The 57,671-nt window shown below is 46.2% G+C and carries 53 protein-coding genes and 1 other RNA gene (1 of these 54 cut by a window edge); 41 read left to right on the forward strand and 13 right to left on the reverse strand.

The genetic code is table 11. The annotated features are described in order from the left end of the window. The 3 genes from PO771_RS04100 to spoVB all read right to left on the reverse strand — a co-directional run. A protein-coding gene (locus PO771_RS04100; RefSeq protein WP_272562012.1) for an APC family permease crosses the window boundary here: on the reverse strand, positions 1-448 show its beginning. It extends 1,373 nt beyond the left edge of the window; only the first 448 of its 1,821 coding nucleotides appear in the window; it begins with the start codon at positions 446-448; its stop codon lies off the left edge, out of view. A gap of 128 nt (positions 449-576) precedes the next feature. Further along, on the reverse strand, positions 577-957 hold the full coding sequence (locus PO771_RS04105; RefSeq protein WP_272562013.1) for a TIGR04086 family membrane protein: 381 nt from the start codon (positions 955-957) through the stop codon (positions 577-579). Positions 958-1,038: 81 nt separating this feature from the next. After that, a complete protein-coding gene (spoVB, locus tag PO771_RS04110; protein ID WP_272562014.1) occupies positions 1,039-2,622 on the reverse strand; it encodes a stage V sporulation protein B in 1,584 nt (527 codons plus the stop codon). Positions 2,623-2,720: 98 nt separating this feature from the next. Between spoVB and PO771_RS04115 the strand changes: the two genes are divergently transcribed. The 7 genes from PO771_RS04115 to dtd all read left to right on the forward strand — a co-directional run bounded on the left by PO771_RS04115 (position 2,721) and on the right by dtd (position 11,655). Then, entirely contained in the window at positions 2,721-2,951 is a 231-nt protein-coding gene (locus PO771_RS04115; protein WP_272562015.1) for a post-transcriptional regulator, read from the forward strand. A gap of 108 nt (positions 2,952-3,059) precedes the next feature. Continuing rightward, on the forward strand, positions 3,060-4,295 hold the full coding sequence (secD, locus tag PO771_RS04120) for a protein translocase subunit SecD (RefSeq protein ID WP_272562016.1): 1,236 nt from the start codon (positions 3,060-3,062) through the stop codon (positions 4,293-4,295). Beyond that, on the forward strand, positions 4,285-5,202 hold the full coding sequence (secF, locus tag PO771_RS04125; protein ID WP_272562017.1) for a protein translocase subunit SecF: 918 nt from the start codon (positions 4,285-4,287) through the stop codon (positions 5,200-5,202). The genes secD and secF overlap by 11 nt, the downstream gene beginning before the upstream one ends. A gap of 566 nt (positions 5,203-5,768) precedes the next feature. After that, positions 5,769-8,111: a single-stranded-DNA-specific exonuclease RecJ gene (gene recJ / locus PO771_RS04130; RefSeq protein WP_272562018.1), complete on the forward strand. Its 2,343-nt coding sequence runs from the start codon at positions 5,769-5,771 to the stop codon at positions 8,109-8,111. Next, positions 8,101-8,616 carry an adenine phosphoribosyltransferase gene (locus tag PO771_RS04135; RefSeq protein ID WP_272562019.1) on the forward strand — a complete coding sequence of 172 codons (516 nt, stop codon included), beginning with the start codon at positions 8,101-8,103 and terminating at the stop codon, positions 8,614-8,616. Before recJ ends, PO771_RS04135 begins: the two co-directional genes overlap by 11 nt. A gap of 387 nt (positions 8,617-9,003) precedes the next feature. Beyond that, the gene (locus PO771_RS04140) at positions 9,004-11,190 is read left to right on the forward strand and encodes a RelA/SpoT family protein (RefSeq protein ID WP_272562020.1); all 2,187 of its coding nucleotides are present in this window, start codon (positions 9,004-9,006) and stop codon (positions 11,188-11,190) included. A 21-nt stretch (positions 11,191-11,211) separates the two neighbouring features. Beyond that, complete coding sequence (gene dtd, locus PO771_RS04145) at positions 11,212-11,655, forward strand: D-aminoacyl-tRNA deacylase (protein ID WP_272562021.1); 444 nt, start codon at positions 11,212-11,214, stop codon at positions 11,653-11,655. Between the two features lie 72 nt (positions 11,656-11,727). Here dtd and PO771_RS04150 read toward each other — a convergent pair whose 3' ends face one another. Continuing rightward, positions 11,728-12,279, reverse strand: a complete 552-nt coding sequence (locus PO771_RS04150; protein WP_272562022.1) for a class I SAM-dependent methyltransferase — start codon at positions 12,277-12,279, stop codon at positions 11,728-11,730. Positions 12,280-12,597: 318 nt separating this feature from the next. On the opposite strand from PO771_RS04150, the gene PO771_RS04155 reads away from it, so the two are divergent. From PO771_RS04155 to PO771_RS04210, 12 genes are all read left to right on the forward strand, one after another. Then, positions 12,598-14,094 (forward strand): coproporphyrinogen III oxidase, encoded by a 1,497-nt coding sequence (locus PO771_RS04155; RefSeq protein WP_272562023.1) that lies wholly within the window; start codon positions 12,598-12,600, stop codon positions 14,092-14,094. Positions 14,095-14,415: 321 nt separating this feature from the next. Continuing rightward, a complete protein-coding gene (hisS, locus tag PO771_RS04160; RefSeq protein ID WP_272562024.1) occupies positions 14,416-15,681 on the forward strand; it encodes a histidine--tRNA ligase in 1,266 nt (421 codons plus the stop codon). Between the two features lie 24 nt (positions 15,682-15,705). Next, positions 15,706-17,490 carry an aspartate--tRNA ligase gene (aspS, locus tag PO771_RS04165; protein ID WP_272562025.1) on the forward strand — a complete coding sequence of 595 codons (1,785 nt, stop codon included), beginning with the start codon at positions 15,706-15,708 and terminating at the stop codon, positions 17,488-17,490. A gap of 67 nt (positions 17,491-17,557) precedes the next feature. Continuing rightward, a non-coding RNA gene (gene ssrS, locus PO771_RS04170) (6S RNA) lies at positions 17,558-17,737 on the forward strand. 89 nt (positions 17,738-17,826) lie between these two features. Then, positions 17,827-18,594 carry a tRNA threonylcarbamoyladenosine dehydratase gene (locus PO771_RS04175; protein WP_272562026.1) on the forward strand — a complete coding sequence of 256 codons (768 nt, stop codon included), beginning with the start codon at positions 17,827-17,829 and terminating at the stop codon, positions 18,592-18,594. Between the two features lie 29 nt (positions 18,595-18,623). Continuing rightward, a complete protein-coding gene (locus PO771_RS04180; protein ID WP_272562027.1) occupies positions 18,624-19,964 on the forward strand; it encodes an AAA family ATPase in 1,341 nt (446 codons plus the stop codon). A gap of 14 nt (positions 19,965-19,978) precedes the next feature. Further along, the gene (cymR, locus tag PO771_RS04185; RefSeq protein WP_272562028.1) at positions 19,979-20,398 is read left to right on the forward strand and encodes a cysteine metabolism transcriptional regulator CymR; all 420 of its coding nucleotides are present in this window, start codon (positions 19,979-19,981) and stop codon (positions 20,396-20,398) included. Positions 20,399-20,412: 14 nt separating this feature from the next. Beyond that, entirely contained in the window at positions 20,413-21,543 is a 1,131-nt protein-coding gene (locus tag PO771_RS04190) for a cysteine desulfurase family protein (RefSeq protein ID WP_272562029.1), read from the forward strand. A 93-nt stretch (positions 21,544-21,636) separates the two neighbouring features. Further along, positions 21,637-22,302 carry a tetratricopeptide repeat protein gene (locus tag PO771_RS04195; RefSeq protein ID WP_272562030.1) on the forward strand — a complete coding sequence of 222 codons (666 nt, stop codon included), beginning with the start codon at positions 21,637-21,639 and terminating at the stop codon, positions 22,300-22,302. Between the two features lie 72 nt (positions 22,303-22,374). Then, positions 22,375-22,923, forward strand: coding sequence for a PRC-barrel domain-containing protein (locus PO771_RS04200; protein WP_272562031.1), 549 nt, complete (start codon positions 22,375-22,377; stop codon positions 22,921-22,923). Then, on the forward strand, positions 22,883-23,086 hold the full coding sequence (locus tag PO771_RS04205) for a hypothetical protein (RefSeq protein WP_272562032.1): 204 nt from the start codon (positions 22,883-22,885) through the stop codon (positions 23,084-23,086). Before PO771_RS04200 ends, PO771_RS04205 begins: the two co-directional genes overlap by 41 nt. Positions 23,087-23,098: 12 nt before the next feature. After that, a complete protein-coding gene (locus tag PO771_RS04210; RefSeq protein ID WP_272562033.1) occupies positions 23,099-23,302 on the forward strand; it encodes a hypothetical protein in 204 nt (67 codons plus the stop codon). A gap of 66 nt (positions 23,303-23,368) precedes the next feature. Here PO771_RS04210 and PO771_RS04215 read toward each other — a convergent pair whose 3' ends face one another. After that, positions 23,369-25,342: a methyl-accepting chemotaxis protein gene (locus tag PO771_RS04215; RefSeq protein ID WP_272562034.1), complete on the reverse strand. Its 1,974-nt coding sequence runs from the start codon at positions 25,340-25,342 to the stop codon at positions 23,369-23,371. An 11-nt stretch (positions 25,343-25,353) separates the two neighbouring features. Continuing rightward, the gene (locus PO771_RS04220) at positions 25,354-25,719 is read right to left on the reverse strand and encodes an STAS domain-containing protein (protein WP_272562035.1); all 366 of its coding nucleotides are present in this window, start codon (positions 25,717-25,719) and stop codon (positions 25,354-25,356) included. A 172-nt stretch (positions 25,720-25,891) separates the two neighbouring features. Here PO771_RS04220 and PO771_RS04225 point away from each other — a divergent pair, with 172 nt between their 5' ends. The 12 genes from PO771_RS04225 (at position 25,892) to hemQ (ending at position 38,588) form a co-directional block, all read left to right on the forward strand. Then, positions 25,892-26,977 (forward strand): AI-2E family transporter, encoded by a 1,086-nt coding sequence (locus tag PO771_RS04225; protein WP_272562036.1) that lies wholly within the window; start codon positions 25,892-25,894, stop codon positions 26,975-26,977. Positions 26,978-27,311: 334 nt separating this feature from the next. Further along, positions 27,312-29,948, forward strand: coding sequence for an alanine--tRNA ligase (gene alaS, locus PO771_RS04230; RefSeq protein WP_272562037.1), 2,637 nt, complete (start codon positions 27,312-27,314; stop codon positions 29,946-29,948). A gap of 76 nt (positions 29,949-30,024) precedes the next feature. Next, a complete protein-coding gene (locus PO771_RS04235; protein WP_272562038.1) occupies positions 30,025-30,288 on the forward strand; it encodes an IreB family regulatory phosphoprotein in 264 nt (87 codons plus the stop codon). A gap of 87 nt (positions 30,289-30,375) precedes the next feature. After that, positions 30,376-30,798, forward strand: a complete 423-nt coding sequence (ruvX, locus tag PO771_RS04240) for a Holliday junction resolvase RuvX (RefSeq protein ID WP_272562039.1) — start codon at positions 30,376-30,378, stop codon at positions 30,796-30,798. Between the two features lie 5 nt (positions 30,799-30,803). Next, positions 30,804-31,091, forward strand: a complete 288-nt coding sequence (locus PO771_RS04245) for a DUF1292 domain-containing protein (protein WP_272562040.1) — start codon at positions 30,804-30,806, stop codon at positions 31,089-31,091. Between the two features lie 104 nt (positions 31,092-31,195). Beyond that, entirely contained in the window at positions 31,196-32,239 is a 1,044-nt protein-coding gene (mltG, locus tag PO771_RS04250; protein WP_272562041.1) for an endolytic transglycosylase MltG, read from the forward strand. Between the two features lie 57 nt (positions 32,240-32,296). Continuing rightward, positions 32,297-32,944, forward strand: a complete 648-nt coding sequence (locus tag PO771_RS04255) for an O-methyltransferase (RefSeq protein WP_272562042.1) — start codon at positions 32,297-32,299, stop codon at positions 32,942-32,944. Next, complete coding sequence (locus tag PO771_RS04260; protein WP_272562043.1) at positions 32,941-33,867, forward strand: peptidase U32 family protein; 927 nt, start codon at positions 32,941-32,943, stop codon at positions 33,865-33,867. Before PO771_RS04255 ends, PO771_RS04260 begins: the two co-directional genes overlap by 4 nt. A 14-nt stretch (positions 33,868-33,881) precedes the next feature. Further along, positions 33,882-35,177, forward strand: coding sequence for a peptidase U32 family protein (locus tag PO771_RS04265; RefSeq protein ID WP_272562044.1), 1,296 nt, complete (start codon positions 33,882-33,884; stop codon positions 35,175-35,177). A gap of 73 nt (positions 35,178-35,250) precedes the next feature. Further along, positions 35,251-37,044 (forward strand): peptidoglycan D,D-transpeptidase FtsI family protein, encoded by a 1,794-nt coding sequence (locus PO771_RS04270; RefSeq protein WP_272562045.1) that lies wholly within the window; start codon positions 35,251-35,253, stop codon positions 37,042-37,044. Positions 37,045-37,066: 22 nt separating this feature from the next. Beyond that, entirely contained in the window at positions 37,067-37,762 is a 696-nt protein-coding gene (locus PO771_RS04275) for a phosphatase PAP2 family protein (protein ID WP_272562046.1), read from the forward strand. A gap of 82 nt (positions 37,763-37,844) precedes the next feature. Further along, positions 37,845-38,588, forward strand: a complete 744-nt coding sequence (gene hemQ, locus PO771_RS04280; protein WP_272562047.1) for a hydrogen peroxide-dependent heme synthase — start codon at positions 37,845-37,847, stop codon at positions 38,586-38,588. Between the two features lie 122 nt (positions 38,589-38,710). Here the strand turns inward: hemQ and PO771_RS04285 are convergent, their stop codons facing one another. Both PO771_RS04285 and PO771_RS04290 read right to left on the reverse strand, forming a co-directional pair. Then, a complete protein-coding gene (locus PO771_RS04285; RefSeq protein ID WP_272562048.1) occupies positions 38,711-39,454 on the reverse strand; it encodes a hypothetical protein in 744 nt (247 codons plus the stop codon). 255 nt (positions 39,455-39,709) lie between these two features. Continuing rightward, on the reverse strand, positions 39,710-40,915 hold the full coding sequence (locus PO771_RS04290) for a DUF1343 domain-containing protein (protein ID WP_272562049.1): 1,206 nt from the start codon (positions 40,913-40,915) through the stop codon (positions 39,710-39,712). Between the two features lie 186 nt (positions 40,916-41,101). Between PO771_RS04290 and PO771_RS04295 the strand changes: the two genes are divergently transcribed. From PO771_RS04295 to PO771_RS04305, 3 genes are all read left to right on the forward strand, one after another. Next, a complete protein-coding gene (locus tag PO771_RS04295) occupies positions 41,102-42,085 on the forward strand; it encodes a sporulation protein (protein ID WP_272562050.1) in 984 nt (327 codons plus the stop codon). 84 nt (positions 42,086-42,169) lie between these two features. Further along, a complete protein-coding gene (locus tag PO771_RS04300) occupies positions 42,170-43,282 on the forward strand; it encodes a toxic anion resistance protein (RefSeq protein WP_272562051.1) in 1,113 nt (370 codons plus the stop codon). 175 nt (positions 43,283-43,457) lie between these two features. Continuing rightward, complete coding sequence (locus tag PO771_RS04305) at positions 43,458-43,952, forward strand: GNAT family N-acetyltransferase (RefSeq protein ID WP_272562052.1); 495 nt, start codon at positions 43,458-43,460, stop codon at positions 43,950-43,952. A 97-nt stretch (positions 43,953-44,049) separates the two neighbouring features. Here the strand turns inward: PO771_RS04305 and PO771_RS04310 are convergent, their stop codons facing one another. Further along, positions 44,050-44,769 (reverse strand): RNA-binding domain-containing protein, encoded by a 720-nt coding sequence (locus PO771_RS04310; RefSeq protein WP_272562053.1) that lies wholly within the window; start codon positions 44,767-44,769, stop codon positions 44,050-44,052. 159 nt (positions 44,770-44,928) lie between these two features. On the opposite strand from PO771_RS04310, the gene PO771_RS04315 reads away from it, so the two are divergent. Further along, positions 44,929-45,240, forward strand: coding sequence for a hypothetical protein (locus tag PO771_RS04315; RefSeq protein ID WP_272562054.1), 312 nt, complete (start codon positions 44,929-44,931; stop codon positions 45,238-45,240). A 45-nt stretch (positions 45,241-45,285) separates the two neighbouring features. Here PO771_RS04315 and PO771_RS04320 read toward each other — a convergent pair whose 3' ends face one another. Both PO771_RS04320 and PO771_RS04325 read right to left on the reverse strand, forming a co-directional pair. After that, positions 45,286-48,609 carry a trifunctional glycoside hydrolase family 18/polysaccharide deacetylase/glycosyltransferase family 2 protein gene (locus PO771_RS04320; protein ID WP_272563095.1) on the reverse strand — a complete coding sequence of 1,108 codons (3,324 nt, stop codon included), beginning with the start codon at positions 48,607-48,609 and terminating at the stop codon, positions 45,286-45,288. Between the two features lie 125 nt (positions 48,610-48,734). After that, the gene (locus tag PO771_RS04325) at positions 48,735-50,078 is read right to left on the reverse strand and encodes a hypothetical protein (RefSeq protein WP_272562055.1); all 1,344 of its coding nucleotides are present in this window, start codon (positions 50,076-50,078) and stop codon (positions 48,735-48,737) included. Between the two features lie 113 nt (positions 50,079-50,191). On the opposite strand from PO771_RS04325, the gene PO771_RS04330 reads away from it, so the two are divergent. Then, positions 50,192-50,881 carry a response regulator transcription factor gene (locus PO771_RS04330; protein ID WP_272562056.1) on the forward strand — a complete coding sequence of 230 codons (690 nt, stop codon included), beginning with the start codon at positions 50,192-50,194 and terminating at the stop codon, positions 50,879-50,881. 5 nt (positions 50,882-50,886) lie between these two features. Next, positions 50,887-52,287: a sensor histidine kinase gene (locus PO771_RS04335; protein WP_272562057.1), complete on the forward strand. Its 1,401-nt coding sequence runs from the start codon at positions 50,887-50,889 to the stop codon at positions 52,285-52,287. Between the two features lie 55 nt (positions 52,288-52,342). On the opposite strand, the gene PO771_RS04340 is transcribed toward PO771_RS04335, so the two are convergent. Both PO771_RS04340 and PO771_RS04345 read right to left on the reverse strand, forming a co-directional pair. Continuing rightward, positions 52,343-52,636, reverse strand: coding sequence for a DUF2653 family protein (locus PO771_RS04340; RefSeq protein WP_272562058.1), 294 nt, complete (start codon positions 52,634-52,636; stop codon positions 52,343-52,345). Positions 52,637-52,662: 26 nt separating this feature from the next. Beyond that, positions 52,663-53,112, reverse strand: coding sequence for a hypothetical protein (locus PO771_RS04345; protein WP_272562059.1), 450 nt, complete (start codon positions 53,110-53,112; stop codon positions 52,663-52,665). Between the two features lie 211 nt (positions 53,113-53,323). Between PO771_RS04345 and PO771_RS04350 the strand changes: the two genes are divergently transcribed. From PO771_RS04350 to PO771_RS04365, 4 genes are all read left to right on the forward strand, one after another. Next, a complete protein-coding gene (locus PO771_RS04350; RefSeq protein WP_272562060.1) occupies positions 53,324-54,457 on the forward strand; it encodes an MGDG synthase family glycosyltransferase in 1,134 nt (377 codons plus the stop codon). Between the two features lie 2 nt (positions 54,458-54,459). After that, on the forward strand, positions 54,460-55,218 hold the full coding sequence (locus PO771_RS04355; RefSeq protein ID WP_272562061.1) for a polysaccharide deacetylase family protein: 759 nt from the start codon (positions 54,460-54,462) through the stop codon (positions 55,216-55,218). Positions 55,219-55,397: 179 nt separating this feature from the next. Further along, positions 55,398-57,125 (forward strand): methyl-accepting chemotaxis protein, encoded by a 1,728-nt coding sequence (locus PO771_RS04360; RefSeq protein ID WP_272562062.1) that lies wholly within the window; start codon positions 55,398-55,400, stop codon positions 57,123-57,125. A gap of 164 nt (positions 57,126-57,289) precedes the next feature. Next, positions 57,290-57,658, forward strand: coding sequence for a DUF4180 domain-containing protein (locus PO771_RS04365; protein WP_272562063.1), 369 nt, complete (start codon positions 57,290-57,292; stop codon positions 57,656-57,658). The last annotated feature ends 13 nt before the right edge of the window (positions 57,659-57,671 follow it).

Consider the following 57,671-nt stretch of genomic DNA (forward strand, 5'->3'; position numbering starts at 1 on the left):
GGATGGCAATTGCAACCCTATGGTCATGAAGTACAGGAATGGCAGACGTAATCGCATCGGTTCCAGCCGAAGAACTTACGGCTACGGTTAGGATGTAGTCCACCAAAAGTGACCCACCAGCCACCAGTCCAGTTGAGACACCGAGGTTATCCTTAGCAACAATATAAGCGCCGCCACCGGATGGATAAGCATAAATCGTCTGTCTATAAGATAGAACTAGGATAGTCAGCAGTCCAAGAACTGCAATTGAGATTGGGATGGAATACCAGAGTGCTGCCGTTCCCAATGTAATAAGAACAAGTAAAATTTGCTCCGTTCCGTATGCGACAGAAGACAGAGCATCAGAAGATAGAACAGCAAGCGCTTTTAGCTTGCTTAACTTCTCTTCGGCTAACTCATGAGATTTCATCGGTCGGCCGATCAAAAAACGCTTTAATTTTGTCACCATGTTTTTCTCCTACCAATTTTTATCTATATATTGCCCCTAAAAACGTAGAAAACACCGATCGCTGAATGTTATTCCAGCCTGATCCGTGTTTTCTGTACCTATTGTACGAAAAAAGAAAAGAAAAAGCATTATTTTTTTCCGGACATATTTACTCCGATGATCCCACCCATTGCTGAGCAGGCAAGTGCCATGAGCAGCTGATACACTTGCGTCATCCCCATTTTGGCATCGAATCCGAGGAAACTCACAAGCAGCATAAATAAAAAATACAGCAGTCCAGTCAGTCCACCATAATACCAGCCTTTCTCACCGCTGCGTTTCCCGGAGACAAATCCGCCGACAAACAGAGCAAGTCCATTTACCATATAAACGTATAGCGGTAAGGAGGACTCTTTTGTGCCTGAAAAGGCTAGCAGACTTGACGTCACAAGTGCCCCGATCAATACGATTGCAAGTGCATAGACGAACCCGGCAAGCATCGGCAGTTTTACCGGTTCCATTTTCCACATCGTACAACACCTCGCTTTCTGTCATCACTATATGAGCCAAGCTGCCGGATTATGTGCGGGTTGTATTAGATATGCACCAATCTAGCGGCGGGGCAGGAAATACGCAAGGGTGCGTCCGATCCAAGGAATGCGTTGTACATCCTGTTTGCCAATGATTCCAAGCCCGATTAGCAGCAGGGTGTATAGCACGAATGAGGCTGCAATTGCTACACTGATCGCTTTGACGAGTGGGATGGCATGAGAGACGCTGTATGACACCGTGTATGAGGCGGCATAGCCGATGACGATGCCGCTCCCGATTACTTTGGCCGTATCAGTGAGATTGATCGTAAAGCCAGTTAGGCGACTGATGCTGTAGAAGTGAAGCAGGGTGACGGACAAAATGCTAATGTTGACAGACAGCACAACTCCATCTACGCCGAGTTCGGGCCGGGATGCCAGCGCAAAAATGGCCGCTGTTTTCAGAACGGCTCCAATGATTGTGTTTCGCATTGCCTCTCTCGCATGATCCAGCCCTTGAAGTGCCGCCTGTAACGGTGCCTGAAAATATAAAAACAGGGAGTATGGCGCCATCAATTTCAGAAAATGACCAACCTGTTTATCATGATAGAGAAGTTCGGCAAGCGGAGCAGCGAATACATACAGAAGAGCGGCAAATGGCGCACCGATTACAAGAGATAGCCGGATGGATTGGTAAAGGCGGCGATGAATGAGCCGCATGTTTTTCTGGGCCGCTGCTTCTGCCACGGCAGGAACGAGTGAAACGGAAAGCGAATACGTAATAAAAGTCGGGAAAATCAGAAGTGGGATCGCCATCCCGGCTAACTGACCGTAGAAGCTCGTAGCAGCAGAAGCGGACAGGCCTGCTAAGACCAGACTTTGCGAGACGATAATCGGTTCAATGAAAAAGGTAAGCGAGCCGACGAGTCGACTGCCTGTGACCGGAAGTGAGATGGCAAACAGACTGCGCAGTGTATCGCGGTGATTGGTGAGTAAGTCTCGGAAACGTCCAAAACTACCCGCAGGCTTCGGAAAGCGCTGACGGCGGAACTGGAACAATAGACTGAGCATGCCAACAGCTTCGCCGCATACGACGCCGAGCATGGCCCCTGCTGCCGCATATTCAACTCCTCGGGGCATGAGCCAGTTGGCAAGGATGATAACGGTAAACATGCGGACGATCTGCTCGACTACTTGCGAGGCGGCGGTAGGAGTCATATTTTGTCGTCCCTGGAAATAGCCGCGCAGCACAGATGAGATCGCCACAAGCGGTACGATCGGCGAGATGGCGAGCAGTGGATAGAAAGCACGCTCGTCCGTTAGAAAATATCGGGAAATTACAGATGCGCCTACAATCATAATCGTCGTAAACACAAAACTTAGGATAGATACAATGGCAAGCGAGAGCTGTAAAATGACACGTACTCGTTTTTGATCCCCTGCTACATCAGCTTCCGCGATCAGTTTGGACACGGAGATGTTGAGACCGAATGTAGCGAGTGAGATAATGAGGATGAACGTTGGAACGGCCATCTGATACAACCCGAGTCCTTCCGCCCCAATAATGCGTGCAAGCATAATCCGGTTTACGAAGCCGAGAACTTTGACGATGAGACCGGCCAGGACAAGAATAAGAGTTCCTTTCATAAATGTTTGTTTGCTCATAATATAAACGCCTCGCTTTAGAGTGGAAGAATCTTTGCCTAAACATATGCATGTACCCCTGTGAAACATGACTTTGATCGAGAGGATGGGACAACGCGATGGAGAATAAATCGTTCGAGCAAGACATCATGTACATATGCGAGTTGAAAATACAAGAGTTTCACTTGCTTGGATATGAGAACATCACACCTGAGGAGATCTGGAAGTGTGTATCGGAGAAATATAAGGAGATTCCCCCATTGCACCGGGTTGTGAATGATATCTTATCATTGAAGCCGGGACGTCTGATGAACTGGATGACGATGCAGGCGTTCAAAGGTGAAATGTGAATTTTATGGAAGTCTTTCAAAATTCCTCTTCTTTCGAAAAATTGACAGTAAAATTTATAGACGCTTATAATAGAGTGTATTGGTTTGAAAAAGGAGGAAACACGGGAGATGATTAAGTGGAGTCGCATTGTTACGTTGCTCCTTATTACTGCTGTCATTTTCGGCACAGTGGCAATGACGGGCAAAAAAGTAGCAATGAATACAACCCTTGGCCTTGATTTACGCGGAGGGTTTGAAATCCTGTATGAAGTAGCACCGCTGGATCCGAAACAGAAAGCAACGAAGCAGACGCTTCAGGATGCGGTGCATGCACTTGAGAGCCGTGTGAACGTTCTCGGTGTATCTGAGCCTGAGATTCAGGCGGAAGGAGAAAACCGGATTCGCGTACGCTTAGCTGGGGTAACCGATCAGCAGAAGGCGCGGGATTTGATTGGTAAGCCAGCGAAATTGACGTTCCGTGACGCGCAGGGCAATATTCTGATGGACGGTGGCGACCTGGCGGAGAACGGAGCACAAGGAGCGTTTGATCAATACCAGCGTCCGATTGTGTCGCTGAAGTTTAAAGATCCGAAGAAATTTGCGGACGTAACACAGAAGTATATTGGCAAACCGATGGCGATCTATCTGGATCAGGAGCTTATTACAGCACCGACGATTCAAAGTGTAATCCCGAATGGTATGGCCCAGATTGATGGTCAGAAATCAATTGAAGAAGCGAAAAATCTTGCGGCGATTCTGAATGCCGGAGCGCTTCCGGTTCAGATGAAAGAAATATTCTCGACAAGTGTCGGGGCGAAGCTTGGTCAGGAAGCATTGCAGAGTGGGGTAGAAGCGGGCTTGATCGGAACCGCGATCGTGCTTGTGTTCATGATGGTGTATTACCGGATGCCAGGCGTAATTGCCTGCATTACGCTGGTCGCTTATATTTATCTCCTGATGTTGATGCAGAACTTGATGCATGCAACCTTAACGCTTCCGGGGATTGCAGCCTTTATCCTTGGGATCGGGATGGCAGTCGATGCGAATATCATTATGTATGAACGGATTAAAGAAGAGCTGCGCAGTGGCAAGTCGTACTTGTCTGCGATGCGTGCCGGTTCTAAACGTTCGCTTAGCACGATTCTTGATGCGAACGTAACGAGTATTATCGGGGCGCTTGTACTGTTCTGGTTCGGTTCAAGCTCCATCCGTGGTTTTGCGATTACCTTGATTTTAAGTATTCTGGTCAGCCTGGTAACAGCAGTAGCAGGTTCAAGGCTGCTGCTCAATCTGGCGGTGCGCTCCAACTTGTTCAATAAGCCCGGTTATTATGGGGTAAAGGAGCGTGACATTCGTGAATTATAATCAAAAGTTTGATGAATACAAGTTAGACTTCGTTAAGCATCGCAAGAAATACTTTATTGTATCACTTGTTTTGATCGTAGCTGGGATCATCTCTCTTTTAACGATGGGATTAAATCTTGGCGTTGACTTCAAGAGTGGAACGCGCGTGCAGGTACAAATCGGTAAAACGTTCCAGGAAAACGAAGTGCAGCAGATCGTCGAGAAGACCGGGCTTAAACCTGGTAGTGTAACGACAGCCGGGGATAAGAAAGATATGGCGGTTATTCAATTTGCGGAGCCGATTCATAAGGATGAAGTTGCGAAGTTGACCAAAGCGATGCAGGATAAGTACGGCAAAAACATCTCTTTGCAGGAGAGTACCGTAAATCCGATCATCAGTCGTGAGCTGGCACGTTCGGCAGTGTACTCGATTCTTATTGCCTCCGTGTTCATTGTGCTCTACATTACGATTCGCTTCGAGTTCCGTTTTGCGTTCTCGTCCATTTTGGCGCTCTTGCATAACGTGTTTCTTGTACTTACGGTTTTTAGCTTATTCCGAATTGAAGTCGACCTGCCGTTCATTGCGGCGATCTTGACTATCGTCGGATATTCGATTCACGATAACATCATCATTTTTGACCGGATTCGCGATAACTTGAAACATGCGAAGCTGAAATCAATTCAGGACATTGAGGACCTGGTCAATTATAGTATTGGACAAACCTTGGCGCGTTCGATTAATACGGTCTTGACAGTTGTTATCTGCGCACTGGCCCTGTATATTTTCGGTGGAGAGAGCATCCGCAACTTTATGCTGGCGCTTATCATCGGCCTGATCTTCGGGGCATACTCTTCCATCTTCATTGCCAGTCAGATCTGGGTGTCATGGCGTGAACGTGATTTTAAAAAGCAAAAAAAGGCTGCGTAGTAGAATAGCCGTATAGAAAAGCTGTCCCATGAGTAGTGGGGCAGCTTTTTTGTGGAATCCGAAGTGTGGTGGCGGGAGGGGGGAGAAGGGATGAGCCGTTCGCTTGGTTACGCGTGCAGGGAAGTGGTAACTGTCCGCTCAACGTAAGGGATGATTCACATACGGTATTCGGTGGTTTTAGCGAAAAAAATGAGCTGTTTTTTTTACTACATAGCGAAGCTGATCTCTATCATGTTTGGCGGTTGTCTGCCAAAGTTTGGGTAGGGGCGGAGGAGGCAGGCGCTGTGGAACGCTTTTGCGCGATTACCTAGCGGAAGGGGACAGGCGAACGGGATTTTGCCTGCAATTCTTCAGTGAATCAACATCATGGTTTTTCTTTTGCAGGCGAGTTCGCATGTCACCTGGAGCGGACAGTCTCTACTTCCTTGTAAGTGTAATCAAGTGACAAAGCGCCTGCCTCCTCCGCTCCTCCACTACACTTTTGAGCCAGACAAATCCAAAAGCAGTTGCCCCTGTTTTCTTGTGTCCTGTATAATGAACAAGTGTTTAGGAAGGGTGGGAGAAACGTGCTTAAATCGAAAACCCGCTGGAAGATGAAAGCAACGGACGAAGTGGCTGTACAAACGCTTGCGCAAACGCTGCGCATCTCCCCACTGCTGGCGCATTTGCTTGTGGGGCGCGGGATTGATACGTCAGAGAAGGCAGAACGATTTCTCGGTGGAAATGAAGGAGATTTATACGATCCGTTTCTGCTTGATGATATGGAGAAGGCAATTACCCGTGTGCGCGAAGCAATTGATAGTGGGGAGCCGATTTTAATTTATGGTGATTATGATGCCGATGGTGTGACAAGTACAAGCATTATGATACACACACTCCGAATGGCAGGTGCTGTGTTTCAATATTACATACCGAACCGTTTCACAGAAGGGTACGGCTTGAATGAAGAGGCGCTGGTGAAGGCGGCGGAGAACGGATTCGGTGTAGTGGTCACGGTTGATACCGGGATTAGCGCTGTAAAAGAAGCAGAAACTGCAAAAGAATTGGGCATTGATCTCATTATTACCGATCACCACGAACCGCCGGCAATCATTCCAGACGCATACGCTGTTATTAATCCGAAGAAACCAGGTTGCCCGTATCCATTCGATATGCTGGCGGGTGCCGGGGTTGCGTTTAAATTTGCGCATGCGCTGCTTGGCGAGATTCCACATCATCTGCTGGAAATCGCAGCAATTGGCACAATTGCGGATCTAGTACCACTTGTAGATGAGAACCGATTGATTGCTAGACTTGGTTTGCAGGCGCTTGATCGTTCGGTAAATCCGGGTGTGCAGGCACTTAAAAAAGTATGCAGCATCGAAGGCAAGGTATCGGCGTATCATATCGGCTTTGGGATGGGACCGCGTATTAATGCGACAGGCCGCCTGGAGACAGCAGACCGCGCTGTGAAAATGTTTATTACGAACAAGCTGGAAGAGGCAGAACTGTATGCACAGGAGCTTGATGAACTGAACAAAGAACGGCAGGAACTGGTAGAAACGATTACGGCTGAAGCAGAGCAGCTTGTGTTAGCTATGCCGGATGAGCAGACGAATGTCATTGTTGTAGCGAAAGAAGGCTGGAATGAAGGGGTTATTGGGATTGTCGCCTCTCGTCTTGTGGAGCGCTTTTATCGCCCGACTATCGTATTAAGTATCAACCGGGAGCACAACAAGGCCAAAGGATCGGCCCGCAGTATTGCTGGATTTAATATGTATGAGGCACTGACGGAGTGCGCGGACATCCTGCCGCATTATGGCGGGCATCCGATGGCAGCGGGTATGACACTTGCAGAAGAGAACGTGGACGTACTGCGCAGTCGCTTGAATGCCTTGGCCAAGGAATGGCTAACAGACGAAGACTATATTCCGATTACAGCAGTGGATGCAGTCTGTACGCTCGCAGAAGCGAATCTTGAGACGATTGAGCAGATTGAGCGAATGGCGCCATTTGGCATTGGGAACCCAAGTCCACGTATCGTGATGGAAGGCGTTGAAATTTCCGATTTACGTATTATTGGCAAAGATGAGAATCATATTAAATGCCAGTTCCGTCAGGATGGTGTGAAGCTCGATGGTATCGGATTTAAAATGGCTGATATTGTGCCGGAATTACCGACACAAGGAGAAGTGAATGTAGTTGGCGAATTATCTGTTAATGAATGGAATCATACACGCCGCCCGCAGTTTATCTTAAAAGACATTAGTGTACCGGGCATGCAGATTTTTGACTGGCGCGGTGCACGTAATAAGGAAGAGAAGCTGCGCTTGCTTGGGGAAACGGGACAGATGGTGCGTGTGGTCGCATTTCGAGAGCGCAATCAGCAGGCTTTAACTCGTATTCTCTCAGCGTTTCCGAACCTTATGGCAGACGGAGATGGGCATACACAAGTTGTGTTATACGATCTGCCAGTTTCCAGAGAAGAACTGGCGGCAGTACTTGCCAGCTATCCAGACGTAGATCGCTTGTACTGTCTGTTCGGAGAAGAGCCGACATCTTTGCCGTCCATTCCTACAAACGAGCAGTTTAAGGATGTATATAAGACGGTATATCAGCATAAAACAGTGGCGTATGCAGATGTAAAGAATCTTGCACAGGCGAAAAAACTGACGCCATCAGCAGCACAATTCATCTTGTCTGTCTTTACAGAGCTTTCATTTCTGGAGGATACCGGACGAGAATACCGATTCGTGGCAAATCCGGCCAAAAAAGAGCTGATTGTGTCTGAGCTTTACAGACAGCAGCAGGCTGCACTCGAAATAGAGACTGAATTACTTTATTCCTCATATCAATCACTGTGCGTATTTCTACGCTTGCATATGGGAGATCGCACACAGAAGAAGGAGATAGCTACCTATGGACTTTAAAGAGAAAATTCGCGTGATTCTTGATTACCCGCAAGAGGGCATCCGCTTCAAAGACATTACGACGCTTTTGCAGGACGGCCCGGCATACAAGGCAGCCATTCAGGAAATGGCCAAATTCGCTGCAGACAAACAGGTCGACATTGTGGTCGGTCCAGAAGCACGCGGCTTCGTTATCGGCTGCCCGCTTGCAATTGAACTCGGCGCAGGCTTCGCTCCTGTTCGTAAAAAAGGCAAGCTGCCGTATGAAACAATTCAAGCGGAATATACACTCGAATACGGAAAAGATGCGCTTGCGATGCACAAAGATGCAATCAAACCCGGTCAGCGCGTCCTAATCGCAGACGATCTGCTTGCCACAGGTGGCACGATCCAGACGACGATTGATCTCGTGAAGCAGCTTGGTGGGGAAATCGTTGGCCTTGCGTTTTTGATCGAGCTGACGTATCTCGATGGTCGTGACAAAATTAATAGTGACTATGATGTGTTTACGCTGGTGCAATACTAAGGAGCACATAAGATAAAGTTACGATTGTTCCTTGTAGTAGTGGATATTATAGTAAAAAGAGCTTCTTTTGCGCACGCAAAAGAAGCTCTTTTTAAAATCAATTAGATCAAAGCGAGCCGTTTTTAATCTTTTGAATGACACAAAAAGTTAGTAGAAGCGTGGAAGGGAGGAGCAATGAACGCTTGTACGCGACCGCTCTTCTGGAGCGGACAGCCCTACTTCATTCGCGGTAGAGCGTACCAAAGTGAAGGATCCTCCCTTCCACGCTTCCACTACACTTTCTGTAACATCAAACCAGAAAAAGAAACACCTGCTCTTGACCTCCGTTTCCCGTTCTAACATAATAAAAGGTAATATTCTAGGGGAGTGTTAAAGGAGACAAGATTCATGAGCATCGAAACGGCGATTGAAACTGCGATCGACCAGGTTACAGACAAAGCGAAAACGTATCTGCCGCAAAAAGACATTGACTTTCTCATCCGTGCCTATGAATTCGCCAGAGAAGCTCATGAGGGACAAATTCGAAAGTCCGGGCAGCCGTATATTATCCATCCGATTGCCGTTGCTGGTATTCTGATTGATTTACAGATGGACGCTGTTACCGTAGCGGCGGCCTTCCTGCATGATGTGGTAGAAGACACAGACGTTACAAGCGAACAAATTGCCGGAAACTTCGGTCAAGAGGTAGCTAATCTTGTAGAAGGCGTTACAAAGCTTGGTCGGATCAAACTAAAATCCAAAGAGCAGCAACAGGCCGAAAATCACCGCAAAATGTTTTTGGCCATGGCGAAAGACCTACGTGTCGTCATGATCAAGCTAGCCGATCGCCTGCATAACATGCGGACACTTAAATACTTACCAGAACCAAAACAGCGTCAAATATCCGATGAGACGCTGGATATTTTTGCCCCACTTGCGCACCGTCTTGGAATCGCATCCATCAAGTGGGAAATGGAAGATACCGGCCTCCGCTACATTAATCCACAGCAATATTATCGCATTGTAAACTTAATGAAGAAGAAGCGTGCAGAGCGTGAGAAATATATTCATGGTGTAATTGATCTGCTGCAAGAGCGATTGAACGAACTATCGATTACATCAGAGATTTCTGGACGGCCTAAACATATTTATAGCATTTATCGCAAAATGGTGAAGCAGAACAAGGAATTCAATGAGATTTATGATTTGCTCGCTGTGCGCATTATTGTTGATGACATCAGAGATTGTTATGCGGCACTCGGAATCGTGCACACATTATGGAAGCCGATGCCGGGCCGCTTCAAAGATTACATTGCCATGCCAAAAGCGAACATGTATCAGTCGCTCCATACAACTGTGATCGGACCGAGCGGAGAGCCACTGGAAGTACAAATTCGCACCACCGAGATGCACCGCATTGCCGAGTACGGGATTGCGGCGCACTGGGCGTATAAAGAAGGCCAGAACATCGCAGGGGAAGCGACGTTTGAGACGAAATTGTCCTGGTTCCGTGAAATTTTAGAGTGGCAGCAAGATACACGCGATGCGCAGGAGTTCATGGAATCACTTAAAATGGACCTATTTGCTGATCTTGTTTTCGTATTTACACCGAAGGGCGATGTTATTGAGCTGCCAAAAGGCTCAGTACCGCTTGACTTTGCGTACCGTATTCACTCCGAAGTCGGGAATCGGACGATTGGCTCGAAAGTGAACGGCAAAATAGTACCGCTTGATCATCAGCTTAAAACGGGTGATATTGTTGAAATTTTGACATCAAAGCACAGCTATGGACCGAGTCGAGACTGGCTTAAAATTACGAAATCTTCGCAAGCACGTAATAAAATCAAGCAATGGTTTAAGAAAGAGAAGCGCGAAGAGAACGTAGCAAAAGGCCGCGAAATGGTTGAGGCAGAACTTAAGCGGAACAACTTTGAGCCAAAAGAAGTGATGATCGGGGATAACTTGCTTGAAGTGGCGCATAAGTTCAATTTTCAGGGAGAGGAAGATATGTTTGCGGCGGTCGGGTACGGCGGCATTACCGGCGCACAGATCGCGACTCGCCTGACGGACAAGCTGCGCAAAGAGCGGGAAGAGCTATCGAATACCGCTGAGATTCGTCCTGATGCACCACGCAAGCGTCCAGAAAACGGGGTGAGCGTGCGCGGGATTGATAATCTGCTGATTCGCTTCTCCCGCTGCTGTAATCCGGTGCCGGGTGATGATATCATCGGCTTCATTACTCGTGGTCGCGGGGTGTCTGTACACCGTGGTGATTGTCCAAACTTACAATCCTGTAGTGAAGAAGACCAGGCACGCCTCATTCAGGTTGAGTGGGATGCGGATACGAAGCATGAATTTAATGTTGACATCGAGGTTACCGGCCATGACCGAAGCGGTCTACTGAACGAAGTGCTTGCCACTGTCGCGGATATGAAGACGAATATCACCGCGATGTCCGGTAAAACCGATAAAAACAGAGTCGCAAAAATCAACATGACGATTGCGATTCAAAATCTTGACCATTTGCATAAAGTAGTCGAACGTATCAAAAAAATTCGCGATGTCTATTCAGTACGTCGCGTACTAAATACGTAACAGGACAACAAGGAGAGCAGCATGCGAGTAGTACTTCAACGTTCTAAACAGGCGTCTGTAACCGTAGCGGGCAAGGTTGTGGGCAGTATCGAATCGGGTCTCGTCCTGCTTGTTGGCATTACGCATACGGATACGAAAGATGATGTGGAATATGTCGCAGACAAAATTGCCAAGCTTCGTATTTTTGAAGATGAAGATGGCAAAATGAATCATTCGGTAGAGGAATCAGGTGGCGCGATTCTTTCAGTCTCTCAGTTTACCTTGTATGGGGATACGCGCAAAGGCCGCCGTCCAGGGTTCAGTGAAGCGGCTCGCCCGGAACACGCACAGCCGCTGTACGATTTCTTCAACGAGAAACTTCGGGAGCGCGGCCTGCGCGTTGAAACGGGAGTTTTTGGCGCGATGATGGATGTCGCGCTCGTTAATGATGGACCGGTGACATTCATTGTTGAGAGTAAGTCATAAACGATACGAAAAAAGCCAGATAGCATGTAAGTGCTTATCTGGCTTTTTGCTATTAAAATCTGTAGCTCACCTTTATCTTGTTTTTCTGCATACATACACAAAAGCAGGAAAGATATTGAGTGGTACAAATGTAATGCGTATATCGTCAAAGCGCTGTGCTAGCTGCTTTTTCATCTGTAACGAATACTGGAACGCGATAAACGTTCCACCTGGTGCAAGCGAACGCTCTACTTCGTCCATCAGTTCATCGCGCAGCTCCTGTGGAAAATTCATGAACGGAAGCCCGGATAGAATGTAGTCGAAGCCGTTAATTCCATGAAGACGCATCGCATGGCTCATCGTACGTGCATTCGGATAGTGATGCATCTCCGGATAGTCGGTTTCAAGAGAGTTGCGCATCGTACTGTCCTGTTCAAAAATAAGTGCCTGACATTCTGATCTTTTCAGGCGAGCGATATAGCGAGTGAATACACCGGTTCCGGCTCCAAGCTCTGCGATGCTATGTGCTGTTTCCCATTGTACCGGCTGCGTCATAGCACGGGCGAGGAATCGGGAACTTGGTGCAATGCTGCCAATCGTACGAGGAGAACGGATGAATTTAGAAAGAAACAAAAGCTTTTCCATGGAACACGACTCCTTAATTTTAATTCTTATTTATCCTACTGTGTTACTTGTATTATAAACGATAAGTAAGATAAATGCGAAAAGAAATACGCAGAAAAAGAAAAATCGGGCTCGTGAAACGAATCACGTCCCGATGAATTATGTTCCTCAGTCGGATAGATGCGAAATTTGAAGGCTTTATTTTTGACGAAATAGAAAAACATCGCTTCGTTTGGTATAGTGAATGGGATGAGATGAGTGCGCTCATCTAGATAAGGTGCGGGCTGCATTTGTGTACAGTGGGGCACATCGAACAAATGAAAAACAAAGGAGTGCCGTATGATTATCCGAGTAGCCGGGGTTGATGAGGTTTTTCACCGATCCCTTGACCATATTATCCATTTATTTTTTGAAGATGTGCATGTCGTGTTTACAGAAGAAACACCTGCTCATATAACGATTGCGATTGAGGTAAACGAACAGCAGGGGGAGATCGTATCTCGCGCTGTTCTTGAAGTAGCAGGGGAGTATTCTACATATGAAAATTGTTACAGTCGTGTGGTGACAGTTGAGATCGGTAGCAAGGAGCATCGGAGGCAGGTACGACAAGTTATCAGCCATTCGCTTCTTCATGTTCTGCAAGAGTATACAGGGATGGAGCAGCCGTGGGGCATCCTTACCGGTATCCGTCCAACCAAGCTTTTACATGCGAGCGTGCGCGATGGCATTCCAATGGAGCAGGCTCATCAGCAGCTGCGTGAGAACTATCTCATTCACGATGCGAAAATCAAGCTGATGCAGCAGATTGTCGACCGCCAGCGGGCGATGGTACCGGATTTGTATGATTTGCAAAGGGAAGTTAGCATCTACATTGGAATCCCGTTCTGTCCAACCAAATGCGCATATTGTACATTTCCGGCATATGCGATTAACGGTCGACAAGGCTCCGTTGATTCGTTTCTTGGGGGACTGCATCATGAAATGCGCGAGATTGGACGCTGGCTAAAAGAGCGGGATATACGCATTACGACGATTTATTTTGGCGGCGGAACGCCAACGAGTATTACCGCTGAAGAAATGGATATGCTGTATGAAGAGATGTATCAGTCGTTTCCTCATATGGATCACGTACGCGAAATTACAGTCGAAGCCGGTCGACCAGATACCATTACGCCGGAGAAGCTCGCTGTACTGAACAAATGGAAGATCGACCGGATTAGCATCAATCCGCAGTCATATATCGAGGAAACACTTAAGGCAATTGGTCGTCATCATACTGTCGAAGAGACGATTGAGAAGTTCAAGCTGGCGCGTGAGGCAGGCATGAATAACATCAATATGGATCTTATTATCGGTCTGCCCGGTGAAGGTGTACCAGAATTCGAATATACACTGAATGAGACGGCGAAATTGATGCCGGAATCGGTAACGGTCCATACGTTGTCATTTAAACGCGCAAGTGAGATGACACGTAATAAGGAGAAGTACCGGGTTGCGGGCCGCGAAGAAATCAATGAGATGATGCAGCGGGCCGAGCAATGGACGCAGTCGCATGGATATGTACCGTATTACTTGTATCGCCAGAAGAATATCCTCGGCAACCTTGAAAACGTCGGCTATGCGATCCCCGGTCAGGAGAGTATCTATAACATCATGATCATGGAAGAAGTACAGTCGATTATCGGACTTGGCTGTGGGGCAGCGAGTAAATGGGTGCATCCAAAAACCGGTGTTATTAGTCGGTTTGCTAATCCGAAAGAACCGAAAGCGTATAATGATTCATATGAGCATTATACACAAGCAAAAATTGAGGCGTTGAATGACCTGTTTTCTTGACAAATGGTGTCGAAACAGGTAACCTAAGGACGATTATAAAAAATGGATAGTGATCTAATGAAGGGCATAAAGTAATCTGAAAGCCCTGCGATACAGAGAGGAATGCCTAGGGCTGGAAGCATTCTGCGCAGTTCAGATGAAAGACAACCTGGAAGACCGATGGCAACATACGGCGCCTCTCCTGCGTTATGGGAGTTTCGAGTGGGATTTTTGAATCCAAGTAGGGTGGCACCACGGGAATTGTAACCAATCTCTCGTCCCTGACAATTTTGTCAGTGGCGGGAGATTTTTTAATTTCTAAAACAGTAAGGTGGGAAAAATATGATCCAGGTCCCAAGAGGAACAGCGGATGTATTGCCGGGCGAGATTGAGCTGTGGCAGTATATCGAGAATGCGGCGCGGGATATTTGCCGCCGTTATAATTATGCGGAAATTCGTACGCCTGTGTTTGAACATACGGAACTGTTCCAGCGCGGTGTCGGGGAAACAACAGACATCGTCGAGAAAGAAATGTATACGTTCACGGACCGGGGTGGCCGGAGTCTGACGCTGCGCCCGGAAGGAACAGCGTCAACGGTTCGTTCTTATGTGGAGAACAAAATGTTTGGCCTCCCGAATCAGCCGGTGAAGCTGTACTACATCGGCCAAATGTTCCGCTATGAGCGGCCACAGGCGGGTCGGATGCGCCAGTTTACCCAGTTTGGGGTAGAAGCGATTGGCAGTCATGATCCGGCTATTGATGCCGAGACGATTGCGCTTGCAATGCGTCTATATGAAGAGCTGGGTTTGAAGAACCTGCATGTCGAGCTGAATAGCCTGGGTGATGCAGAAAGTCGTCAGGCACATCGTGATGCGCTCGTGAAGCACTTTGAGCCGCACATTGAAGAGTTTTGCGCAGATTGTCAGTCGCGCCTTGCACGCAACCCGCTGCGTATTCTGGATTGCAAGAAGGATGCGGATAAAGAGCTGATGAAAACAGCACCTGTTATCCTTGATTACTTAAATGAGGAATCACGCACATACTTTGAAAAGGTGAAACAGCATCTTGATCATCTCGGCATCGCATATAATGTGAATCCGAATCTCGTGCGCGGCCTGGACTACTATACACATACTGCGTTTGAAATTATGGAGCGTGGCATTGGTGCGGTGAGTACGATTTGCGGCGGTGGTCGCTACAACGGACTCGTCGAGCAAGTCGGCGGCAACGATATGCCGGGTATTGGCTTTGCGATGAGCATTGAGCGTGTGCTGCTCGCTCTTAAAACGCAGGGCATTGAGCTTCCAATTCAACAAGGCGTAGACTGCTTTGTGATTGGTATGGGTGATGAAGCAGAAAGCAAGGCATTCCAATTGCTCGATTTGCTTCGCGCTGGCGGTGTGTCGGCGGACAAAGATTTTATGGGCCGGAAGATGAAGGCACAGCTAAAAGCGGCAGATCGTCTGCAAGCAAAGGCCGTTGTTATTATTGGGGAAGATGAACTGGCACGCGAGGCAGCCATGGTGAAAAACATGGCCAGCGGTGAGCAGCAGGAAGTACCATTTGATAAGCTTGTAGCGCATGTACAGGAAATCTGCAGCAAGTAAAAAAAGAAAGTGGGAGTTATTGAGATGGAATTCAACCAACGAACTGTATTTTGCGGCACGCTCCGCAAATCTGATGTAGGCACAGAAGTTACACTGAACGGCTGGGTACAGAAGCGCCGCGACTTAGGCGGTGTTATTTTCATCGATCTGCGCGATCGTACAGGTCTTGTACAAGTTGTATTAAACCCGGAATTTAATGCATCCGCACACGAAATCGGCGACAAAGTACGTACTGAATATGTGATCAGTGTGAAAGGGAAAGTAGTTGAGCGTGATGCTGAGACTGTGAACCCGAACATGCTGACAGGGGAAATTGAAGTACAGGTTGATGAGATCGAAATCATCAACGCTGCGAAAACACCACCGTTCTTTATTGAAGATGGTGTTGAAGTAGACGAGCAAGTACGTCTGAAATACCGTTATCTTGACCTGCGTCGTCCAGAGATGTACAAAACGCTGCAAATGCGTCATAAAGTAACGAAGATTATCCGCGACTACCTCGACAGCCGTGAATTCCTTGAAGTGGAAACACCGATCCTGACGAAGAGTACACCAGAAGGTGCGCGTGATTATCTCGTACCGAGCCGTGTAAGCCCAGGCGAATTCTTCGCCCTGCCACAGTCACCACAGCTTTTCAAGCAGCTTCTTATGGTAGCTGGCTATGAGCGTTATTTCCAAATTGCGCGTTGCTTCCGTGATGAAGACTTGCGTGCTGACCGTCAGCCAGAATTTACACAGGTCGATATTGAAACATCATTCCTTAACATGGAAGAGCTTCTGTCCATGATGGAAGGCATGATGAAGATGGTTTGCAAGGAAGTGCTTGGTGTTGAAGTGGAAACACCATTCCAACGTTTGACTTACGCGGATGCGATGAATCGTTATGGTTCAGACAAACCGGACCTGCGCTTTGGCATGGAGCTTGTTGACATTGGCGATATCGCAGAAGACTGCGGCTTCCAAGTATTCAGCAGCGTAATCAAAAAAGGCAATCAAGTAAAAGGTATTAACGTGAAAGGCTGCGCTCATTACTCACGTAAAGACGTAGATGAGCTGATGAAATTTGCGGCTCGTTATGGTGCGAAAGGTCTTGCATGGATGGCGTTTAAAGACGATGAAATTAAAGGACCAATCGCAAAATTCTTCTCGGAAGAAGAAATCAGCCAAATCAAAGAACGTATGCAAGTAGAAGATAACGATCTGATTCTGTTTGTTGCCGACAAAGCGAAGGTTGTCGCAGACTCTCTTGGTGCGCTTCGTCTGAAGTTTGGTAAAGAGCTCGGTCTGATTGATGAGAGCAAATTTGCCTTCGCATGGGTTGTGGACTTCCCGCTGCTTGAATGGGATGAAGATGCGAAACGCTACGTTGCCCTGCACCACCCATTCACACGTCCGCGTCCAGAAGATGTGGAGCTGTTCGACAGCGAGCCAGGTCAAATTCGTGCACAAGCGTACGACATGGTACTCAACGGCTATGAAATCGGCGGCGGAAGCATGCGGATTTACAAACGTGATGTACAGGAAAAAATGTTCAAAGCACTTGGCTTCAGTCAAGAAGAAGCACAAGAGCAGTTTGGCTTCTTGCTCGACGCATTCGAATACGGTACACCGCCACACGGTGGAATGGCATTCGGTCTCGACCGCATTGTAATGATTCTTGCTAACCGCACAAGCCTGCGTGACACCATTGCCTTCCCGAAAACAGCAAGCGCACGCGATGTGATGACGGATGCACCGGCAACAGTTGATGTGAAGCAGCTCGAAGAACTTTCGATTCGTGTATCAATGCCGAAAAAAGAAACAAAATAAAAATTGGGTCAAAGCTACCGCTTGAAATCGCTTTCTTTTTTGTGTAAGATAGAAACACAAACAGCATAGAGCCCTACAATGTACGTGAATACCCGATTGTTTTGTACCAACAGATTTTTTACGGGAGATCGGAATCTTGATAAGGAACAGATGCCGCCACCACGTAGCGGACCTGCAAGCTATCGAGTAGATTGCCCACCTGCGCAAGCAGGTTCAAAACACCGGCGCACGGCATTTTGGGGTTCTTTGCTTGCGTAGCAATTGAACGTTAGGCCCGCAGACAATCTTTGTCATGCGGGCTTTTTTATGTAAATACTTGATTATAAGGAGAATGACATGCTGCATCAATTTTCACGAACAGAACTTGTCGTCGGACGTGAGGGACTTGAGATGTTTAAGAACAGCACAGTTGCTGTGCTGGGAGCAGGTGGAGTCGGCTCGTTTACGATGGAGTCACTCGCTCGCACAGGAATTGGCAAACTGATTTTAGTTGATAAAGACGACGTAGATATTACGAACTGTAACCGCCAGCTTCCGGCTACGTTAGAAACCGTCGGCCAGGAAAAGGTTGAGGTTATGAAGCAGCGTATTGCAGCGATTAATCCGGAATGCGAAGTTGTGACGCTTAAAATGTTTTATAATGAAGAGACGTATGAACAGCTGTTTGCACATAAGATTGACTATGTGGCAGATGCAATCGATACGGTATCGGCTAAGCTGCATTTGATCTTGCAGTGCCGTGAGCGTAACATTCCGCTTATTAGCAGCATGGGAGCGGCGAATAAGCTTGATCCAACCAAGTTTCAGGTAGCGGATCTATTTGATACATCCTATGACCCAATTGCCAAGGTACTGCGCCGTGAGCTGCGGAAGAAGGGTATTAAGAAAGGTGTTAAAGTGGTGTATTCAACCGAAGCACCGATTTTGCAACGAGAAGATGTACTGGAGCAGGTTGTACAAAATCCAGATTCCCCGATTCGTAAAGCAACTCGTCCACCGGCAAGCGTAGCATTTGTACCGTCTGTTGCGGGATTGATCATGACAAGCGTGATTATCCGCGATATGATGGATAAAGCAGGAATTGAAGTGCATCGCGCCGATTAGAACGTGACAGGGTAAGGAGTGAAGGAACTGTGGACTTGTTCTCATATGCCCATGAAGAAGAAAAGGAACACGGAAACAGTCGGCATCAACCACTAGCAGACCGGATGCGACCGCGTACACTTGATGAGTTTGCTGGACAAGCACATATCCTGGGAGAAGGAAAACTCCTGCGCCGGGCGATTGAAGCCGATCAGGTGTCATCGCTTATTTTTTACGGGCCACCTGGTACGGGCAAGACGACATTAGCTCGAATCATTGCACGCACGACAAAAACCTATTTTACCGACCTGAATGCGGTGACTGCTGGGGTTGCGGACATTCGTCGTGTTGTTGAGGAAGCGAAGCAGCGGCGTGATATGTATGAGCAGGGCACGACGTTGTTTGTGGATGAGATTCATCGCTTTAATAAGGGGCAGCAGGATGCGCTGCTTCCGTATGTGGAAGATGGTACAATTCGGTTGATCGGAGCGACAACGGAAAATCCGTTTTTTGAAGTGAATGCAGCGCTTCTGTCGCGTTCGCAGTTGTTTAGTTTACAGGCGCTAACGGAGGAAGACTTAAGCGGGGTTATTGACCGGGTACTGGCTGATCAAGAGCGCGGCTATGGAGAATTGTCGGTACAGCTTGATGCGGATGCGCGTAACCACTTGATTCATTATGCGGAAGGCGACAGTCGCCGCCTGCTTAATGCGTTGGAGCTTGCCGTGGCAACGACACCGCGCGATAAAAATGGTGGCATTCGGATTACCCTGGATGTGGCGGTCGATTCCATTCAGCGTCGTGCGGTCCGGTATGATAAAACGGGAGATAACCATTACGATACGATTTCAGCGTATATTAAGTCGATTCGGGGCTCAGACCCGGACGGCGCAGTATACTGGCTGGCTCGTATGATTGATGCTGGGGAAGATCCGCGTTTTATCGCTCGTCGTCTGGTGATTGCGGCGTCCGAAGATGTTGGCAATGGAGATCCGCGGGCGTTGCAGGTGGCCATTGCTGCCTTTCAGGCGGTTGAGCTGGTTGGAATGCCGGAAGGACGTATTCCGCTCGCGCAGGCGACGACATATCTGGCGTCCGCACCGAAAAGCAATGCGTCGTATATGGCAATCAATGATGCATTACACACCGTACGGCAGAGTGGACATGGCTCGGTTCCACTGCACTTGCGTGATTCGCATTATAAGGGAGCCGAGAAACTGGGGCACGGAAAAGAGTACGTATATCCACATGATTATCCGAACGCATATGTACCGCAGCAGTATTTGCCGGATGGAGTACGGGCAGACTTTTATAAACCGAAAGAAATTGGGTACGAACGGCATATGAAACAGTACTTACAGACGATTCGTTCGAATACGAAAAAACCATAGAAGAGGGGATGTACTTGAAGATTTCAACTAAAGGCCGCTACGGTCTGACGATTATGATGGAACTAGCCCGCCGTTATGGGGAGGGTCAGATGTCGCTTAAATCAATCGCCCAGAAGCATGATTTATCTGAGCATTATCTTGAGCAACTTGTTGCACCGCTGCGCAATGCCGGGCTTGTGAAAAGCATTCGTGGTGCGTATGGTGGATATATTTTGGCGCGTGTTCCAGAGGAGATTACGGCTGGAGATGTGATTCGGGTGCTTGAAGGTCCGATTAGTCCGGTTGAATTTGAGGAAGAGGAAGATCCAGCAAAGCGTGATTTATGGATGCGTATCCGGGATAGCATCAGCGAAGTGCTGGATACGACTACACTGCAAGATTTGATTTCGTTCAAAGGGGACGACAATCTCGATTCGTACATGTTTTATATTTAAAAGGAGCAGGATGTATGGACATGATCTATCTCGACCATGCGGCTACGACTCCGCTACATCCAGACGTTATCGAAGCGATGCTGCCACACTATCAGGAGTTGTACGGCAATCCATCAAGTATGCATCGGTTTGGCCAACAGGCACGCTTCGTGCTGGATGAGTCGCGCATGGCGATAGCGCGCAGTTTGAATGCTGCGCCAGCTGAAATTATTTTCACAGCAGGTGGCACGGAAGCAGACAATACGGCGATTTTTGGTGTAGCTGCAGCACAGGCAGAAAAAGGGAAGCATATTATTACAAGTGCGATTGAGCATCACGCGGTGCTGCATGCATGTGAGCGGCTTGCCCAGCTTGGGTATGAGATTACATATGTGCCAGTGGACTCATATGGTCGGGTTGCAGTCGCGGATGTAGCCGCGGCTATTCGTCCGGATACGATTCTGATTACGATCATGTATGGGAACAATGAAGTGGGCACGCTTCAGCCGATTGAGGAGATTGGACAGCTGGCACGGGAGCATGGGGTATATTTTCATACGGATGCCGTGCAGGCTTTTGGTATTGAAGCCATCGATGTACGTGCCCTGCCGATTGATCTGCTTTCGGTAGCGGCACATAAAATTAACGGACCGAAAGGCATCGGCATGCTTTACGTGAACCGGAATGTAAAGATTGAGCCTCATCTATACGGAGGAAATCAGGAGAAGAAGCGCCGCGCTGGAACGGAGAATGTGCCAGGCATTGCTGGGTTTGCTCGTGCAACTCAATTGGCAATGGAGATGCGGGATAAGCGTCGTGCTGAATATGAAGCGTACCGTCGCGCAATGCTTGCGATCTGGGACGGGGCTGGTATTACGTACGTGGTGAACGGACATGCAGAAGCATACATGCCGCATATTTTGAATGTAAGCTTTCTCGGGATGAACACGGAAACAATGCTCATGAATCTTGATCTTATGGGGATTGCAGCGGCCAGTGGTTCGGCCTGCACATCCGGTTCGCTGGAAATTTCTCATGTGCTGCGTGCGATGAACTTGCCAGAAGAGCGCCTGACATCAGCGATTCGCTTTAGTTTTGGCTATGGCAATACGGTGGAGCAAGTAGAAGAAGCGGCCCGCCGCATCGTACGTATTATACAAAAATAAAGCATGTAAATTCACGCCGCATTCACTCATGAAGCGGCGTTTTCTGCTATGATTTAGACATACAGGCAAGAGGATAAAAAGGAGGCAGCAAACGTGAATAAAACGGCAGAAGACTACAATGATCTTGGATTGCAGGAGCTGACACAAGGACACTTTGAAGAAGCGCTCTCGCTGTTCGAGAAAGCGATTCAGACAGACGGAAGCTATGCGCATCCATACTGCAACATTGGCAACATTCTTGCGGCGACCGGGCATGAAGATGATGCGGTGCGCTGGTTTACCCGTGCCATTGAACTAAACCCGCAGCTGGAGTTGGCTTATTATGGTCTGGGTAATTCGTATTTTAATATCGGCAATTATGAATCGGCACGCGTATCGTTTGAGAAGGCAAAAGAAAAAGGCATGGCTCATCATGACCTTGACTTTATGATTGCGATGTCATACATGCAGGGCGAACAACTGGAAAAAGCAATTGTGTCATTTGAAGCATGCCTTGCTGTACAGCCAGACGATGCGGAGGCATACTTCAATAAAGGGATGTCGTATGCCCGTCTTGGTCGCATTGAGGAGGCGAAGCAGGATTTCCTTAAGACAATTGAGCTGGCACCGGAACATGACGATGCACTGTACAATCTTGGGGTAGCGTATGCATTTCTTGACAACGCAGAGGAGTCGAAGCTGCAGTTTGAGAAGGCGCTTGCGGTTAATCCGAATCATATTTTGGCCCAGAATGCGCTTGATGAATTAAATAAGCAGTAGCATTGGAAGATGTGTCCGGGCATAGCCTGCCCATGTTGCTCCATACTACAAGTACGGAAGGAGATGATCGTCATGCAGCGTGCACGCGACATCATTGGACTTCCTGTTATTGAATGGGAGACGGGCAAAGAGGCGGGCTCTGTTCAGGATCTTCTGTTTAATAAACAGTGGCAGTATAAGGGGCTTTTACTGGAAGAAAAAAATTTTTTTCATAAGGGAAGCTATGTTCCGGCTTCCGCTGTTCTTTCGTTTGGCCCTGATTGCATCATGATTCGCGCAGATGCGATCACATCATTTGATTCTTCCTCCATGTGGCAGACGCTTCGCACGGGACGGGCACCGCTGAAAGGCAAGTCGGTTGTGACCGTGCATGGACGTCATCTTGGATTTGTGGCGGACGTTTATCTTGAGCCGCATGCGGGCAAAATAGTAGGGTACGAGCTTTCGGACGGTATTTTGTCCGATATGCTGGATGGCCGCAGGGTGATTCGGGACACACAGCGTATCACGCTAGGGAAAAACGCTGTTGTTGTAGAGGATATAACAGACAGTGTTCCCTTACATTTGGGAGGATTCAAGTATGATGACGTGCATCAACTGCCAATCGAAAGACATCGGTAAGATCGGGACGAATCAGTATTACTGCTGGAACTGCTGTATTGAGTTCACGCTAGCAGGCAGCAAGGTATCGTCGGTATTCCAAGTGGAAGAAGATGGAAGCCTGCATTCGCTGAATGATCTGTTTTGTGATGATTGCCCGCCGCCATTTGAAACGAACCTGTAAGGAGTGAGTGCCGTGGGTCGTTCTTTATGGATCGGAGTTGCGCTACTTGCTGTAGCAATAGGTATAATGCGCCGGAAGCGGCGCAGTCGGGCATGGCAGATGCTTGGCTATGGCCGACGTCTCATGCGCGGTATGGATGTATCTGGTATAACGAGAATGTCGTCGCGTTATTTGAAGCGAGCGGGTCGTCGTGCGATTCGTGCGATGGCACGGTAGAACGGTAGAACACAAGAAGAAGCTGTCCTAAAAGCCAAAGCATGGCGAATGGGACAGCTTCTTTTGTTATACCGTAAACCGCAGCACTTTTTCATGTGTCTCCGTGGCAAGATGCGATAAATTCTCGATAGCTGCTGCCATTTCTTCGGCTGAAGTGCTTTGCTGTTCGGCGGCAACTGCAATCTGCGTAAGACCGGTTGATGTCTCCTGGCTTACATCCGTAATGACACTAATCTGGGTATGGAGATTGTTGATCAGCTCATGCAACTCCTGTTGCATATGTGTAATTTTTTCCATTTCCTTTTTGGTTTGCTCGGTTTTGCTCACAATGTCATCTAGTGCGCTTCCACTTCGGTGAACCATATTAATTTGATGTTTCACCTGCTCGACATTCATTTCCATTGAGCGAACCGTGACGGCTGTCTCGCTTTGTACGTGTTCGATCAAGTGCATGATTTCCTGTGATGCTTTTGCGGATTCCTCTGCTAGTTTGCGCACTTCGTCTGCGACAACAGCGAATCCTTTTCCTTGCTGTCCGGCGCGGGCAGCTTCGATGGCGGCGTTTAAGGCAAGCAGATTGGTCTGATCCGCGATTCGGGAAATGACATCAACAATGTTTCCGATCTCTTCCGAGCGTTTGCCTAACTTTTGAATAGCCTCAGTTGCGAATGTAACGGTTTGGGAGACGACGTCTAAGTGAGTGATCGCATCGTTCACCGCTCCCATGCCGTCTACGGCAGCTTGCGTTGTCTGAGCTGCTACAGTAAGCGCTTCTTCCGCTGTGAGCGTGGTATGTTCGACTTTTTCCCGCGTTAAATTCATATTGCGATTTACATGTATAATTGCTTCTGTTTGCTCTTCGATACTTGCAGCAATCTGATTGACTGTTTGAGCGACCTGTCCAGTGGTAGCGCCGGTTTCTTCTGCGGCAGCTGCCAATTGTTCCGATGTGGATGATACATTCTCGGATGATTGCTGCATCGTCCGGATCAAAGAGCGTAAATCCTCTGTCATGTGATTAAATCCGTCTGCGAGATGCCCAATCTCATCCTGTCGCTTCACAGGAATTTGCACCGTAAGATCTCCCCCGGCGGCTACGCGGAAACTTGCTTCCATCTCGGCGATTGGACGTACGAACATCCGACGCATGAGGAGTGAGAGAACGATGAGCAGAACGATTAGCGACACAAGAGAGACCCCGAGAATGACGAGGCGCATCGTATGAATCGGCGCATATGCCTCCGCACTTTCCATTGCCATCGCAACGACCCAGCCGGTTCCTTTGACGGGATGGAAGGCCATGAGCTTTTCTATGCCGTTAAATGTATATTCTAACGTTCCATTTTGTTGCTTGAGCATCGTGCGCCCAAAATCATATTTGGAAACATCAAGGGTCGCGATATTTTTAGCATTCGGATGAGCGAGTGTAAGACCTTTTTCATTAACGAGAAAAGCATAGCCGGTTTTCCCCATTTTGATCTCGTTAACATAGTGCCCAAGTGAATCGAGCCGAACAGCCGCAGCGAGAATGCTTCGTCCATCATTAATCGGTTCGGCAAAATAGAGTACGGGTGTTCCATCTTCGGTTTTGGTAAGTGGACTGACGAAGCTTTTTTTCGTCTGGGCAACCGCTTCGAGCACAGATGGTTCCGGGAACGTTTTGCCGATCAGATAACCACTTGAGCCGGCAAGAATAGTACCGGTTGGGGAGGCAATGTAGATTGACTCGTATTCTGGTTGATTTTTCTGTAAAGATGTAAGAAAACGCCCGGCTTCAAATGCGCGGTCAGGTCGGGTATCAACCGCCTGAATTACCGCAAACCGGGCGAGCTGGAACAATGAGTTTTGTTTGGCATCGATTTCTTTTTCTATAAGAATAGCGGCTTCATGTGCAGCCTGATCCATGCCCTGCAGAGTAGCGGTACGTAAGGAAGACGTAGAACTTCGATCAATGAAGAAATATAGCGTCAAAAAAGCACCGGCAATGGTTAAGGCCAGCATCAGCATGATACGGGTCTGTAGCGTCATCGTTTTTTTCATAGCTTGCTCCTTTAGTAATCCAGAATGGACAGAGAAGGAGATAGAACAGGGACGTCGTCGTCCAACGCAGCATCTAGTGTGTCGTACAGGTGAAGTACCCGATCCAGTTTCGAAAAGTGAAGAAGTCTAGACCATGAAGTCTGGCCGGTTACGACCCGGCTTTCAAATCCCTGGCTGTAGCACTTTTTACAAAAGGAAAATAGCAAGGCAAGTCCTGTGCTGTCTACACTTGTAAGTTGTGTCGTATCAAGGATGTAGCGCGTGTGGTCGGCTGTAATGGCCGCAAATAATGTTTTTGCGGCAGCTCGCGAGCGGCTGTAATCAATCTCTCCCTGGAGGGTCAGCACTCGAAAGCCTCGGGTATCCGTTACCAACATTCGTTCTCTCTCCTTTTTTTAAGGCTTATGTATTGTCTGGTTTCATGATAGCGCAGGAATTTAGTCCTGATGTTAATCAAATATAAAGATTTAGTTAATATTGCTACATAAAGGAACAAAAGGATGGAAACACTAAAAAAATGAATGTCAAGAAAGGGATGGGGGAGACAGGATGGGGCGGTTGCTTACAAGCCGCTGGGCGTATGGAGCGGTCGCGGCGCTGCTTATATTAGGAATCATTTATGTAGCCGGGCAGGTAAGCCCGTTTTTTCTTGCGATATGTACGATTGTGAAAAAGGTATTAACTCCGTTTTTTCTGGGGCTAGTTGTTGCCTATTTATTGAATCCAGTAGTCGTATTTTTAACGGATCATCATTTTCCACGTGGACTGGCCATTTTTTTGATTTATATGTTGTTCTTGTTGTTTGTTGCATTCGCCATTATGAACGGCGGTCCGGTGCTGGTACGGGAATCTCGTGAGCTATCGGAGAAGCTGCCGGAACTTGTGTTTACATACCGGGAATGGATCGGACAGATGCAGATTCAGCAGGCAGATTTACCATTTCCGCTGCATAGCGGACTAACAGGTGGGCTCAAACGGATGGAGCTTGCTGTGAATAGCTATGTAGCAGGATTGTTTACAGAAGTGAATGACTGGCTGGATCGTCTTCTGCTGGTGATGCTCATTCCGTTCATTGTGTTTTATATGCTTAAGGATATGAAGACGATGCAGCGAGGAACGCTGTTACTTGTGCCATCGCGCTATCGATCAACGGCGCGGCGTATTTTGTATGATATTGATTATGCGCTTGGTCAGTACGTTCGCGGTCAGCTTATTGTATGTACGGTGGTTGGAGTGCTAGCATATGTAGGTTATTTTCTGATTGGCCTGCCATACGCAGGAGTATTTGCGCTACTTGTCGCGGTGACAAATATTATTCCGTATATCGGCCCATTTTTCGGGGCAGTTCCAGCTATTTTGTTCGCACTGACGATTTCATGGAAGGTTGCATTGTACGCAGTCATTGTAAATTTGGTTATTCAAATATTGGAGGGCAATATTGTCTCACCGTTTATTGTTGGGCGTTCCTTGCACTTGCATCCATTGTTTATTATTTTTGCGGTAACGATTGGGGGAGAGATTGCCGGTCTTGCTGGATTGATTTTTGCCGTTCCGGTCGTTGCGTGCCTGAAAGTTGTGATTGAGCACGTTGTCATTCATACGGTGCGGCGGGAGAAGACGGAAGAGCTAGATTGACAGAGAATCACAGGAATTTGTATAATAGTTTTTGGTGTGAAAAGTTAAATAAGGTAGAAATCGTTGAGGGAACAAGTAGACGCAAGCCCTTGCTCCAGAGAGGAAACTCCATGGCTGAGAGAGTATCCGAAAGAAGAGGCGTTGAAAGCTGCTCCTGAGAGCGGAACGATTGAAGTTCCGCCGGATGCATTATGCATTCGTTATTCCAACAAGGCGACCGCCTGCGTATGTGCGCATGCGGTAAGCAGGGTGGTACCGCGAGAAGATAGCTCTCGTCCCTGATAGAGGGATGAGGGCTTTTTATATATTGAAATAACAGATGGAGGGGTTACATATGAAACGTTTAAGTTCGGCGGAGATTCGCCAGATGTTTCTTGATTTCTTTCAAAGTAAGGGGCATAAAATTGAGCCAAGCATGCCGTTGATTCCAATTGATGATGCATCTCTTTTGTGGATTAATAGTGGCGTGGCGACGCTGAAAAAATATTTTGACGGACGCGTGATTCCGGATAATCCACGAATTACGAATTCACAAAAGTCGATTCGTACGAATGATATTGAGAATGTAGGAAAGACAGCACGCCACCATACATTCTTCGAGATGCTGGGTAACTTCTCAATCGGTGATTATTTTAAGGAAGAAGCGATTACATGGGCGTGGGAATTCCTTACAAGTCCAGAGTGGATTGCATTCGATCCTGAGAAACTGTCGGTTACGATTCACCCGGAAGATGATGAGGCGTATGAGATTTGGAGCAAGAAGATGGGAGTACCGGATGAGCGTATTGTGCGCTTGGAGGGTAACTTCTGGGATATCGGGGAAGGCCCATGCGGACCGAACAGTGAGATCTTTTTTGATCGTGGTGAAGCATTCGGCAATGATCCGAGTGATCCAGAACTGTATCCAGGCGGCGAGAATGAACGCTACCTTGAAATCTGGAATCTCGTATTCTCCCAGTACAATCATAATCCAGACGGCTCATACACGCCGCTGCCGAAGAAAAACATTGATACAGGTGCCGGCCTTGAACGCCTAGCGTCTGTACTACAAGAAGTAGACAATAACTTCGAGACGGATCTTCTGTTCCCGATCATTGAAGCAACAGCTAGCATTTCCGGCAAAAAATACGGCGAGTCTGAAGAATTCGACGTAGCCTTCAAAGTAATCGCAGACCATGCGCGTACAGTTGTATTCGCAATCGGTGACGGTGCGCTGCCATCGAATGAAGGACGCGGCTATGTTATCCGTCGCCTGCTTCGCCGTGCGGTTCGCTACGGAAAAGTGCTCGGCATCGAGAAACCATTCCTTGCAAGCTTGACGCCGGTTGTTGGGGAAATTATGAAGGCATACTATCCGGAAGTGCTTGAGAAGCGTGAATTCATCGAGCGTGTCATTAAAAATGAAGAAGAGCGTTTCCATGAGACACTGAATGAAGGTCTGCACATTCTAGAGCAAATGGTAGAGACAGCCAAAGCCGCAGGACAGACACAAATTGCGGGTCCAGAAGCGTTCAAACTGTATGATACGTATGGCTTCCCATTCGACCTCACGGAAGACTTCGCGATGGAAAAAGGCATGACCGTGGACCGCGAAGGATTCGATGCGGCAATGGAAGAGCAGCGTGCCCGCGCTCGTGCAGCTCGTCATGATGAGAACAGCATGCAAGTACAGGGCGGTGTTCTTGGCGACATTAAAGTGGCTAGTGAGTTCGTTGGATACACGAATCTTGTAGCGGATGCGAAAATTGTGGCGCTGATTCATGAGAATGAACAGGTTGATATGGTAGGTGCAGGGGCTGAATGCCAGATCATTCTGGACCGCACTCCATTCTATGCGGAGTCCGGCGGTCAGGTAGCCGATAAAGGTACACTGACAGCAGGTGATACAAAGGCACAAGTAAAAGATACACAGAAGGGACCGAATGGTCAGAACGTGCATACTGTATTGGTGGAGACAGGTACGCTCAAAATTGGCGATACAGTTGCAGCGCATGTCAATCGGGCATCTCGTGCGGATATCGTGAAAAACCATACCGCGACTCACCTACTGCATCAGGCGCTTAAGGACGTGCTTGGCACGCATGTAAATCAGGCTGGTTCCTTAGTATCACCAGAGCGTCTGCGTTTTGACTTCTCTCACTTTGGTGCGGTAACACCAGAAGAGCTCGAACAAGTTGAAGCAAACGTGAATGAGCAAATCTGGCATAATATTCAAGTTGATATTATGAATAAATCGCTCACAGAAGCAAAAGCTATGGGCGCAATGGCGTTATTTGGCGAGAAATACGGCGACACCGTTCGTGTTGTACAGGTAGGCGACTACAGCCTTGAGTTGTGCGGGGGCTGCCACGTTCATAACACAGCTGAGATCGGGCTGTTCAAGATCGTAAGCGAAGTGGGAATTGGCGCTGGTACAAGACGTATCGAAGCTGTAACAGGTCGCATGGCATATGAGTATTTGAACAAGCAGCTTCAAACGCTTAAATTCGTGGCTGATGAGCTGAAAACAACCGTACCAAATGTTCCACAGCGCATCGAAACGCTCAAAGTTGAGATGAAAGACATGGAGCGTGAAAACGAATCGCTGCGTGCGAAGTTGAGCAATCTCGAAGCGGCATCCCTGACTGACCAAGTAGAGGACATCAACGGTGTTAGCGTCCTTGCTGCAAAAGTAAATGGTGTAGATATGGATAACTTGCGCAGCATGGTAGATGATCTGAAACAAAAACTTGGCTCTGCTGTTGTTGTGCTCGGATCTGTGAAAGAGGATAAAGTAAACCTTGTAGCCGGTGTAACAGCTGATCTCGTTGGGCGAGGTCTACATGCAGGGAAAGCTGTTAAAGAAGCTGCTTCGCGTTGCGGCGGAGGCGGTGGTGGTCGTCCGGATATGGCGCAGGCTGGCGGTAAAAATCCAGAACAGCTGTCCGACGCACTCGCTTTCGTGAAAAACTGGGTACGCGAACAAATTTAGTTTTGGCTGGAACAGGAATTTGGCCGAGCGAAGCGAATTATGAAAGGATAGAGATCCTTTGAAAGAGGTGCTAGCAGTGAGTTCCATGGATCATACAATGAAGTTTACATTTAAACCGGACGATGTGGAAGCGGAAGCCCGCGATGTGCTGCTCAGCGTGTACAGTGCGCTTGATGAAAAAGGGTACAACCCGATTAATCAGATTGTTGGTTACCTGATCTCGGGTGACCCGGCGTATATTCCGCGTCATAACAACGCACGTACCATGATCCGCAAGCTAGAGCGTGACGAATTAATCGAGGAACTTGTTCGTTCGTATCTTCGCCAGCACGGTAGCTAAATTCCGTAGAGCTACGCATCCGGCCAGGCCGCCGTTCATGGGGCAACGAGCCGGAGCAATTATTAGGCAAGAGCAGGAGACACATGTATGCGCAGGATGGGACTCGATGTCGGAGACAAAACAATCGGAGTGGCAGTCAGCGACGAGCTTGGCTTCACTGCCCAGGGAATTGAAACAATCCGACGTGAAGGCAAGAAAAAAGATTATCTCCGTCTCGAAGAACTCATAAAACAGTATGAGATCGGGGAAATTATTGTTGGGCTTCCCAAGAACATGAACGGTACGATTGGACCTCGGGGAGAACTGTGCCAGGCATTCGGAGAGTACGTGCATAACCGCTCCCGCATTCCGGTTGTGATGTGGGATGAGAGGCTTACCACGATGGCAGCCGAGCGTACGCTGCTTGAAGCGGATGTAAGCCGCAAGAAGCGAAAACAAGTCATCGACAAAATGGCGGCGGTCATGATTTTACAAAATTACATGGATGCCAACCCACAAATAGGAGGTTAATTCGTATGGAAATGGAAAACATGGAAGTAAACGTTGGGGAATACATTACAATCACAGACGAAGAATCAGGTCAGGAGATTGAATTCCTGGTAATGTACATCTTCGAAATCGAAGATCGTACGTATCTCTGCCTCGTGCCTGCTGATCAGGAAGAAGAGGAAGAGTACGAAGTAGAGTTTATGCGCTATGACGGCTCTGACATGCTGCATCCGATCGAAAACGATGAGGAATGGGAACAGGTTGAAGCGACATTTGAAACGCTCATGAACGAACTCGATAACGAGGAAGTATAAGCGTTACTAACGATATGATGTAACACCGAAACCGCTCACGTACTGGGCGGTTTTTTGGTGTATAATAAACGGATGGAATTGGTGCATAAAGGAGAGGGAGAGTTGTGCGACAGATAGCAAAGCTTATGGGGGGGATTCTACTGTTGTTTGCCGTGCTTGTTGGCGGGATGGGCTACTATGTACACAGCGCGCTGCAACCAGTAGAAGAAAACAAAGGGCAGAAGAAAGTTATTGAGATTCCACCGAGTTCATCTACAGCAGAGATTGGACAGATTTTAGAAAAAGAAAAGATCATTAAAAATGGGCGAATCTTTTCTTTATATTTGAAGTTCGGAGAAAAATCCCCCGTACTAAAAGCAGGGAAATATCAGCTGACTATTGGGGATACGATTGAGCAGATTACGGCGAAAATGGAGAAGGGTGAATTTTATAAAGATGATCATGTAGTAACCATTCCAGAAGGGTTCACCATTGAGCAGATTGCGACCCGTCTTGAAGAAAAGAAAATTGTGAGCAGGGCTGCATTTTTGAAAGAGGTAAACCAGGGAGTATTTACACAGGAGATTCTTAAAGGAATTCCGCAAGGGGACAAGCGTATCAAGTATCGTTTGGAAGGATACTTGTTCCCAGATACGTATGAGTTCAAAAAAGGCAGCACAGCACATGATGTGATCAATAAAATGCTGGATCAAACAGAAGAAGTCTGGAATACGGAATGGAATGCGAAGTTCCAACAGCATCATCTTACGCGCCATCAAGCGATTACGCTCGCATCCATTGTGGAACGGGAAGTGCGCGTCGATGAAGAGCGGCCGATTGTCGCAGGTGTCTACTTCAACCGTTTGGCCAAGCAGATGCCGCTGCAGTCAGATGCGACCGTTCAGTATTTGTTCGGCAAGCAAAAAGAGCGGGTAACCTTTGCTGATTTGAAGCAGGTGAGTCCGTATAACACGTATAAAGTGAAAGGATTACCGCCAGGTCCGATTGCAAGCCCGGGTAAGAAGTCGCTCGAGGCTGTAGCGAATGCCCAGAAGAATGATTACTTGTTCTATGTTACGAAAAAAGACGGCTCTGGTGGGCATTACTTTGCGAAAACGTACGAAGAGCATCTGAAAAACATCGAACGCAGCAAACAGAACGAAAAATAGATTTTACACTATCAGTATGTTATTATAAAGAAGTTTTGAAGGAAGGATGGTATTCGTATGATTACCGGGGACGCAGTCACACACTATATTGAACGTCTCGTTCCGGTGCGTGATGAATTGTTGTCGCGTATGGAGCAGGAAGCGGCGGCAGAACATATCCCGATTATTCAGCTTCCAGCCGTGCAAATGCTTCGCTTTCTACTTACGATGCATCAGCCGAAGAATATTCTGGAAGTCGGCATGGCGATCGGGTATTCAACGATCTGGCTTGCGCGCGCAGCGGATGAAGCACGCATTACATCCATTGAGATTTCGGAGGAAATGGTGCAGCGAGCAACTCGTAATTTTGCCGAAGCTGGCGTAAGCGACCGGATCACGGTGCTGCATCAGGATGCACAGGAAGGTCTGGCAGATGAGCAGGAATTTGACTGCATCTTTCTAGACGCGGCCAAGGGACAGTATCGGAAGTATTTCGATTTGTACGTCCCGCATCTGAAAAAAGGCGGCCTTCTGATCTGTGACAATGTTTTATTTCGCGGGATTGTGGCAGAGCCGGATGAGAATGTGCCGAAAAACAAGCGTGGCATGATTACGAAGCTGCGCAGCTTTAATGAATTTCTTGCAGCCCACCCCGCATTGGAGACGACTTTCGTCCCGATTGGAGACGGGCTTGCGTTATGCATAAAACGGGGGGACCTATCGTGAAAAAACCAGAATTACTCTGTACAGCTGCGAACCTTGATGAGCTGGTGCAGATGATGGATGCCGGCGCTGATGCGATAAGCATTGGGCATGAGCGTTTTGGCTTGCGTGTGGCGGGTAACTTCTCACTCGATGAGATTCGCGAAGCCGTGAAGTTGGCGCATGCTCGCAGCGTAAAAATTTATGTATCGGTAAATGCTGTGTTGCACAATGCTGATCTAGAGGAATTACCGGACTACTTGAAAGCACTCGATGAGATCGGTGTCGATGCGGTCGTGTTTGGTGATCCAGCCGTGGTTATGACGGCACGTCAAGTCGGTTTGAAAGCGCCGCTGCACTGGAATGCAGAAGTGCTGACAACGAACTATGAAACGATGAACTACTGGGGCAGCAAGGGTGCGACCCGTGCATTTGTCGCACGTGAGTTAAACATGGATGCGATTATCGAAACGAAAGAAAATGCGGACGTAGAAATTCAAGTACAGGTGCACGGGGCGACATGTATTTTTCATTCCCGCCGTGATCTTGTGACAAACTATGAGAAGCACAAAGGTGAGGAAGCCGCACGCCCTGGTCTGGATCGTGGATTGTTCATTACGGAAGAGAAGCGGGATGAGCTCCAGTATCCGATCTATGAAGACCGAAACGGTACCCATATTATGAGTTCCGAAGACATCTGCATTCTAGAGTACCTGGATGAGCTGATGGATGCGGAGATTGACAGTTTCAAAATCGAAGGCATTATGAAGGATGCAGCATACAATGCCAAAGTCGTGGCGATCTATCGTGCTGCAATTGATACGTATATGGAAGATCCAGCTGCATTTCAGGATAAAACAGCAGAATGGATGAAAGAGATTGAGGCCATCCAGCCAGCTGAACGTGAACTGACGACAGGTTTCTTCTTTAAAGAGCAAGTTTATTAATCGAGGTGATCCGAATGACGGAATCAAATACAAGTAAAATCATCACACCGCGCGGACCAATTCTGCAAAAGCCAGAAGTGCTGGCACCAGCCGGTAATTTGGAGAAGTTGAAATATGCGGTTCGCTATGGTGCAGATGCCGTATATATTGGCGGCCAAAGTCTTGGCTTGCGGGCAAATGCCGATAACTTTTCTTTCGATGAAATGAAGGAAGCAACCGAGTTTGCCCACGCTCACAATGCAAAAGTCTTCGTCGCAACGAACATCATTGCGCACAATGAAGACTTGCACCAGGTAGATGAGTTCATGCGCAACTTGCAGCGTGCAGGCATTGATGCCATTATCGTGGCAGACCCGGCACTTATTCAGCGCACGAAGCAGGCAGCTCCGGATCTTGAACTGCACTTGAGCACACAGGCATCGACAACGAACTGGCAGACGGTGCAGTTCTGGAAAGAGGAAGGCGTCAGCCGGGTTGTACTGGCACGTGAAGTGTCTGTACAAGAAATCCGTGAGATTAAAAAGCATGTTGACATCGAGATTGAAGCGTTCATTCATGGTGCGATGTGTATTTCGTACTCCGGGCGCTGTGTGTTGTCTAACCACTTTACCGCACGTGATTCGAACCGTGGTGGCTGTTCCCAGTCTTGTCGCTGGCAGTACGACATGTTTGAATCCCTGCCAAAAGAAGAGGCTGCACTCGGACAGATCGGCAAAAAAGCATTGCCGATGTTTGGTGAGGAAGATCCGATGTTTACAATGAGTTCGAAAGACATGTGTATGCTCGAATACTTACCGGATATGATCGACGCTGGCGTGGACAGCTTCAAAATCGAAGGCCGTATGAAAAGCATTCACTATGTAGCGACTGTTGTAAACCAGTACCGTCGTGCTGTTGATGCCTACTGTGCGGACCCGGACAACTACAAGCTGAGCCCAGAATGGATGGAAGAAATCTGGAAAGCGTCACACCGTTCGATGACAACAGGCTTCTTCTATGGAACACCAGCTGAAACCGAGCAACTGTTTGGTGAGAATGAGGACATTCCACAGTATGATTTTGCTGGGCTTGTGCTCGATTACGATGCGGAAACAGGCATCGCAACCATTCAGCAGCGTAATAAATTTAGCGTTGGTGATACGATCGAATTTTTTGGTCCGAAGATGGATCGTTTTACGCAAACAATTGGTGAGATGTGGAATGACAAAGATGAGAAAATCGAGTCTGCTCCACATGCGATGCAAATTGTGAAGATGCGGGTAGACCGTCCTGTGGCACAACACGACATGATGAGAAAAGAGAAAAAGTAATACGGTTTACGCCCCCTTCTGTTTCGGCAAGACTGATGATAACAGTCTGCGTCGAAACAAAGGGGGCTTTTGTATGTCGATTTCGCGGAAGAAGCGGCGTATTTTTATCGTGGGGCTTTTATTTACGTTTCTTTACACTGGAATTATCAGTCATCTGGCGTGGATTCAGGTTGTGGCAACGCGATCGTTCTCGCCGCATCATGTTGATTTGGTCGAGCGAGCGGTAGCCCAGCGACGAGAGAAGCTTGTGCTTAACAGTGGGCGTGGCATGATCTATGACCGACAGGGGACTCCGCTGACTGGAGAAGAAAAAGTAGGTCTGGCGATATTTCCGCTTGTCCGGTATGATCTTGAGAAAAGTGGAAAAGTTGATAAGCTTGCCCGTATTCTTGGGATGACAGAGACGGAAGCATTTCAGTTGATTAAAGAGCGGAAACATGCAGGATTTTGGGAGGATGGATCAGGGAGTGTCGTTGCACTTCGACCAGAGCAGGCAAGGGAGATACAGGCACTTAGTATTGCTGGTGTATTGCCGCTTCCGGTTACGGCTCGCTATCCAAAAGATGAACTTGCTCCCCATATCATTGGCTATATTGGACAGAACGCGAAGCTCATTCAGGAGAAATATATGGATGATGTGCAGAGTGGCGCTCTTCACCCAAACAGCAAGATTGGGGTTGCTGGACTAGAGCGGACCTTTCAACCTTTTCTTGCTGGTGTCGGGGAGAAGTCTGTTTCGTACTATGTAGACGGGCGTGGGAATCCATTAAATGGTCTTGATATTCGGATGAATGAGGCACAAAATTCTTTTTATCCACTGTCAGTTATGACTACGCTGGATCGAACCATACAGCAAAAAGTAGAAGAAGCATTGCAGGCATCTCCGCTTCGAAAAGGAGCAGCGGTCATTCTGGATGTCGGAACGAGAGAAGTGCTTGCGAGTGCCTCGAAGCCGAACTTTGACCCGTCTCGTCCAAATCCAGGGACGAATGATTGGCAGAACCTTGCCATCAAGCAGACCACACCTGGCTCGATTTTTAAAATGGTAGTAGCGGCAGCGGCGCTTGAAGAAGGACTCGTTAAGCTCGATGATCATTTTGTATGTAAGGGGCAATACGGCAAGTACGGATTTACTTGCTGGAAGGAAGGAGGGCACGGCGAGCTGACGTTTGCGGAGGCGTTTGCCGATTCATGCAACATTACGTTTGCGGAGGTAGCAAAAAAAGTTGGGCCAGAGAAGCTTGAACTGTATGCCCGCAAGCTGGGACTGAATCAGGAAATTGGCTGGCAGAAGATGCCGTTCTATAAGCTTGGGTTGTTCCGACAATTCGATGGGGAAGAGAGGGGACGCGTGTTTGCACAGGATCGTCCTGTTCAAGATGAGGGTGTGTTAATTCAGACAGGAATCGGACAGCGGGATGTACAGTTGACCCCGCTGCAGGCAGCGAACATGGCAGCGATTATCGCGGGAGGTGGACAAAAGCAAAAGGTAAAAATCGTCCAGTCTATTAATTATCAAAATGGCACGACCTTTTATCGCTTTGAAGACCGCCCGCTTGATGGTGGTATGATCTCGCCGGAGACAGCGAGTAAGCTGCGTGGTCTTATGGAAGGGGTAGTGGATCACGGTACAGCTACCATGCTGAGAAATTTACCGTGGAAAGCCGCAGGCAAAAGCGGAACGGCTCAAATTACAGTAAACGGGGTAGCACGCAATAATCAATGGTTTGTCGGGTATGTACCGCGTGAGAATCCAAAGTATGCCATCGCTATACTGGCGGCAGACCAGCCGACGAAAGGCGTGAATGAAGCAACAAAACTGTTTGGAGAGATTGTAACCCGGATGGCACAGACAGAGAAGAAATAGCTAGAAGTAGGGAGGGAGAGAAATGAAACAGACGCTTAGTCGGATGACCAACAAGCTGTCGCCAGGTGGTAGCTTAAGTGTGGTGCTCACGGTTGGGGCTGTTTTAGCTTTGCTGTTGTTATTTATTTCAACTGCGATTGTAGATGAGGTATTAGAACAGGAAACAGTGCAATTTGATCAGATGGTATATGGTTGGCTGCACCAGATGCATAGTGCGGCAATCACTGCTGATGTAATTTTTTTGACGAACATGGGGTCAGCATTTCGCCTGATTCCGATTTATGTGTTGATTGTGATCATGCTCTTGATCTGGCGGAAACGGGAAGAAGCGCTTATGTTGACGTTTGCCCTTGGTGGAGGCGGAGCGCTCAATTATGTTTTGAAGCAGATATTCCGCCGCAGTCGCCCGGATGTGGAGCATCTGGTAGAAGCGGGGGGATATAGTTTTCCGAGTGGGCATGCGATGGTGTCGTTTATTTTTTACGGAATGCTTGCATATTTAGTCTGGTACTATTTGTACGAGTATCCGGTCTGGCGTTATCTGATTCCTGCTTTGCTTGTTTTGCTTGGGATTAGCATCGGCATTAGCCGTATATATCTTGGGGTGCATTATGCAACAGATGTTATTGCTGGGTTCACGATCGGGGGAATCTGGTTGATTGCTTGTATTGTCGGACTTCGGGCACTGCATTGGTATAAGGAAAAGCAAAGCAGTTGAACGTATGCGCTTTCTGCTTTGTTTTGTTATAATGGGAAATGGTTAGACAAGCTAGTAAGCACCCATATAAGGAGTGACAAACATGAGTGAAGCAGTACATACACTGGAAGGCTGGTTTGCCCTGCATGATTTTCGGACGATTGATTGGGTAGCATGGGGAGCCGCTACTGAAGCAGAACGCCAGGAAGCGATTGAAGAGTTGATGGCGTTTATGAATGATTGGACCGATATGGAAGAAGCGAAACAAGGAAGCAGTACCGCATTTACCGTAGTCGGTCATAAGGCTGACATTGCGTTTATGCATCTGCGCCCAACGCTCGAAGATATTGAAGAAGTCGAGAATGAATTTAATAAAACTGCATTCGCATCGTATACGGTTCGCGACTATTCATACGTTTCCGTTGTTGAGCTGAGCAGTTACATGTCACAGGAAGCAGACCCGATGCAGGACCCTGCGATTCGAGCACGTCTGTATCCGGCTCTACCGAAAACAAAACATGTATGCTTCTATCCGATGAATAAGAAGCGTGAAGGTAACGATAACTGGTACATGCTTAGCATGGAAGAGCGCCGCGGCATGATGCGCAGCCACGGCATGATTGGGCGCTCGTACGCTGGTCGCGTGACCCAGATTATTACCGGTTCTGTCGGTTTTGATGATTGGGAGTGGGGCGTGACGCTGTTCTCGGATGACCCGATCACATTTAAGAAGCTCGTATACGAAATGCGTTTTGATGAAGTGAGCGCACGCTTCGGTGAGTTTGGTTCATTTATCATCGGCAATCGCCTGACGAATGAGCGCCTGCCAGAGTATCTTTCTATGTAAGTCCTATAAAGAAAGGAGCGGTCTTAGAAATCGTGTGTAACGATTGAGACCGCTTCTTTTTTTATCTGGGCGGGCATTTTCTAACGTGTAGTAGAGATGCAGAAAAGGAAGTTCCTCAGAACCTATCGTGACATAGCCTCTGCTATGCTAGGGTATTCCTTAAACGTAAGTCCGGCAGGTAGAGGAATCGTAAATGTTTTGTTCGAAAACTTCGGATTTACCTCAAACTTTGTAGCAATTTGTAAGACATTATTTGGAGATGTTTGTTTTACCCAAATTCCTGTGGCTGTATCAATCCAGATATCACCCGCTGGCATTCCCTCATAAGTAGAAGTAAAATGATAAGCCATACGACCGTTGATTTTTTCTTGGTTTTCATAGACGTACGTGGTTCCGTGTTTACTTGCTTCTTCTAGTCCGTCTATATCTCTAATAAACGTGAATGTTTTCGTATCTTTCACTTTTATAGCTTTTTTATTTAATGGTAGATACGGGGTATACGCATAAAACCATTGTTTATCATACAAATTGTAAAGGGTAGAACCTTGATTTATCCGCTTTTCTCCTGTTGGACTGGTTACGACCTGGCTCATCATTTGGGATTTGAGTAGCACCTTGGATTGCTTCACATCTGCCCAGTATTCATTTATGCTTTCAAGTTCATTTTTCGGATTATATACTTTGTATTCAACGTAATAGGATGACGGGAGCGGGATTTTCTTTAATGTTTTTATAATATCTTGAGTTGATTGTGTAGATTGTTGTTTGGAGAGAGCTGGTGATTTGTCTTCGGCTAATGCAAGAGGAGATGAAACAAGACCAAGCAAAATTGTGGCTGTTAAAACGGACGTAAGTTTTTTCTTCATGATAAAACCTCCTAATGATTTGTAACACCATTTATTTCAACAGGTAAATATCTATTTTATAGTTACTTTTACATATATTACAAAAAATTAAGAAGTACGTATCAGAGGATTCTGTTCAGGAGTAAGGCAGAGGATCAGGCATTAACGGTTGCGTGTAGGGACGCTCAATTCGGCATTCAGTTTTGCTATAATTAAATAAAAGAGGCTGGGGACAATCGTCCTCAGCCTCTTAGTACATAACGGGATAGTATCTGATTACTGATACAGCAAATAGTTCTTGCGTTCTTCTTTAAACTTCTTCAATCCTGGTGCATACTTTGCCTCGATTTGCTGCGGTGTTAGTCCTTGCAACAAGTACTGACCAATCTTATCCGTACCCATGATCTTATCAAACATTACAATTTCCTTGCCGCTGCGTGGTACTTTGAAATTGTTTAACTTGTGTGCATACGCAAGCGCATAAATACCAGTGCGTGCCGGATTGAATGTGTGATAGTTCGTGATGTTTAAACGTACACCGCCTGAGCTGCCACGCTTTTCAGCTATGAACGTTACACCTGGTAGTTTCGCACCGTTCATCAATGCCGCATATTTTTTCGAATCAATGCCTTTGCCACCAATCCAAGTGAATGGACCATCCTGGAATATCCCCGTTCCCTCACCGAGACCAGTTGCATTATAACCAAATACAGACTGCATGTTTGGCATAAGCGGTGAACTTTGTACCCATTTCAGCCCCGTATCCTGGAAGATCATATTGCGCGTATAGCCTTCCATCGGTACGACAGATAGATTCGCTTTAATTTTCCGGTTAAAGAAGTAAGCGAGTTCTCCTGCGGTCATGCCGTGTGTCATCGGCAGGTTGTCTACCCCGACGAATGTTTTGAATTTATCTTCTAGCACTGGACCATCGACAATTGTGCCGCCGAGTGGGTTCGGGCGGTCCAGAATGACAATCGGGATACCAGCTTTTTGTGCGGCCACCATACAATAGTTCATTGTCGACATGAATGTATACGAACGAGCTCCGATATCCTGCATGTCAAATACAAGCACATCTACATTTTTAAGCATAGCCGGTGTCGGCATGCGAGTCGTTCCATACAAACTGTATACCGGGATTTTAAGGGTCGGATGTGTGTAAGATGTTACATACGCTCCTGCTTTTGCTTTGCCATCGAGTCCGTGTTCTGGGCTGTACAGCGCGGTAAGTGAAGCACCGGGATAGGAGGCTAGCACATCTATCATGCTGACTCCCTTACTGTTGACACCTGTTTGGTTCGTAATTAATCCGATACGTTTGCCGTCAATGAGATGAGAATACTTCTCTAGTAAAATATCATCGCCTAACTTAAAAGAGGATGTATCGGGTGCTTGCGGTGCAACAGAAGCTGATGCAGGCAGGATCATCCCTATAAGCAGTACGATTAGTGCCGTAAGCACTGACAACCATTTTTTCATTCTTTCTCCCTGCTTTCCTTTATGTATATAACTTGATTATACGTGGATTCATTTCATCTTCCTACCAATTTGGCATGGAATCATTCAAAAGTTCTATGAGATTTTTCGAGAAGAATGAAACTTGTGTGACAAGTACCTCGTATAAAAAATCAATGAGAAAACTATGATCGAGGGGGATAATCTCTTATGTTTAAAAAGTTTATGGCCAAGATCGGCATTGGTTCTGCAAAAGTGAATCTCGTTTTGCATAAAGACGGCTGTGAGATGGGACAGACTGTAACAGGTGATTTGATGATTGAAGGTGGGTCGGTTGAGCAAAGGATTAACCGGCTGGATGTTGATTTCATGCTGAGTATTCGGACGAAACAAAAAGAATACGTACACCGTGTAGCAACCATTCCGATGTCAGGAGCGTTTGTCATCGGCGCATCTGAGCGCAAAGTGCTGCCGTTCTCGTTTGTATTGCCGCCTGATTTACTCGTAAGTGCGCCATCTGTGGCATACTACTTCACGACACATCTTGATATTGCTGATGGAGTGGACAGTGGTGATCGCGATTATCTTCATGTACTCATGCCGCATCATTTGGCTAACACGGTCGAAGCGTTTCGTTTGCTTGGCCTAATGGAAAAGCCGAACTCGCGCAAATTTGATGGCTATACACAGCAGTTCGAATTTGCCCCAACTACGATGTGGCGCGGTCAGGTCGAGGAAGTAGAATTTGTGGCGGCAATGGAGCCAGATGGCATTCGTTTGCTGCTGGAAGTCGATCTGTATTCTTTCGGACGTGAAACGGAGCTGCGCCGTGACGTATACATTCCAGCGGAGACAGCGGGTCAGGTGCAGGCACTTGCTGATTATTTACACAGTATGATTGATGAGATGATTGCAAATCCGCAGATGTATATGCATGTGCGCGATTACTTTGGCCGAGGACACCATCATGATTATCAGAGCTATGGTGCTAACCGCTACGGTGGGTTTGCCGGAGCATTGGGAGGCGTGGCTGTTGGAATGCTTGGTGGCATGATCCTTTCTGAAGTCATGGGAGATTTCATGGAAGATGCGCTTGGGGGAATTGGCGATATCGGACAGGAATTGGAGTCTGCGGCAGAAGACTTTGGTGGCGATTTGTTTGATGGTGGATTTGACTTTGGTGACGATGAATAAAAGCTCGTAAAAATAGCGATACAAGTAAGAATCAGGTATGTGTTAGGCGGATACTTACACAGGCGTTACGAAGGAGGGAATTCCATGGACTTTACCCAACACGCACTTACAGAAGCAGGAAAGATGGAACCGGGGAGCTTACCCCACCTGACAGAAGATGAGCGCCGGAAAGCAGAGGAGCTGGCGCGATCAATTCAGGTGAACGATAGCACAGCCGTGCTGCAGTACGGCGCAGCTTTGCAAAACGAGATCTCACAGTTTTCAGATACGATTCTTGATCATGTACGTGCCAAAGATGGCGGTGAAGTCGGCCAGGCACTTACTGAGTTAATGCTCAAAGTTAAAGAAGTGGATACGACGACGCTTTCGGGTCGCAAAGGTGGACTGCTATCGAAGGTACCTGTGTTTGGTTCCATGATGAATTCTGGCAAAAAGATGCTAGCGCAGTATGAAAAGCTGGGCGGTCAGGTCGCGACGATTACGAAGCAGCTTGGGACGGCGAGTGAACAGCTTTTACGGGATATCAAGCTGCTCGATACGCTGTACGAGAAGAATCGAGAATTCGTCCGGGAGATTGATTTGTACATTGCGGCTGGGAAAATGAAGCTAGCTGAGCTTGCGACAGAAGTACTGCCTGCGCTGAAGCAGAAAGCAGAAGCATCTACTGACCCAGCTGATGTACAGGAGTTAAACGACATGGGTCAGCTGATTGAGCGGCTAGAGAAAAAAGTACATGATCTGCTTTTAACACGTACGGTAACGATCCAATCTGCACCGCAAATCCGGCTGGTGCAAAACAATAATCAAGTACTGGTCGAAAAAATTCAATCGTCCATTTTAACAACGGTTCCATTGTGGAAAAATCAGCTTGTGATCGCAGTGAGTCTCCAGCGTCAGAAGAACGCGCTTGATGTGCAAAAGCAAGTCACTGATACGACGAATGAACTGCTGCTGCGTAATTCAGAGCTATTAAAGATGAACTCAATTAACATCGCCAAAGAGAACGAGCGTGGGGTGATCGAGATTGAGACTTTGAAGAAAACACAGTCAAATCTTGTTGACACACTGGAACAGACATTGCAGATTCAGCGGGAAGGACGAGAGAAACGACAGGCAGCAGAACAGGAAATCACGTATATGCAAAAAGAGCTGAAAGAAAAATTAACCGCACTGGCAACCGAATATCGGCGCCGGTGATCAAAAAAAAGGTTGGAGCAATATGCTTCAACCTTTTTTTTGTGTCGTTCTTCTAATTACAAAGATAATAGTATGTTCAGAATATGTTCAGAATCATTTGATAATATAGAGGTGTTCAGTTTATGCTAGTGTGATTTCAAAAAAGCTGAGAATATCCAGAGGGAGGACAACTCGCTTGATTACTAGAAAAAACGTTACGGCGGATGATGTTTCATTTCTCTATCAATTATATAAGGAAACAAGAGGGGAGGCGCTAGTAGTAATGGACTGGGACGAGGAAGAGAGGGAAGCATTTCTTCGTATGCAGTTCGATATGCAGAGGAGTTCGTATGCGCTACAACATCTAGCAGCTGATCATGAGATTATAAAGCTTGATAAGGTGCCTATCGGTCAGGTTATGACCAAAATCACAGATCATTCCATCTGGCTTATTGATTTATCTTTGCTGGCACAATATCGAAACCAGGGGATTGGTACATGCTTGATTCGGGATCTTCAAGAGCGAGGAGAGAAGATGAGGAAGGCTGTGCGCCTGCACGTGCTATATAATAATCCGGCACAAGATTTGTATGCAAGGCTTGGATTTTATATAACGAGTGAAAAATTTCCGTACCTCGCGATGGAGTGGTTGTCGAGTGAAAAAGTAGAAAGAAATAAGAACAAAGATTAGGATGAGTGATCAATATGTGGACGAAACTAGGATGTGTACTAGCGCATACGCTTCAAAAGGTTGGGGGAAATATACTCCCGCCTTTTGAAGCGTATGGTTATTCGTCTGCCATGCCGTACACATCAAGCACCTGCTCGATGCGTCGTTGCTTCCGCTCGATGACCCGTTCAATAAATCGCTCGTAGTCATCATCGGCCTGCCGATTTCGTTCCGCATATAGATGCTTGAGTTGAGTCAGATGCTCAATGAGTGTTAGATCGGTAGAATAAGCATCACCGGCCTTAACCTTGCGCAAAATGATCTCTAGCAGTTTTTCATTCGATGCCTCGATTGATTTTGTACCTTGCCGAATGTAGATCGCGCCATAGCGTAACTCGCCTCGACTGATAATCGAAGTATACGGAACGTATTTCGGATCGTATTCAATAATAAGCACCTGAAACTTTTTATCCGTAAATGGAGCAGATGCTTGCCCATCAAAAATAAAATCTTCCGTGCGGTATTTGACCCAGCTTGGCAGATAATTGCCGAGTTTATTATCTACGTCGGCCTTATCGAGAAAATCTTGATTAGACAAGCCATCAAGAGAGGAACTGCCATCCGCTTGCTGCCCCACTCCAACAATAATCGAGCCGCCACCCGAGTTCGCAATCGCGAGAATATGTTTAGCGAGTTTCGTGAGATCAATCCACTTCGCTTTAAAATCGAGAAAGTCTGTTTCTCCTGTATTATGGAGCAGCAAGTCGCACAGTGTATCATGCGTAGGATCAAGCAGAAAATCTTTCAGCTTTTGTGGCTGAATATCTTCATAAAACATCGTATTCGCCCTTCCTTACTCGTTTGCTTGTATTATATCGTATGGAATGGGACAATGTGCATGTATATTTATATTATTGGTGATATATTCTCCTAGAAACCTTTGTAAAGGGAAGTCCATACTATAAGGTAAGTGATTCCAAGTAGAGGTGTACTATATATGAATGGGAATTCTTCTCTTGTTCTAACGGTCGTTGTACTCGGGTTTATATTCATCCTGGTCATGGTTAGGTCGTTCAAAAGCAGGAAAAATCGCTGTTTAGTTTATACAGCTCTTAACCATGATGACTATTTTAAAATAGTAGCACGTTTAAAATCTGCCGGGATTAGCTATGCTGTAAAAACACCGTCAAATTCAGGGTATCCCACTCCTTCTGGCTATTCAACGTCACATGATTATACACAATACGATATTTATGTAAAAAAAGAGAATCAGCATAAGGCACAACAAGCCATTCATAACGGTAAATAAACAGAAAGCCCTCACTATCCAAAATGGATTGCGAGGGCTTTCTGTTTATTTATTTACTGCACTTCCTAGCCGTTTAAGCTTATTCCATCCAACTGTGATTCCGCGCAGCGCAGACCAGATTGACTTTATGACAACATACGTCATGAACTGTCGGTAAATAATTCGCTGCAGGAACAGCCAGATCAAAGGTTTCGGGCTTTCTTCCTCCAGGCGGAATGCATAGAAGGAGGCAAGAAAATCAACCAGGAAGAACACAACATAGAACAATAATGTTTTTTGCGGCTGTACGCCGAACAGTCCCATAACAAAGAGAATGTCAGCGAGCGGTGCAATCAACTGGAATACGTATTGGAACAGCCACATATTAGGCAGGCCAACAAATCCGAGCGATTTTTGTTTCCGATTAAAGAGCGCACCCCGGTGTTTCCATAAGCACTGAAGGGTACCGTATGTCCAGCGATAGCGCTGCTTGATCAGGCTGCGGACGTCTTCCGGCGCTTCAGTATAGGCGTAAGCTCGTTCTTCGTACATAATCCGATACCCGTTACGCAGAAGCGTCAGTGTAATATCAGTATCTTCCGCTAGAGTATCTTCCTGGAAATAACCAACTTCGGCTACCGCTTTTTTGCGCCACGCTCCAATTGCTCCTGGAACGACAGCGATGCAGTTTAGTTCATCGAACGCACGTCGGTCCAGATTAAACCCAGTGACATACTCCACATGCTGCCATTTGGTCAGCAGGTTACGGGCATTTCCGACTTTTACGTTTCCAGAGACCGCAGCAATGCTAGGATCAACAAAGTGACGGGTAAGCAGAGCAATGGCGTCTTTCGCAATGAGTGTATCCGCATCAAGGGCGATGACGATGTCACCGGATGCTTCCATGAATCCGCGGTTTACGGCAGACGATTTCCCGCCATTTTCTTTGGAAATCAGTTTGACATACGGATATTCTTTAAACGTTTCTTTTACTACTTCCGCTGTAAGGTCAGTCGATCCATCATCGACAACAATGATTTCAAAGTCTGGATAATTACTTTCCAAAATCGAATGTACCGTTTTCGCAATAACTTTTTCTTCATTATAAGCTGCGATTACCACGCTGACCGGCGGAGTAAAATTCATATTTACCGCACGGGCGCGACTTCTTCGCTTCTGTCTAGAAGCAAGATAGATCAGAACGAGGAAGCGAATCATCCCAACACCAATGGATAGATAGAATAAAAAGGCAATTCCTTTCTGCCATCCAGAAACAGCTGTGAAGACGGTTTTGTCATACGTCATAAACGGATTTTCCGTGTGTGAAACAACCGGCATAAGATCATTTGGTGTCTTGCCAAGTAATTGATGCACCGTCGTAAATGTGTAGCCCATATGTTGTAGTTTTTCAATGAGCTTCGGCAGTGCTTCGACTGTATGAGAACGATCGCCACCCGCATCATGAAGCAGAATAATATTCCCATCCGGTAATTCTTTCAGAACACGTCTTACAATCTCATCACTAGATGGGTCCTGCCAGTCTTCCGGGTCGACTGCTTCTCCGACCATCGTATAGCCCATCTGCTGTGCCCGTAAAATCGGCAGTAGCTCTTCAGGCGTAGATGGAGAAGAGTCGGCCACGTAAGGCGGACGAAACATCGTCATGGAGTGCCCGGTCAATTCCTGGAACAGCCGCTGGTTCGCATTTAGCTCCATTTTTGCACGGATCGGGGAGATTGACGCCACGTTTGGATGGGTAAACGTATGGCTTCCGATCTCATGGCCTTCTCTATACATTCGTCGGATGAGATCTGGATTTACTTGCGCATTTTCGCCCACAATAAAGAACGAGCCTTTTATATGATATCGATCCAGAATATCAAGAATTTTTGGTGTATATTCTGGATCAGGCCCATCGTCAAATGTGAGCACAACTTGTTTTCCTGCAGCTTTACCATATCGACTTATCTGGAACGGAGATGGATAAGTTGTATAGGATTCTCCAGAAAGTGTTCCGTCTTCATCCACAGAAAAGTCACGTTCCCCATCTTTGGCAGACGAAGTAATCTGCAAAATCTCACCGTCTCCTGAATAATGAACAGGTTCCGGGCTTACTAATGTATGAAGTGTGTTGACTTGTGACTGAAATTGATCCGGCTGGTTCAATACATTCCAGACAGTCGGATCTTCTGAGCCAAGCCGCCACAAGGCGACGCCCTTGGCTCCATTTTCATGAGCCATTTTCCATTGATTGTACATAGAAACACCATCTAAAAACCAGACAATGTGTTGGTCTTCGCCTTCTTTGTAACGCACATACGGATTTTGGCTAGCTTGATCCCACTGGATGTGCAGATGGGAAGCGCTCGCCATATCCATAATATCGCCAAATGTCACGACATCGGCAGGGTCACTGCTGTTTTCTGTCCAGTCGTATCCGTAGCTTCCTAAGCTGACGATCAGCTTGTCAGGTGGGATATCGAGTTGGTCTAATGATTGCTCAAACCAGGAGCTAGAGGCGATCGGCCCTGGCTTTCCTGTTTGATAATGCTCATCATAGAGCATGACAATCATCCGGTCTGTAACTTTGGCGAGCGCACCGTAATCAAAAGCGTCATCTTTCGCCGGGACATCCTCAGTTAGCTGCAGACCAGCAGCATGGAACGTATGAGATAACTCTCCCATAAAAGCAGTGAGCGCATCTTGATCTTTCGGATCGATCGATTCCAAGTCAATGTTAAAGCCGGAATATCCATTTGTTTTTGCTTCTGTATACAATTGATCAATAACTTTCTTTCTATTTTCAGGCGAAGCAAGCATGTTGTGGACAAGAGCAGCATCCCATTTTCCATTCACAAAGTTATTGATAAGCGGCATAACTTTTACATGATTATCCGCCGCTAATTTTTGTACATCAGGTTGAATGTCTTTTTGTAAGGTTAAATTCGAAGTAAGGTGATACCATTCTGGAATTACGGTAGTCAGGGAACGAATATTTTTTTTCAGTGAGATTTTACTGTTTTCATCCCAATTTACATAGAATCCATATACTTCTTTTTGACCTGACGACTGGACTTTGTTGTCTTTATGATGCTTTTTAAAATCAAGCTGAAAAGTCGGGTGCTTTTTATCTTCTTCTTTTAGCTGCGCTATTAAAGAGCGCTCATTAATTTTTTCGATGATAGGGCTAATGAGAGCGAACTTGCTGTTTTCATTAAAGGATAGCCGTGGAAGAGATGGATCCGAATTTAGGCTAAGGCCAAATATACATAAGATAAGAGCCGAAATGAGCCCAAACACGATACTAATCCGTTTTATTAAAGACCAGCGATAGCCAGAATCATCATGAAAAATGAAATTTTTTGTTTCCCCTTTTTCAGTACGATTCATTTTTTTACGATACAGCGAAGTAAACAGAAAATAAGCAAGTGTAATAACGAGAATGATTTCGATAATATGGATAGACGGTATCCATTCATTCATCATATCTGATCCTCCATCTTCCAGAGTAGTGATTATGCACGTGGCGCTGTCTTCGTATAATCAAATGTGTCAGGTGCGAACCATTTAATGCTGATGCTTCGCTTTCCGGTTTGATCCGGAGGGTTATGTTGAACGTCTTTTGGATCGAGTTCATGTTCACCGATAAAAAGTTCTACGTTATGAGGATCTGCTACGTAGAACGTTATCCCGCGAACATCGTTTATCGTTACAGGACGCGAGCCAAAGAGCGGGTCTTTAATGGAGTATAGCTGGATTTTTGTTTTTCCTTCCGGCGTGGTCGTAACCGAATAATCAAGAAAATTGTGTGCAACATTGTAGTGAAGCAGGCGGCTGGTGCGTGCGACTAGAATGCGGCCGCTAGCTTGATAGTAGGCAAGCATACGCAGCGGCTGAATGTTCTTGTTGTCAAACGGATCGAGTCCATTTCCACCCCCAAAATGCTGGGCAATGATCGAATATTCATGTCTAGCTACCAGTTCATCCAACCTTTTTGATGTTAGTTGCATATACAAAGCCCTCGGTCCCCACGTCCAGTTCACACCGTGTTTGGTACGGTCAAAAGCATAGCGATGAAATCCCCATATGTTCTGTCCATCACGCAGCCTGATCGGGAAGATGGCATTTTTTTCTCCGAATGCAGCGTCTCCCCTTGAGTTCCATACGAAATGCACACCATTCTTACGGATTAGATCCGTATGGTAGTAGGGTGAATATTTATTGTCACCTTGCTGATAAGCAGTAAAGCTGAACGGAGAATAAGCCCCGAAGTTCTCACGATTTGCTTCATTCCCGTGATTGATCCATATGTCAGGATGGATACCATCCTGATTCAGATGATCCCATGCTGCCATCGCAAGGTCTCGCGTACAAAGCCCTTCATTACGGTTTACACGGGAAAAATCACCATACCCATGCATAGAATCAATCCAACCTGCACGATAATAATGGTTAATTAAGGCAGCGTCTTTCTTCTTGGTGCGATCTGTGCCAACAAAATAAGTCATAATGGCATTTGACGTATGCTTTTGATTGTCCACATAATAAGGATTAGAACTATTCGTATCCATGTACATCCAGAAACTATCGCCAATATCAAGTCCTAATCCAGTTCCCATGGGTGTAGGGGACTTCGTGTTTAAGAACTGGTGGTATTGAGCAAATTCTTCCGGAGTTGTACCATCAATATCAGAAGCAAACGAAAGCATAGCCTGATATGGATACGGAAATGGACGCATCTGTACGTGTGGAATCGAAGAAGTTGAAAAGTCGCTTTTGATAAAAAATATAATGCTGAGCATGGCCGATAAAAATAATGCCACGGTGATCCAGGGACGGATTAGTACGGTACGGTTCATAGCTTTTGATCCTTTTATTTTTCTCTGTATAGAGAAGCATAAGATAACAAAATAAGAAGGGGCTAAGAGATATATTAAAATTTGATGAGAGGAAAAAAAAGGAGGGGGAAATCTTGCGAAAGATTCTAATCATTGAAGATGAAGAGAACATCGCCCGGTTTATTGAACTTGAACTTAAGCATGAAGGATTTAGTGTGGAAATTGCCTATGATGGAAGAAGTGGATTAGAAAAAGCACTGGATGTAGAGTGGGATATGATCTTACTCGATCTGATGCTCCCGGGTTTGAATGGAATGGAGGTATGCAGGCGAATTCGTCAGACGAAAAATACACCGATCATTATGCTAACAGCTCGTACGAGTGTACTGGACCGTGTATCCGGACTTGACAGTGGTGCAGACGATTACATTACAAAACCACTGGCAATTGAAGAGTTACTTGCTAGAATGCGAGCTTTATTCCGGCGCACAGATAACCGGACGGAAAAAAGGGTGGATTCTATCCTGCGGTATAAAAATGTTGAAGTAAATATGGAATCACAAATTGTAAAACGGGATGGAGAAATTATTTCGTTAACAAAACGGGAGTATGATTTGTTAACGATGTTTATGCGTAACATCAATCGAGTCATGACCCGAGACTTACTGCTGGATCTTGTGTGGGGGTATGATTCGGCAGTTGAGACAAATGTCGTGGATGTATATGTCCTATATTTACGTAACAAACTCGATACGCCAGGACAGGAAAGCATCATTCAAACTGTGCGAGGAACAGGGTATGTCATGCGAAACACAGAAGGATAACGGATATGTATAAAAAACGGACGTCTAATTCTCTTACATCACGCCTAGCCTTTTTATTTACGATTGCCATGTTATTCTTTTTGTTGATTACGAATGTATTTGTCTACTGGGCAACGATGCAGCTTGTTTATCGTCACCAGCACCAGCTGCTTCAGTCGAAAGCTGATGTGATAACAAACGAAATATCAGAAGATTTGTCTACCCATTCCAAGCTGAATGAGGTGCATTTGCGACAAATGCTTAGTAAATTTGTTAATGAATATCAGGCAGTTTCCCTTTTCAACGGGGATGGCACAGAAATTATCACGGTAAAAGGATCAAAGTGGAGACCGGAGAGCATAAGTGATATTGAGAAAGTATTTGAGCCTGAATCGTATTTTATTATTCAGATGAGAGCGTTTCGGGATGATCGAACCTTTTCTGTGCCTGGTTTTGCGAAACCGCTGCGACTTGAAATGTTTGAGGATGCCAAGCCATTGAACCATTTTATTCGGATTCTTCTCCTTATCCTGGGCACAGCATCCGTTGGAGCCATTGTAATTTCTGGTGTAGGCGGCTATTTTTTGTCTCGTTTTGGTTTACGTCCATTAAATCGTTTAATGACAGAAATTTATGAGATGAAAGCCGCCTCTTTATCTCCACGGTTGTCGCTCCAATCGACAGCACAAGAAATTACGGCCCTTACGGATGCGTTTAATGGGCTGTTGGACCGAATTGAAGCTGCATTGGCCAAGCAGAAGCAGTTTGTCTCGGATGCATCCCATGAATTACGCACGCCTTTGACGATTATTGACGGGTATTTACGGCTATTAGATAGATGGGGAAAGGATGAAGTAGAAATACGGGAAGAAGCGATACAGGCGATGAAGCAGGAATGCGGGCGACTGTTCCATCTCGTAGACGACTTGCTGCTCCTAGCCAAGATGGAGGAGGGAACTGCAGCGGCAGAGACTTTAGAGGTGCAGGATCTTGAACCGCTTCTAGAAGAAGTACAACAAGCCTGGTCATCAGCTTTTCCTGCTCATTTGAAATTAGTTTGTAAGTGGGAGAGTCCGCTCGTGATCGCGATGGATCGGGAGAAATTTCGCCGACTTCTCGATATTTTTCTAGACAATGCACGCAAATATACGGATGAAGGGGAGGTGCGGCTGACAGCCTATAAGCAAGAAAAACAAGTCCACATCGTTGTAGAGGATACGGGAATTGGGATTGATGAAAAAGAAATTCCCTTCCTTTTTGAACGGTTTTATCGCGTAGATAAATCGCGTAATCGTCAAAAAGGCGGTAGTGGACTGGGCCTTGCGATTGCTAAAACGATTATAGAGATGCATAGGGGAGAGGTTACGGTGTGTCGGGCCGAGCAAGGCGGGACAGTCATACACATTGTACTTCCTGGCTATGGATAAGTTCTCAACAAAAAAAGAAGAGGTGTATATCCCCTTCTTTTTTTTTACAGTCTTGTTATGCGATAATGATCTCAGCACCAATTTTTTCAAGCTCAGAAAAAGTAAGATCAACTCGCAGATGTTCAGGAACAAAACAATGATATTCAGCTAAATAAAAAGCGATTGAATCGACGATGTCTTGCTCATAGAATAACGTATGGGCAAAACGGCTGCGAATATCGGCACTAAATCCTCGGTTTTGATCAAACTGAAGATCGACCTCGATGTCCTGTGGATGACCACCATGATGTCGAGTTGCAAACACACAACATGAATCAATTATATCCTGTTCTGAAAAATAAAGCTTCATAACCGTTCACTCCTTCATGCGCTTGATTATCTGGATACGAGACGGCGAATAAAGAAAAAGCCGATCGCAATAATTACGATATCAACTAGCAAGCCAGTAGAGGAGAACCCTGAAGTTCCACCTGCACCGATCCCGCCACCAAACGGATGAAACATGCTGCCAAGCAGCGTTCCAGCTCCAAATGCGGCCGCGTGGGATAAGAATCCGCCAGATTTTTTTGGAGGATCGGCTTGGTGACTATTGTTTGTATAAGAATGCTGTGTGTAATTGCTCACCTGAGAAGAAGGAGAGCGATAGCCTGAATGGTACGTAGTAGAAGCTGAACTTTGCGTGAGACGATTGCTGTTGTGTATACTCAAAGCCCCGCCTTGGTGGTAGGAACTTGAATGACCTCCGCTGAATCCTTTTGCGAATACAGGTACGGGGGAGAGCAGCATCAATCCTGCAATGAATACAGAGATGATTTTTTTGTACATAGAGTTCCTTCCTTTCTGTTTGTTCTAGTGTGGTATGGGTCTATTTTGAAAAAAGACGATTAGAATTAAATTAAAACCTTCTTTAAGCAGAATTTAATTTTTTTTACCAGATTCTAATCAATCTCTTAGTTTTGCCTAATACTCCTTCATTATAATAATTCGAATGCTGATCAAACACCAAACGACTTGAAAAACCTGGGAGATGGTAAACATGAAGGCAGTAAGGAAAGAAAAAGTGTGTATTCTTTCCGGAAACTATGGCGATGGACACCTGCAAGCGGCTCATGCCATTCAGGAATCCGCCCGTTTGCATATACCTGAGGTAGAAACATTACTTGTAGACTTTATGGAATGTGTACATCCGTATCTGCATTCCATTGGAAGAAATATTTTCATCGAGGGAGTAAAAAACTTCCCTTCTATATATGGATATATTTATCGAAAAACACGTACAGTTAACCGCTTTTCTCTTTTTGTGAAATCATGTAATCACATGGGAATATGGCGTATGATTCGTTTTTTGCAGGAGACACAGCCTTCTATTGTAGTAAGTACGTTTCCATTAGCGGCCTGTATGATTTCAAAAATAAAGGAACTAGGGTTAACGAATGCGGATGCTGTAACGGTAATTACAGACCATACAGATCATAGCAGTTGGATTCATCCGTATACCGATCGATATATTGTAGGATCAGAATTTGTTCGTACTTCTTTGAATCAACTGAAGGTAGAGGATGAAAAGATTCGGGTAACCGGTATCCCGGTTCGACCAGAATTTTGCAAGAAGTATGATCGAAATGCGCTTCGGGATAAATTCAATCTTGATCAGGAGTGCCCGACGATTCTAATTATGGGCGGTGGATTCGGAATTATTGGAAATGGATTGTCGAAGATGTTATCTTCTACTTTCCTCTCACAGCCTTTGCAGATTATTGTGGTGTGCGGTCATAATGAAAAGCTGCGACAGGAGTTAGAACGTTACCAGGCAGTTTCAAAGCATCGTCTACTTGTAACCGGGTACGTGAACTACATTCATGAGCTAATGGCACTTTCTGACTTTATGATTACAAAACCAGGCGGAGTAACAACAGCCGAAGCCATTGCTATGGAGCTTCCAATGCTTCTCTATAAGCCGCTTCCTGGTCAGGAAGAGGACAACGCTCAAGTCCTGATTAACAGTGGAGTAGCCTTGTACGCAGAAAACGAGGCAGATTTACAACGTTATCTAATACAGGTGTTAGAAAACCCTGAAGTTTTAGCACAGATAAGAGAAAAATCACGGCAGTTACATTCGAAATGGGCGGCTTCGCGAGCACTGGACGTAATTGTAAAAAAGGAAGTATAGGCATGTTAGACAGTATCGGAAAGTTATGGCTGGATGGAGTACTCGTTTTTTTGTTAGTGTATGCGATTATTCCTGGGATCATGGCACGTGTAATCGGGATAGGTGTATTTCGGAAGGGACACAAGAAACAAGGAATTGCCCTTACGTTTGACGATGGACCTGATCCACGCTACACTCCGTACTTGTTGAATTTGTTAAAAACATACAAAATAAAAGCGACGTTTTTCGTTGTTGGATCAAAAGCGGAGAAGTACCCGGCGATCATTCGACGTATGCATCAGGAAGGGCATGTAATTGGAATTCACAATTATGTCCACCGTTCCAATTGGATTACGAACCCATGGAAGTTATGGAAACAGGTTCATGATTCAGCTGATATTATCGAGCGGATCACAGGGGAAAGACCTGTTTATTATCGCCCACCGTGGGGATTGTTTACTGTTTTTGATTTTATAATGGGCAGGCCCTTTTTTTTTGTATTATGGTCAGCTATGGTCGGTGACTGGCGAATTCGGGTAGATCATCGTGTTCTACGAAAAAGAATTCAAACTTGCCTGCATGGCGGGTGTGTACTCGTTTTGCATGATAGTGGTGAAACATTCGGGGCTGACCATGATGCTCCCCTCCATATGCTCAAGGCGTTGGAAGATACATTACGGGATGGCGTAAGTAAGGATTACTCCTTTGTCTTGATTAATGAAATGATGGGGCATGCATCGGAAAATAGGCAAATGGCTCAAAAGCGTACCGGTACACAGTAGCTGTGAAACAAATAGACCTCTCCTTCAGTTTTAGCTTAAGGGAGGTCTATTTTTTATTATTAACTTCTTGTTAATGATAAAAAGCTGTGATATTCTTCTTAAGGAAATATTTACTATGTTAATTGTGGACCTAAAGTTTTCAAGTCTCAGCAGAACTATAACCTAGGTGGAAGTTTGAAATGCATTGGAAAAATATAGGGGGTGTTAGGGTGAGGATTTCTACAAGTATTAAATTAACAAGTTCAATTGTGTTGGTATTAGCTGTTTTAACTTTTCTTAGCCTGTATTTACTAGATAAAAGCATAAATGAGGAGAAAAAAGTAATAGAAGAGAAAATAGAGTGTAAACAATTAGGCAACAACCTAATGAAAGCATCCGATTACTTAACCAATGAAGTAAGAAGCTATGTTCAATATGGAGAAAAAGAATACTATAACAATTATTGGCGTGAGATCAATGAAACAAAAACTCGTGACATGTCAGTAAAAAGACTTGAGGAGATCGGGGTATCCGAGGAATTGCTATCCTTAGTAAAGGAAGCGAAAATAAAGTCTGACACATTGGCTACACTTGAAGATAGTGCAATGAAAGCAGTCGAGCAAAAGGATTTGAATAGAGCGCGGGCACTGGTTTTTGGCAGTGAATATAAAGACATAAAAGGAAACATAACAACTAAGTTAAAGGAATTCGAAACGAAATTAAACCAAAAAGCAGAGCAAGCCTCAACTGAAGCAGAAAGCAAGACGCATCTATTCCTGCTACTCTCCATCATACTTACTGTTATTACAGTAACCGCCATGATGCTTACCTTCTTCTTCTTATATAGAAAAATTGTACAGCCGCTGAGCAAAATAACAGATGCAGCCTATCAGGTGGCAAAGGGTGATTTAAGGGTTGAGAAAATGGAACAGAGCAGTGCCAAAGATGAAGTTTCAATATTGTCCAATGCGATTAATGAAATGGTAACGAACCTCCAGGATATCATTAACCAGGTTAACAAGAACGCGGAACAGGTGGCTGCCTCTTCAGAACAACTAACAGCAAGCTCGGAGCAAAGTACAAAAGCCGCGGAACAACTTACCGCTACTACACAGAGTGTTGCGGAAGGGTCTGAAGAACAGCTAAAAGGGATTGAGAATGTCTCCAAAACGATTAATCAAATGTCAGCAGAATTTCAACAAATTGCTGCAAGCAGTGAAGAAATGTCCCGTTTAGCAGCAGGCGCGGTTACCTCATCGGAAGAAGGAGCAAAAACGGTAGAGACCGTTCTAAAAAACATGAATGAGATAAATGAAACCGTTCAAGAAAGTGGAAAGGTAATCAGAAGCTTAGGAAACCGTTCGCAAGAAATCGGGGAAATCGTTGGAGCGATTAGTGATATTGCCAACCAAACGAATCTTTTAGCACTAAATGCTGCGATTGAATCAGCACGTGCAGGAGAACATGGGAAGGGCTTTGCTGTCGTCGCGGATGAAGTAAGAAAGCTAGCTGAACAGTCTAAAAAATCGGCAGAACAGATTGCACGTGTACTTGAAGGCATTCAATATGAAGCAAAGGAAGCCGTGCATGCAATAGAAAATGGAGCAGAAAAGGTACTAGAGGGTCTCGAAAGTACGCAGAAAATCAATGTTGTATTCAAAGAAATTAAGAGTTCGATATCAAATGTGAATCATACAGTAAAAGAAGTGGCTACCTCTATTGAGCATATGGCAGGGGGAAGCGAGAAAATTGTAATGGCCACCGAGATTATAAAAAAAGCTGCGGAAGAGGGATCGCATGCTAGCCAGGAGAATTCCGCGGCTATTGAAGAGCAGCTGGCAACAATGGAAGAAGTCGCATCTTCTGCTCAATCTCTTTCATACCTCGCTAATGAGTTACAGGAAGCTGTAACCAAGTTTAAACTTTAATCGATTACAGTAAATAAAAGGAAGATCGTGCCGGAAGATTACTTAACTAAGGTTTTTTATTGCACGTCGACTTCGCATTCAAAGTTCTGTTTGGCACACACGGAAATCGTTAGTGCAATAACACGCGATAATTTTTGGTGGTAAAAATTATTAGGAGGGTGATTATGAATATAGCGAAGGTAGAAGCTGAAGGGGGAAATATTGCTGTCGTGAGCAGCAGCGAGATATTAATAGAAGATGTTCAGACAGCATTGGATCTTATGGCAACCGTACAATATGAAGCGGGTTGCGATCGTATCGTTATGAACAAATCCCTACTAAGCGAAAGTTTTTTCGATTTGAAAACACGCCTTGCAGGCGAAATCCTTCAGAAGTTCATTAATTATCGCGTGAAGGTTGCAATTATTGGAGATTTTTCTATGTATTCAAGTCAAAGCTTTCAAGATTTCGTCTATGAATGTAATAGTGGACACGATATCTTTTTCTTGCCGACTGAACAACAAGCGATTGAAAAGTTAAGCATGTTGAGGTAGAAGATTGTATATA

Origin of the sequence: Aneurinibacillus uraniidurans, from assembly GCF_028471905.1 — a bacterium.
Taxonomy (GTDB): domain Bacteria; phylum Bacillota; class Bacilli; order Aneurinibacillales; family Aneurinibacillaceae; genus Aneurinibacillus; species Aneurinibacillus uraniidurans.

What these genes read in the sequence shown, in the direction of transcription:
- PO771_RS04105 (WP_272562013.1), bottom strand. Translation starts at nt 957, where the DNA reads ATGTGGAAAATGGAACCGGTAAAACTGCCGATGCTTGCCGGGTTCGTC.
- spoVB (WP_272562014.1), bottom strand. Translation starts at nt 2,622, where the DNA reads ATGAGCAAACAAACATTTATGAAAGGAACTCTTATTCTTGTCCTGGCC.
- PO771_RS04115 (WP_272562015.1), top strand. Translation starts at nt 2,721, where the DNA reads ATGGAGAATAAATCGTTCGAGCAAGACATCATGTACATATGCGAGTTG.
- secD (WP_272562016.1), top strand. Translation starts at nt 3,060, where the DNA reads ATGATTAAGTGGAGTCGCATTGTTACGTTGCTCCTTATTACTGCTGTC.
- PO771_RS04135 (WP_272562019.1), top strand. Translation starts at nt 8,101, where the DNA reads ATGGACTTTAAAGAGAAAATTCGCGTGATTCTTGATTACCCGCAAGAG.
- PO771_RS04140 (WP_272562020.1), top strand. Translation starts at nt 9,004, where the DNA reads ATGAGCATCGAAACGGCGATTGAAACTGCGATCGACCAGGTTACAGAC.
- dtd (WP_272562021.1), top strand. Translation starts at nt 11,212, where the DNA reads ATGCGAGTAGTACTTCAACGTTCTAAACAGGCGTCTGTAACCGTAGCG.
- PO771_RS04150 (WP_272562022.1), bottom strand. Translation starts at nt 12,279, where the DNA reads ATGGAAAAGCTTTTGTTTCTTTCTAAATTCATCCGTTCTCCTCGTACG.
- PO771_RS04155 (WP_272562023.1), top strand. Translation starts at nt 12,598, where the DNA reads ATGATTATCCGAGTAGCCGGGGTTGATGAGGTTTTTCACCGATCCCTT.
- hisS (WP_272562024.1), top strand. Translation starts at nt 14,416, where the DNA reads ATGATCCAGGTCCCAAGAGGAACAGCGGATGTATTGCCGGGCGAGATT.
- aspS (WP_272562025.1), top strand. Translation starts at nt 15,706, where the DNA reads ATGGAATTCAACCAACGAACTGTATTTTGCGGCACGCTCCGCAAATCT.
- PO771_RS04175 (WP_272562026.1), top strand. Translation starts at nt 17,827, where the DNA reads ATGCTGCATCAATTTTCACGAACAGAACTTGTCGTCGGACGTGAGGGA.
- PO771_RS04190 (WP_272562029.1), top strand. Translation starts at nt 20,413, where the DNA reads ATGGACATGATCTATCTCGACCATGCGGCTACGACTCCGCTACATCCA.
- PO771_RS04200 (WP_272562031.1), top strand. Translation starts at nt 22,375, where the DNA reads ATGCAGCGTGCACGCGACATCATTGGACTTCCTGTTATTGAATGGGAG.
- PO771_RS04205 (WP_272562032.1), top strand. Translation starts at nt 22,883, where the DNA reads ATGATGACGTGCATCAACTGCCAATCGAAAGACATCGGTAAGATCGGG.
- PO771_RS04215 (WP_272562034.1), bottom strand. Translation starts at nt 25,342, where the DNA reads ATGAAAAAAACGATGACGCTACAGACCCGTATCATGCTGATGCTGGCC.
- PO771_RS04220 (WP_272562035.1), bottom strand. Translation starts at nt 25,719, where the DNA reads ATGTTGGTAACGGATACCCGAGGCTTTCGAGTGCTGACCCTCCAGGGA.
- PO771_RS04225 (WP_272562036.1), top strand. Translation starts at nt 25,892, where the DNA reads ATGGGGCGGTTGCTTACAAGCCGCTGGGCGTATGGAGCGGTCGCGGCG.
- alaS (WP_272562037.1), top strand. Translation starts at nt 27,312, where the DNA reads ATGAAACGTTTAAGTTCGGCGGAGATTCGCCAGATGTTTCTTGATTTC.
- ruvX (WP_272562039.1), top strand. Translation starts at nt 30,376, where the DNA reads ATGCGCAGGATGGGACTCGATGTCGGAGACAAAACAATCGGAGTGGCA.
- PO771_RS04245 (WP_272562040.1), top strand. Translation starts at nt 30,804, where the DNA reads ATGGAAATGGAAAACATGGAAGTAAACGTTGGGGAATACATTACAATC.
- PO771_RS04255 (WP_272562042.1), top strand. Translation starts at nt 32,297, where the DNA reads ATGATTACCGGGGACGCAGTCACACACTATATTGAACGTCTCGTTCCG.
- PO771_RS04265 (WP_272562044.1), top strand. Translation starts at nt 33,882, where the DNA reads ATGACGGAATCAAATACAAGTAAAATCATCACACCGCGCGGACCAATT.
- PO771_RS04270 (WP_272562045.1), top strand. Translation starts at nt 35,251, where the DNA reads ATGTCGATTTCGCGGAAGAAGCGGCGTATTTTTATCGTGGGGCTTTTA.
- PO771_RS04275 (WP_272562046.1), top strand. Translation starts at nt 37,067, where the DNA reads ATGAAACAGACGCTTAGTCGGATGACCAACAAGCTGTCGCCAGGTGGT.
- hemQ (WP_272562047.1), top strand. Translation starts at nt 37,845, where the DNA reads ATGAGTGAAGCAGTACATACACTGGAAGGCTGGTTTGCCCTGCATGAT.
- PO771_RS04285 (WP_272562048.1), bottom strand. Translation starts at nt 39,454, where the DNA reads ATGAAGAAAAAACTTACGTCCGTTTTAACAGCCACAATTTTGCTTGGT.
- PO771_RS04290 (WP_272562049.1), bottom strand. Translation starts at nt 40,915, where the DNA reads ATGAAAAAATGGTTGTCAGTGCTTACGGCACTAATCGTACTGCTTATA.
- PO771_RS04295 (WP_272562050.1), top strand. Translation starts at nt 41,102, where the DNA reads ATGTTTAAAAAGTTTATGGCCAAGATCGGCATTGGTTCTGCAAAAGTG.
- PO771_RS04300 (WP_272562051.1), top strand. Translation starts at nt 42,170, where the DNA reads ATGGACTTTACCCAACACGCACTTACAGAAGCAGGAAAGATGGAACCG.
- PO771_RS04310 (WP_272562053.1), bottom strand. Translation starts at nt 44,769, where the DNA reads ATGTTTTATGAAGATATTCAGCCACAAAAGCTGAAAGATTTTCTGCTT.
- PO771_RS04315 (WP_272562054.1), top strand. Translation starts at nt 44,929, where the DNA reads ATGAATGGGAATTCTTCTCTTGTTCTAACGGTCGTTGTACTCGGGTTT.
- PO771_RS04320 (WP_272563095.1), bottom strand. Translation starts at nt 48,609, where the DNA reads ATGAATCGTACTGAAAAAGGGGAAACAAAAAATTTCATTTTTCATGAT.
- PO771_RS04325 (WP_272562055.1), bottom strand. Translation starts at nt 50,078, where the DNA reads ATGAACCGTACCGTACTAATCCGTCCCTGGATCACCGTGGCATTATTT.
- PO771_RS04335 (WP_272562057.1), top strand. Translation starts at nt 50,887, where the DNA reads ATGTATAAAAAACGGACGTCTAATTCTCTTACATCACGCCTAGCCTTT.
- PO771_RS04340 (WP_272562058.1), bottom strand. Translation starts at nt 52,636, where the DNA reads ATGAAGCTTTATTTTTCAGAACAGGATATAATTGATTCATGTTGTGTG.
- PO771_RS04345 (WP_272562059.1), bottom strand. Translation starts at nt 53,112, where the DNA reads ATGTACAAAAAAATCATCTCTGTATTCATTGCAGGATTGATGCTGCTC.
- PO771_RS04350 (WP_272562060.1), top strand. Translation starts at nt 53,324, where the DNA reads ATGAAGGCAGTAAGGAAAGAAAAAGTGTGTATTCTTTCCGGAAACTAT.
- PO771_RS04355 (WP_272562061.1), top strand. Translation starts at nt 54,460, where the DNA reads ATGTTAGACAGTATCGGAAAGTTATGGCTGGATGGAGTACTCGTTTTT.
- PO771_RS04360 (WP_272562062.1), top strand. Translation starts at nt 55,398, where the DNA reads ATGCATTGGAAAAATATAGGGGGTGTTAGGGTGAGGATTTCTACAAGT.
- PO771_RS04365 (WP_272562063.1), top strand. Translation starts at nt 57,290, where the DNA reads ATGAATATAGCGAAGGTAGAAGCTGAAGGGGGAAATATTGCTGTCGTG.